55 protein-coding genes, 1 pseudogene and 1 riboswitch are annotated in these 56219 nt (G+C 66.4%); of the genes and pseudogenes, 29 read left to right on the plus strand and 27 right to left on the minus strand.

Annotation, left to right across the window (positions count from 1 at the left end; genetic code table 11):
• The first annotated feature begins 52 nt into the window (after positions 1–52).
• Together NS6_RS15305 and NS6_RS34730 are read left to right on the plus strand one after the other, a co-directional pair.
• Positions 53–715 (plus strand): response regulator, encoded by a 663-nt coding sequence (locus NS6_RS15305; protein ID WP_068042333.1) that lies wholly within the window; start codon positions 53–55, stop codon positions 713–715.
• Between the two features lie 106 nt (positions 716–821).
• Entirely contained in the window at positions 822–2963 is a 2142-nt protein-coding gene (locus NS6_RS34730; RefSeq protein ID WP_068042336.1) for a serine/threonine-protein kinase, read from the plus strand.
• A 53-nt stretch (positions 2964–3016) separates the two neighbouring features.
• Here the strand turns inward: NS6_RS34730 and NS6_RS15315 are convergent, their stop codons facing one another.
• Positions 3017–3322, minus strand: coding sequence for a hypothetical protein (locus tag NS6_RS15315; protein ID WP_068042338.1), 306 nt, complete (start codon positions 3320–3322; stop codon positions 3017–3019).
• A gap of 192 nt (positions 3323–3514) precedes the next feature.
• Here NS6_RS15315 and NS6_RS15320 point away from each other — a divergent pair, with 192 nt between their 5' ends.
• The 7 genes from NS6_RS15320 to gatB all read left to right on the plus strand — a co-directional run bounded on the left by NS6_RS15320 (position 3515) and on the right by gatB (position 13516).
• Positions 3515–4945: a sensor histidine kinase gene (locus tag NS6_RS15320; RefSeq protein WP_068042341.1), complete on the plus strand. Its 1431-nt coding sequence runs from the start codon at positions 3515–3517 to the stop codon at positions 4943–4945.
• 29 nt (positions 4946–4974) lie between these two features.
• Positions 4975–5661: a response regulator transcription factor gene (locus NS6_RS15325; RefSeq protein ID WP_068042563.1), complete on the plus strand. Its 687-nt coding sequence runs from the start codon at positions 4975–4977 to the stop codon at positions 5659–5661.
• 66 nt (positions 5662–5727) lie between these two features.
• Entirely contained in the window at positions 5728–8310 is a 2583-nt protein-coding gene (locus tag NS6_RS35450) for a serine/threonine-protein kinase (RefSeq protein ID WP_068042344.1), read from the plus strand.
• A gap of 73 nt (positions 8311–8383) precedes the next feature.
• Positions 8384–9352, plus strand: a complete 969-nt coding sequence (locus NS6_RS15335; protein WP_245669367.1) for a serine hydrolase — start codon at positions 8384–8386, stop codon at positions 9350–9352.
• 80 nt (positions 9353–9432) lie between these two features.
• Positions 9433–10467: an ATP-dependent 6-phosphofructokinase gene (locus NS6_RS15340; RefSeq protein WP_068042347.1), complete on the plus strand. Its 1035-nt coding sequence runs from the start codon at positions 9433–9435 to the stop codon at positions 10465–10467.
• Between the two features lie 113 nt (positions 10468–10580).
• Positions 10581–11963: an alpha/beta hydrolase family protein gene (locus NS6_RS15345; RefSeq protein ID WP_068042350.1), complete on the plus strand. Its 1383-nt coding sequence runs from the start codon at positions 10581–10583 to the stop codon at positions 11961–11963.
• 44 nt (positions 11964–12007) lie between these two features.
• Positions 12008–13516 (plus strand): Asp-tRNA(Asn)/Glu-tRNA(Gln) amidotransferase subunit GatB, encoded by a 1509-nt coding sequence (gatB, locus tag NS6_RS15350; RefSeq protein WP_068042354.1) that lies wholly within the window; start codon positions 12008–12010, stop codon positions 13514–13516.
• Between the two features lie 36 nt (positions 13517–13552).
• Here gatB and NS6_RS15355 read toward each other — a convergent pair whose 3' ends face one another.
• A complete protein-coding gene (locus NS6_RS15355; RefSeq protein ID WP_068042358.1) occupies positions 13553–13969 on the minus strand; it encodes a winged helix-turn-helix transcriptional regulator in 417 nt (138 codons plus the stop codon).
• 58 nt (positions 13970–14027) lie between these two features.
• On the opposite strand from NS6_RS15355, the gene NS6_RS15360 reads away from it, so the two are divergent.
• Entirely contained in the window at positions 14028–14954 is a 927-nt protein-coding gene (locus tag NS6_RS15360; protein WP_210747126.1) for an NADP-dependent oxidoreductase, read from the plus strand.
• A 46-nt stretch (positions 14955–15000) separates the two neighbouring features.
• On the opposite strand, the gene NS6_RS15365 is transcribed toward NS6_RS15360, so the two are convergent.
• Positions 15001–16113, minus strand: a complete 1113-nt coding sequence (locus NS6_RS15365) for a PQQ-dependent sugar dehydrogenase (protein WP_068042361.1) — start codon at positions 16111–16113, stop codon at positions 15001–15003.
• A gap of 161 nt (positions 16114–16274) precedes the next feature.
• On the opposite strand from NS6_RS15365, the gene NS6_RS15370 reads away from it, so the two are divergent.
• Positions 16275–17138: a DoxX family protein gene (locus NS6_RS15370; RefSeq protein ID WP_084471082.1), complete on the plus strand. Its 864-nt coding sequence runs from the start codon at positions 16275–16277 to the stop codon at positions 17136–17138.
• Between the two features lie 386 nt (positions 17139–17524).
• On the opposite strand, the gene ilvD is transcribed toward NS6_RS15370, so the two are convergent.
• Both ilvD and NS6_RS15385 read right to left on the minus strand, forming a co-directional pair.
• Positions 17525–19366 carry a dihydroxy-acid dehydratase gene (gene ilvD, locus NS6_RS15375; protein ID WP_068042364.1) on the minus strand — a complete coding sequence of 614 codons (1842 nt, stop codon included), beginning with the start codon at positions 19364–19366 and terminating at the stop codon, positions 17525–17527.
• Between the two features lie 308 nt (positions 19367–19674).
• On the minus strand, positions 19675–20307 hold the full coding sequence (locus tag NS6_RS15385) for a PH domain-containing protein (protein ID WP_168443480.1): 633 nt from the start codon (positions 20305–20307) through the stop codon (positions 19675–19677).
• A 286-nt stretch (positions 20308–20593) separates the two neighbouring features.
• Between NS6_RS15385 and NS6_RS15390 the strand changes: the two genes are divergently transcribed.
• The 3 genes and pseudogenes from NS6_RS15390 to ilvC form a co-directional block, all read left to right on the plus strand.
• On the plus strand, positions 20594–22519 hold the full coding sequence (locus NS6_RS15390) for an acetolactate synthase large subunit (protein WP_068042370.1): 1926 nt from the start codon (positions 20594–20596) through the stop codon (positions 22517–22519).
• Positions 22516–23019, plus strand: coding sequence for an acetolactate synthase small subunit (gene ilvN / locus NS6_RS15395; protein WP_068042373.1), 504 nt, complete (start codon positions 22516–22518; stop codon positions 23017–23019). Before NS6_RS15390 ends, ilvN begins: the two co-directional genes overlap by 4 nt.
• 81 nt (positions 23020–23100) lie before the next feature.
• Positions 23101–24132: pseudogene (ilvC, locus tag NS6_RS15400) on the plus strand (ketol-acid reductoisomerase); the annotation flags it as partial.
• Positions 24133–24341: 209 nt separating this feature from the next.
• Here ilvC and NS6_RS15405 read toward each other — a convergent pair.
• The 5 genes from NS6_RS15405 to NS6_RS15425 all read right to left on the minus strand — a co-directional run bounded on the left by NS6_RS15405 (position 24342) and on the right by NS6_RS15425 (position 30241).
• Positions 24342–25622, minus strand: a complete 1281-nt coding sequence (locus tag NS6_RS15405) for an ABC transporter permease (protein ID WP_245669368.1) — start codon at positions 25620–25622, stop codon at positions 24342–24344.
• Positions 25619–26497 carry an ABC transporter ATP-binding protein gene (locus NS6_RS15410; protein WP_068042378.1) on the minus strand — a complete coding sequence of 293 codons (879 nt, stop codon included), beginning with the start codon at positions 26495–26497 and terminating at the stop codon, positions 25619–25621. Before NS6_RS15410 ends, NS6_RS15405 begins: the two co-directional genes overlap by 4 nt.
• A 132-nt stretch (positions 26498–26629) precedes the next feature.
• Positions 26630–27868, minus strand: a complete 1239-nt coding sequence (locus tag NS6_RS15415) for a DegT/DnrJ/EryC1/StrS family aminotransferase (protein WP_068042381.1) — start codon at positions 27866–27868, stop codon at positions 26630–26632.
• On the minus strand, positions 27852–28685 hold the full coding sequence (locus NS6_RS15420) for a GNAT family N-acetyltransferase (RefSeq protein ID WP_068042384.1): 834 nt from the start codon (positions 28683–28685) through the stop codon (positions 27852–27854). The genes NS6_RS15415 and NS6_RS15420 overlap by 17 nt, the downstream gene beginning before the upstream one ends.
• Positions 28682–30241 (minus strand): ROK family protein, encoded by a 1560-nt coding sequence (locus tag NS6_RS15425; RefSeq protein ID WP_068042387.1) that lies wholly within the window; start codon positions 30239–30241, stop codon positions 28682–28684. Before NS6_RS15425 ends, NS6_RS15420 begins: the two co-directional genes overlap by 4 nt.
• A gap of 346 nt (positions 30242–30587) precedes the next feature.
• Between NS6_RS15425 and NS6_RS15430 the strand changes: the two genes are divergently transcribed.
• Entirely contained in the window at positions 30588–31571 is a 984-nt protein-coding gene (locus tag NS6_RS15430) for an ROK family protein (protein ID WP_168443479.1), read from the plus strand.
• Between the two features lie 26 nt (positions 31572–31597).
• Here the strand turns inward: NS6_RS15430 and NS6_RS15435 are convergent, their stop codons facing one another.
• The 3 genes from NS6_RS15435 to NS6_RS15445 form a co-directional block, all read right to left on the minus strand.
• The gene (locus NS6_RS15435; protein WP_068042389.1) at positions 31598–32617 is read right to left on the minus strand and encodes a Gfo/Idh/MocA family protein; all 1020 of its coding nucleotides are present in this window, start codon (positions 32615–32617) and stop codon (positions 31598–31600) included.
• A 301-nt stretch (positions 32618–32918) separates the two neighbouring features.
• Complete coding sequence (locus tag NS6_RS15440; RefSeq protein WP_210747125.1) at positions 32919–34325, minus strand: MFS transporter; 1407 nt, start codon at positions 34323–34325, stop codon at positions 32919–32921.
• 288 nt (positions 34326–34613) lie between these two features.
• Positions 34614–35198 (minus strand): TetR/AcrR family transcriptional regulator, encoded by a 585-nt coding sequence (locus NS6_RS15445; protein WP_068042392.1) that lies wholly within the window; start codon positions 35196–35198, stop codon positions 34614–34616.
• 85 nt (positions 35199–35283) lie between these two features.
• Here NS6_RS15445 and NS6_RS15450 point away from each other — a divergent pair, with 85 nt between their 5' ends.
• Positions 35284–36006, plus strand: coding sequence for an alpha/beta fold hydrolase (locus NS6_RS15450; protein WP_068042578.1), 723 nt, complete (start codon positions 35284–35286; stop codon positions 36004–36006).
• A gap of 107 nt (positions 36007–36113) precedes the next feature.
• Here NS6_RS15450 and NS6_RS15455 read toward each other — a convergent pair whose 3' ends face one another.
• Positions 36114–36725, minus strand: a complete 612-nt coding sequence (locus tag NS6_RS15455; protein WP_068042394.1) for a TetR/AcrR family transcriptional regulator — start codon at positions 36723–36725, stop codon at positions 36114–36116.
• Positions 36726–36796: 71 nt separating this feature from the next.
• Here NS6_RS15455 and NS6_RS15460 point away from each other — a divergent pair, with 71 nt between their 5' ends.
• Complete coding sequence (locus tag NS6_RS15460; RefSeq protein WP_068042396.1) at positions 36797–37294, plus strand: hypothetical protein; 498 nt, start codon at positions 36797–36799, stop codon at positions 37292–37294.
• Positions 37295–37472: 178 nt separating this feature from the next.
• Entirely contained in the window at positions 37473–37964 is a 492-nt protein-coding gene (locus tag NS6_RS15465) for an RDD family protein (protein ID WP_068042397.1), read from the plus strand.
• Positions 37965–38014: 50 nt separating this feature from the next.
• On the opposite strand, the gene NS6_RS15470 is transcribed toward NS6_RS15465, so the two are convergent.
• Positions 38015–39337: an aminotransferase class V-fold PLP-dependent enzyme gene (locus NS6_RS15470; RefSeq protein WP_068042399.1), complete on the minus strand. Its 1323-nt coding sequence runs from the start codon at positions 39335–39337 to the stop codon at positions 38015–38017.
• 44 nt (positions 39338–39381) lie between these two features.
• Positions 39382–39495, minus strand: a riboswitch (SAM riboswitch).
• 366 nt (positions 39496–39861) lie between these two features.
• Between NS6_RS15470 and NS6_RS15475 the strand changes: the two genes are divergently transcribed.
• On the plus strand, positions 39862–40695 hold the full coding sequence (locus tag NS6_RS15475; RefSeq protein WP_068042402.1) for an SAM-dependent methyltransferase: 834 nt from the start codon (positions 39862–39864) through the stop codon (positions 40693–40695).
• 19 nt (positions 40696–40714) lie between these two features.
• Here NS6_RS15475 and NS6_RS15480 read toward each other — a convergent pair whose 3' ends face one another.
• The gene (locus NS6_RS15480) at positions 40715–41704 is read right to left on the minus strand and encodes an alpha/beta hydrolase (RefSeq protein ID WP_068042580.1); all 990 of its coding nucleotides are present in this window, start codon (positions 41702–41704) and stop codon (positions 40715–40717) included.
• A gap of 93 nt (positions 41705–41797) precedes the next feature.
• On the opposite strand from NS6_RS15480, the gene NS6_RS15485 reads away from it, so the two are divergent.
• The 3 genes from NS6_RS15485 (at position 41798) to NS6_RS15495 (ending at position 43215) form a co-directional block, all read left to right on the plus strand.
• Positions 41798–42364 carry a TetR/AcrR family transcriptional regulator gene (locus tag NS6_RS15485; protein WP_068042404.1) on the plus strand — a complete coding sequence of 189 codons (567 nt, stop codon included), beginning with the start codon at positions 41798–41800 and terminating at the stop codon, positions 42362–42364.
• Between the two features lie 156 nt (positions 42365–42520).
• Positions 42521–42781 carry a type II toxin-antitoxin system CcdA family antitoxin gene (locus tag NS6_RS15490; RefSeq protein ID WP_068042406.1) on the plus strand — a complete coding sequence of 87 codons (261 nt, stop codon included), beginning with the start codon at positions 42521–42523 and terminating at the stop codon, positions 42779–42781.
• Positions 42781–43215: a type II toxin-antitoxin system VapC family toxin gene (locus NS6_RS15495; protein ID WP_068042407.1), complete on the plus strand. Its 435-nt coding sequence runs from the start codon at positions 42781–42783 to the stop codon at positions 43213–43215. Before NS6_RS15490 ends, NS6_RS15495 begins: the two co-directional genes overlap by 1 nt.
• Before the next feature lie 223 nt (positions 43216–43438).
• Here the strand turns inward: NS6_RS15495 and NS6_RS15500 are convergent, their stop codons facing one another.
• Positions 43439–44467, minus strand: coding sequence for a hypothetical protein (locus NS6_RS15500; RefSeq protein WP_068042409.1), 1029 nt, complete (start codon positions 44465–44467; stop codon positions 43439–43441).
• Between the two features lie 176 nt (positions 44468–44643).
• On the opposite strand from NS6_RS15500, the gene NS6_RS15505 reads away from it, so the two are divergent.
• Entirely contained in the window at positions 44644–44931 is a 288-nt protein-coding gene (locus NS6_RS15505; protein WP_068042411.1) for a phosphotransferase-like protein, read from the plus strand.
• A gap of 48 nt (positions 44932–44979) precedes the next feature.
• Here NS6_RS15505 and NS6_RS15510 read toward each other — a convergent pair whose 3' ends face one another.
• Together NS6_RS15510 and NS6_RS15515 are read right to left on the minus strand one after the other, a co-directional pair.
• Positions 44980–45171, minus strand: coding sequence for a DUF397 domain-containing protein (locus NS6_RS15510; RefSeq protein ID WP_068042412.1), 192 nt, complete (start codon positions 45169–45171; stop codon positions 44980–44982).
• Between the two features lie 2 nt (positions 45172–45173).
• Positions 45174–46061 carry a helix-turn-helix domain-containing protein gene (locus tag NS6_RS15515; RefSeq protein ID WP_068042414.1) on the minus strand — a complete coding sequence of 296 codons (888 nt, stop codon included), beginning with the start codon at positions 46059–46061 and terminating at the stop codon, positions 45174–45176.
• A gap of 389 nt (positions 46062–46450) precedes the next feature.
• Between NS6_RS15515 and NS6_RS15520 the strand changes: the two genes are divergently transcribed.
• Positions 46451–46939, plus strand: coding sequence for a hypothetical protein (locus NS6_RS15520; RefSeq protein ID WP_157112778.1), 489 nt, complete (start codon positions 46451–46453; stop codon positions 46937–46939).
• Positions 46940–47215: 276 nt separating this feature from the next.
• Here the strand turns inward: NS6_RS15520 and NS6_RS15525 are convergent, their stop codons facing one another.
• Positions 47216–48100: an HNH endonuclease gene (locus NS6_RS15525; protein ID WP_068042417.1), complete on the minus strand. Its 885-nt coding sequence runs from the start codon at positions 48098–48100 to the stop codon at positions 47216–47218.
• A gap of 138 nt (positions 48101–48238) precedes the next feature.
• Between NS6_RS15525 and NS6_RS15530 the strand changes: the two genes are divergently transcribed.
• From NS6_RS15530 to NS6_RS15550, 4 genes are all read left to right on the plus strand, one after another.
• Complete coding sequence (locus tag NS6_RS15530; RefSeq protein WP_068042419.1) at positions 48239–49537, plus strand: restriction endonuclease; 1299 nt, start codon at positions 48239–48241, stop codon at positions 49535–49537.
• Between the two features lie 477 nt (positions 49538–50014).
• The gene (locus NS6_RS15535) at positions 50015–50572 is read left to right on the plus strand and encodes a hypothetical protein (RefSeq protein WP_068042420.1); all 558 of its coding nucleotides are present in this window, start codon (positions 50015–50017) and stop codon (positions 50570–50572) included.
• A gap of 15 nt (positions 50573–50587) precedes the next feature.
• Entirely contained in the window at positions 50588–51649 is a 1062-nt protein-coding gene (locus tag NS6_RS34740) for a hypothetical protein (protein ID WP_157112779.1), read from the plus strand.
• Positions 51650–51749: 100 nt separating this feature from the next.
• The gene (locus NS6_RS15550) at positions 51750–52082 is read left to right on the plus strand and encodes a hypothetical protein (RefSeq protein WP_068042426.1); all 333 of its coding nucleotides are present in this window, start codon (positions 51750–51752) and stop codon (positions 52080–52082) included.
• A gap of 180 nt (positions 52083–52262) precedes the next feature.
• Here the strand turns inward: NS6_RS15550 and NS6_RS15555 are convergent, their stop codons facing one another.
• From NS6_RS15555 to NS6_RS15575, 7 genes are all read right to left on the minus strand, one after another.
• On the minus strand, positions 52263–53318 hold the full coding sequence (locus NS6_RS15555) for a serine hydrolase domain-containing protein (protein WP_068042428.1): 1056 nt from the start codon (positions 53316–53318) through the stop codon (positions 52263–52265).
• Positions 53315–53845: a PadR family transcriptional regulator gene (locus NS6_RS15560; RefSeq protein WP_068042582.1), complete on the minus strand. Its 531-nt coding sequence runs from the start codon at positions 53843–53845 to the stop codon at positions 53315–53317. Before NS6_RS15560 ends, NS6_RS15555 begins: the two co-directional genes overlap by 4 nt.
• A 32-nt stretch (positions 53846–53877) precedes the next feature.
• The gene (locus NS6_RS34745; RefSeq protein ID WP_245669369.1) at positions 53878–54039 is read right to left on the minus strand and encodes an SRPBCC family protein; all 162 of its coding nucleotides are present in this window, start codon (positions 54037–54039) and stop codon (positions 53878–53880) included.
• Positions 54040–54063: 24 nt separating this feature from the next.
• Complete coding sequence (locus NS6_RS35455; protein WP_210747123.1) at positions 54064–54387, minus strand: SRPBCC family protein; 324 nt, start codon at positions 54385–54387, stop codon at positions 54064–54066.
• 48 nt (positions 54388–54435) lie between these two features.
• The gene (locus NS6_RS35460; protein ID WP_210747122.1) at positions 54436–54639 is read right to left on the minus strand and encodes an SRPBCC domain-containing protein; all 204 of its coding nucleotides are present in this window, start codon (positions 54637–54639) and stop codon (positions 54436–54438) included.
• A gap of 68 nt (positions 54640–54707) precedes the next feature.
• The gene (locus tag NS6_RS36345) at positions 54708–55013 is read right to left on the minus strand and encodes a heavy-metal-associated domain-containing protein (RefSeq protein WP_068042430.1); all 306 of its coding nucleotides are present in this window, start codon (positions 55011–55013) and stop codon (positions 54708–54710) included.
• Entirely contained in the window at positions 55010–55441 is a 432-nt protein-coding gene (locus NS6_RS15575; RefSeq protein WP_068042432.1) for a nuclear transport factor 2 family protein, read from the minus strand. Before NS6_RS15575 ends, NS6_RS36345 begins: the two co-directional genes overlap by 4 nt.
• Positions 55442–55529: 88 nt before the next feature.
• Here NS6_RS15575 and NS6_RS15580 point away from each other — a divergent pair, with 88 nt between their 5' ends.
• Positions 55530–56123, plus strand: a complete 594-nt coding sequence (locus tag NS6_RS15580) for a TetR/AcrR family transcriptional regulator (RefSeq protein WP_068042435.1) — start codon at positions 55530–55532, stop codon at positions 56121–56123.
• Positions 56124–56219 lie beyond the last annotated feature (96 nt).

Raw genomic sequence — 56219 nt, forward strand, 5'->3', positions numbered from 1 at the left:
GAACCCCGCGCCGCCGAAGGCGGCGCCATGACACAGCAATTAAGCTGAGCGCGTGGCAATAACCGTATTGATCGCCGACGATCAGGCCATGGTCCGGCAGGGGTTCGGGGCGTTACTGGCCGCGCAACCCGATATCAGTGTCATCGGTGACGCGCCGGACGGGAAAGTGGCGGTCGCCGAGGCGGCGCGGTTACGACCCGATGTGGTGCTGATGGACGTCCGGATGCCGGAAATGAACGGCCTGGACGCGGCTCGTCAGATCCTGTCCGCGGGTTTCGATCCGCCGGTGCGGGTGCTCATGTTGACGACATTCGATATCGACGACTACGTCTACGAGGCGCTCGGTCTCGGTGCCAGCGGTTTTCTGCTCAAAGACGCCCCCGCCGAGGAATTGGTGCGCGCGGTGCGGGTCGTCTCGGCCGGGGAGGCGCTGCTCGCACCGACCGTGACCCGGCGGTTGATCGCCGAGGTGACGATGCGGCGGTCCGCGCGCCGCACCCCGTCGCCGGCACTGGCGACGCTCACACCGCGGGAACGCGAAATTCTGGAGTTGGTCGCCCGCGGGATGTCCAATACCGAAATCGCCGAGGCCCTGTTCATCGCCGAGCAGACCGTGAAAACCCATGTGTCGAAGGTCTTCACCAAATTGGATCTGCGTGATCGCGCGCAGGCGGTGGTGCTGGCGTATGAATCGGGTCTGGTCACCCCCGGCTGATCGGACGGTCAGGTTTCCATGGACTGTGCGGATTCCCGTTTTCACGACGGACCCGGCGGCGTGTGCCCGGTAGGCTCACGAGTCTGTCAGTCACCCGAAGGGGGTCGTGTTGCTCAACAGCGGTGACGTGTTCGCCGGTTTCACCATCGAGCGGCAACTCGGTGAAGGCGGAATGGGTGCCGTGTATCTGGCCCGGCATCCCCGGCTCGGAAAACTGACCGCCCTCAAACTGCTCAAACCGGAATTGTTCGCCGACGCCGCGATCCGCACCCGTTTCGAGCGGGAAGCGGATCTGGCCGCCGCACTGGACCATCCGAGCATCGTCACGGTGTACGACCGTGGGATGGAGGGTGCGCACCTGTGGATGTGTATGCAGTACGTCGACGGCGCCGACGCGGGCACCGTGAATTCGCTGGCGCTGCCCCCGGACAAAGCGGTACAGATCATCGCAGGCGTCGCCGATGCGCTCGATTACGCGCACGGAATGGGTGTTCTGCACCGGGATGTGAAGCCGTCCAATATTCTGCTCGCTCGCGCGAATACCGGGCAGGGTGAGCGGGTTTTCCTGACCGATTTCGGTCTGGCGCGGTTACGCGCCGAAACGGTCCGTTTGACGCAGGCCGGAATGTTCACCGCGACCCTCGCGTTCGCTTCCCCGGAACAGATGACCGGCGGCGATATGGACGGCCGGTCGGATCAGTATTCGCTGGCCTGCACGTTGTACTGGCTGCTTACCGGAATGGCGCCGTTCGATTCCCCGAATCCCGCCGATATCATTCACGGGAATCTGCAGCTGGCGCCGCCGCCGCTGGCGGTCAAACGGCGTGGCCTGCCGCCGGGTCTGGATCCGGTGCTGGTCAAGGCGATGGCCAAACACCCGGCGCACCGCTACCGGACGTGTGTGGAATTCGCTGCGGCGGCGGAGCACGCGTTGACCGCCAACCCGACGGTGACGGAAACAACCGGTCCCGGAACGGGATTCGCCGCGTCGACCACGGGATATGCCCCCGCGCAACCCGTTCCGCCTGCCGCCGGGCCGCCCGGATATCCGGCCGACGGCCGGTACACGGCCGGTACGCCACCGGTTGTGCCGCAGCCGCCCGGCGCCACGCCTCCGGGCACGTTGCGCGGCCCGTCCGTGGATCAGGCGGGTGGTGCGGCGGCGCTCCCCCCGGCCGGCGCCACGCCTGGGCAGGTCGACCCGACCGGTGCGCAACCCACTGTCGCGATCACCCGACCCGCACCGCCCGCCGGCTCGTCGGATCCGGCGGTGGAGCGGACCGGTGGATTCGCCGCTGTGCCACCGAGTGTGGACCGCGCCGGTGCAAACCCGCAGGTGCCGGCAGGGGGCGAACGCACCGGTGGGATGCCGGTGGTTCCGGGGGCACGGCCCGACAGCGCGGGCGCACCGGCCGGTTACCCGGGGGAGTCCGCGGAAACCACCGGCGCCGCGGCGGCCATGCGGCCCGGCGGCTACCTGCCCGGTCCCCACGCCTACGCCGCGCCGCCCCCCGGCTACGCCGCGCCCGGAAGTGCCGTGCCGCCGGCGCGGCGCGGCCGGGCGCCGTGGATCGCCGTGGCGATTCTCGTACCGCTCATAGTGCTCGCCCTGATCGCGGTGGTCGTGGTGGTGGTGTTCCTGGGCACCGACGATTCGAGCTCGGCCGGCGCGCCGGCCGCCGTGCCGCAGACCTCCACCCTGGAACGGGAGCCCAGCAGCGAGGACGACCCCGGCGACCCGCCCGGCGCCGAGCCCGGCGACCGCACCCGCCGCCTGTTTCCCACCCTGCTCCCGCAGGGGTCCGGCCTCGACGGGTTCGGTTATCAGAACGCTCGATGTAGCAGATTCGGTCCCGGCGATCAGATCCCGCTGCTGCCGGACATACCGGTTTTCGGCGATGTGCTGGAAACCCGTCCCTGGGAGGCGATCTGGGATTGTCGGCAGATCCAGCTGCAACCCACCCGGATGGATTACACGATCATCACCTACCCGGACGCCGAAGCCGCCCGGGAGGTGGTCGCCGGCCTGCCTGCGCACGATATGTCGGCGGGTACCAAATCCGGCGAACCGTACACCGCCTACATCTGGGAGGATTCCGGCGGGCGCGGCCAGTTCAATGTGAACATGCTGGTCTCGTTCGGCTCGAACGGCGATTCACCGCGGAGCAACTCCCTGCTGTTCGTTCGGAAATGGGGCCCGACTGCGCGCCAGGACGTCTATGGCTGGTGGGCCGACGCACCGCTGTGACAGGGCCACGTCCGGCGACCGCGGCCAGAAGTTCGAGGACGGCCGGGGCCGGTTCACGCGACCAGTACCCGCGACGCCGTCCGGGCATCCAGTACTGCGCGCAGCACCGGCTGTTCCGCGGCCAGCTCGAGGTATGCCTCGTCGACGGTCCGGCCGTGGGGGGCGCCCATCTCCAGCTTGGCCTCCAGATGAATGTTCCACCGATAGCGCAGGGCCGCAAGTACACCCTGCGGTCCGCCGAACAATCGGTCGAGGTGGGGGATACCGTCGAACAGGTCGGCGCGAGCGGGGGCGCCGGCCGCGCGGTCGAGAACGGTGTGCAGGATCTCGGTACGCAGGTGCTGCTCTGTCCAGGACATGATCCGTGCCCTTTCGGTCGGGGCCTGGGGTGCGCCGCCCGGTCCGGTGCGGCGTCGGCGCGTTCTACGCTACGGATCCGCTGCCCGCGTTTCGTCGTGCGGCGGGCGTGAATCGATGTCCTACCGGGGGTGGAGGCGGGCCCTGGCCCCAGGTGGATGTGCCGCCGGTCCCGGGCTGATTACCCTGGAAGCGTGCCTGAGAGCCACTTCACAACCGGTTCCGCCGCGAGTTACGACCCGCGGCGCGCAGGCGAGGACGTCGCCGTGGGTGCCGGTGCGGACCACGCGCGCCGCTCGGTGACCGTTCGGGCCGGCCGGGTGTGGCGCCGGTTCACTGCGTGGTGGCCGAGTGGGCGGTTCCGGCTGGGCTGGCACCCGCTCGGAGACCTCCCGTTCGACTACCCGCCGAAAGTGGTGCTGTTCGCCGACCTGGCGCTACTCGTCCTCGGTCTCGTCGCATGCCTGCAACGGCACGAGTACTTCCCGACAGTGCTGCCGTTGCTCGCGGTGGTGCTGCTGTTCCTGTCGGTACCGGCCTATGTGCTGTTCGGGATCGTGCCGCGGCCGCTGGCGCTGGGGGTGGCGACGATGGTCGCGGCGGCGCTGTTCTTCGCCCAACCGGTGGAGTCCGATTTCGCGCCGTTCGTGCTCATGGTGGTGGCCGCCGAAATCGCGGCGATCGCGCCGAAACGGGTGAGTATCCCGCTGGCCCTGGCGGCGACCGTCGAGCTGGTCGCCTTCGCCGCATCGAGTCAGGCGCTGTGGGGCAACGACTACCTGCGCACCGGTGTCCCGATGTACGCGCTCGGTATCCTGCTCGGCTGGCTGGTCGGTGTGATGTTGCAGTACCAGCGGCTGTACCTGTACCAGGAACGGGAGAATCAGAACGTGCGGGCCGCGCAGGCGGCGGCCGCCGAACGCAACCGCATCGCCCGCGAAGTACACGATGTCATCGCCCATTCGCTCACCGTGACCCTGCTGCACGTCACCGCCGCCCGGCATGCGCTCACCACCGACAGTGATGTGGAAGAGGCGGTGGATGCGCTCGCCGACGCCGAACGGCTGGGGCGGCAGGCCATGGCCGATATCCGGCGCACGGTGGGTCTGCTGGATTCCGGGCGGGCCGCGGTGGGCCCGGAACCGGGCGCCGACGATATCTCCGCCCTGATCGACGACTTCGTCAACGCCGGCCTGACGGTGCGCCGCCGCGGCACCGGCGATCTGGACCGGATCTCCGCGGCGGTCGGTCTCGCGCTCTACCGCATCTGCCAGGAATCGCTGGCCAATATCGCCAAGCACGCGTCCGGCGCGGCCGTCGAATTCACGCTGGAGGTCGGTGCGCGGTCGGCGATCGTACGGGTGCGTAACCCGCTCCCACCGGGGGCACCGGCGCGTATCGGGCACGGCACCGGCGTCGCGGGGATGCGGCAGCGGGCGGAAGGTCTCGGCGGCCGGATCGTCATCGGACCCGAGGCCGGTTCCTGGATCGTGCGGGCCGAGTTCCCACTGCACGACCGCCCCGAGCGGGTCGGCGGGGCCGCTGCCGACACCCGTGAAGAACACTGTGCACTGATGAAATCGATCGGCGCACCCCAACTCCGCAGGCCGGGGCTGCCGGGATGACCGTCCGTCCCCTGTTCACGGGAGGAAATATGACCAGGGCCGATAGCGATCCGGAAGCCCTCGAGGTCTTGATCGTCGACGACCAGGAACTTGTGCGCGGCGGACTGCGCCGGATCCTGCGCCGCCGCGACGGGTTCCGGATCAGCGAATGCGCCGACGGTGACGAGGTGCTCGCCGCGGTCGCGGCGAGCCCTCCCGATATCGTGCTCATGGATCTGCGGATGAAACGGATGGGCGGTATCGAGGCCACCCGGCTGCTGCGGGCACGCGCCGGTGAACCGCCGGTGCTCGTTCTCACTACCTTCGATGACGACCAGTTGCTGTCCGGGGCTTTACGCGCCGGTGCCGCCGGATTCCTGCTCAAGGATTCCCCCGCCGAGGATCTGATCCGGGCCGTCCGCACCGTCGCCGCGGGCGGGGCCTGGCTCGATCCCGCCGTCACCGGCCGTGTCCTGTCGACCTACCGAACCTCCGCGGTCACCCCGGTCGGACCCCCCACCGGCGATGAGCTGACCGGCCGCGAATACGAGGTACTGGCGCTGATCGGCCGGGGCCGGGCGAACAGTGAGATAGCCCACGCGCTGGGAATCTCGGAGGTCACCGTGAAATCCCATGTGGGCCATATCTTCAGCAAACTGGGACTGCGCGACCGTGCCGCGGCCATCGTCTACGCGTTTGACCACGGCGTGGTTTCACCGGGACAATCCAAGGTTTGACGGGCAGCCCGGCGCGATTATGCGACCGGGTCGAGACGGCGCCCGCGACGTGGAGAGGATGGACGGGTGCAGGCGCCAGGTTCCGAAGTCGGCGGGCGGTTCGGTCCTTATGAGCTGCGTTCCCTGCTGGGTAGCGGCGGGATGGGGGAGGTCTACGAGGCCTATGACACCGTCAAGGACCGGGTGGTCGCGCTCAAACTACTCTCCGGCGATCTGGTCGGCGACCCGGAATACCAGACCCGGTTCCGCCGTGAATCGCAGGCTGCGGCCCGGCTCGCCGAACCGCATATCATCCCCATCCACGATTGGGGTGTGATCGAGGGCCGGTTGTTCATCGATATGCGGCTGGTCGCGGGCACCGATCTGCGGACAGTACTGCAGTCCGGCGGTCCGCTGAGCCCGCAGCGTGCGGTCGGCGTGATCGAGCAGATCGCCGCCGCCCTGGATGCGGCGCACGCCGACGGTCTGGTGCACCGTGCTGTGAAACCGGCGAACATCCTGGTCACCGACACCGATTTCGCCTACCTCGCCGATTTCGGGATAGCCCACCACGGGGCCGATTCCGCCGTGACGCAAGCGGGGGCCGAGATCGGCTCCTACATCTATACGGCACCCGAACGGTTCGAACGTGTACCGGTCACGTTGCGCGCCGACATCTATTCGCTGGCGTGTGTCCTGCACGAATGCCTCACGGGCGCGCAGCCGTTCGACGCTCCGAGTGTCGGCATGCTGATCCGTGCGCATATGGCCGAGCCGCCGCCGCGAGCAAGTCTTCAGCGAACCGGGTTGCCGGCTGCGTTCGACGATGTGATCGCATATGGTATGGCCAAGGATCCGCACGAGCGTTTCGCTACGGCAGGAGAACTTGCTGTCGCAGCCCGTACCGCGCTGAACTCCCCGGCACGTACGCCGCAGTCGTTCGCGGCACCCGGACCGGGAGTCGGCGAATTCCCCGCAACCCCCTCGGAGAGCTCCCCGCCGACCGGCGGTATACCCACCCTGGTGGTCCGGATTCCGAATCGCGACGAAGACGGCGCCCCGGATCAGACCACGATCCTGCCCGCGATCATCCCCGGCGACCCCACCTCGGTGCGCCCGACCGAATTCGAGTTCACCCCGCTCACCTCGGACGAACAGGCCGAGCCCGAAGCCCCGGCCGCCGGTATCCGCCCGTTCCCCGACGCCCACCTGTATCAGAACGAGCAGTTGCATCCGGCCGCCGATCCGGGTTCGGCCCCCGCGACCGGTGGGATGCCGGTCGCCGACTTCTACCCGCCCGACCAGGCGACCCGCGTTTACGGCCAGGGCCTGGCATCCGCCGCACCCGGCCCCGAGGAAACCACCCGCGTCTTCGAGCCACCGCACCCGGTCCCGGAGTCCATGGCGCCCACCGGCGACGACGCCACCCGCGCCTACCGGCGCCCCCCGGGCCCGGACGACTACACCCAGCGTTCGGACCAGCACGCATACGACCAGGTCGCCGAAGCGCACGAGCACAACTACCGGCCGGGCGACCACCTGCCGGAACACCGTGAGCCGGCCGGTCCCTCGTTCCCGCCGGGCGAGTACCCGCACGGGCCGGGCGATCCCGTGTACCCCGCGGACCGGTATCCGTACGACCCGGCGGAGCAGCCTTACGAGGACTACCCCGCGCGCGACCATCCGCTCGAGCATGGGCCGGGCGAGCGGGCCTTCCAGCCGTATGCGAGCGGCTACCGGCCGGAGGGGTACGCCGACGGTCCGGCCGACCATGCCTCCCGGCCGGGTGACCACGACTACCGGCGGGAGGACGACACCCGGCAGGTGGATCACCGTGCGTACGGGTCCGATGAGCGCGCATATCCGCCGGACGAGCGTGCGTCCGGACCGGGCGATGCTGCCGGCCCGTCCACCGGAGACTGGTGGACCGCCGAACGCGAGGACTCATCCGACGACCGGCAGACAGCCGACCCGGTGCAGCCGGGCCCCGGCGGCCTGTTCGGTTACCGCGGTGCCGGTTCCGCTGCGCGGGAACCACAGCCCGACTCGTACGGCGCCGGCGCTGCCTCGGATGCCCCGCAGTCCGACCCCTATGCCGCCGCCTACGAAGCCGGTTACCGCGACAGCTACCTGGCGAACGCGGCCGGCGCACCCGCCCCCGCTCCAGAGGGGCAGCGGTTCCGCATGATGCCGATTCTGGCCGGTGCCGGGGTGTTCCTGCTCATCGTGCTGATCGCGATTCTCGGGTTCGGCTTTCTGGGGTCCGGCGGCGAGGAATCGCCGAGCGCAGCCGAATCCACCGGTGCCGTCACCACCACCGCCGGGCGTAGCAGTGCGCCGGCCACTTCCACCGCGCCGACCCGCACCTCCACCACGACCACGACCACGACGCGTGCCGCCCTGCCGGCCGATGCGCAGCCCTGTACGGCAGCATCCGGCGGTGGCGCCTACGGTTCGGCGGCGGCCGGTACCGCGGTGACCAGCTGTGAGTTCGCCGAGGCGGTACGGCAGGCCTATCTGGATCCCACGGTGGTCTCCGCCGAGGGGGAACCCGTTTCCATCGAGGCCACGAGTCCGGTGACCGGCCAGGCCTACACCCTCGAATGTGTCGCCGCGGACGGCCTGGTCACCTGCCTCGGCGGCAACAACGCGGTCGTGTACCTGTTCTGACCGGCGTCTGTCTGGACCGGCCCCGCTGCTGCGCACAGCTCGCGGGCCGATCCGGGCCGGGCTAGGGTCGCCGATGGAGTACGGTGCTTCGACCGGGTACGAGACGTGGGAGATCGCAATAGTCATGGGCAGAGTTGTGTCGACCGAGAAGAAACGGGAACTCTTTCCGGCCCGGCGGCTGCTCACCCTGCTCGGCTGCCTGCTCATTGCGGCCGTCGTCACCGCCTGCGGATCCGACACCACCGAACCTGCCGCGCCGACCACCTCGGTCACCCAGGCGGCCGCGGCCGATGCGCCCGGCGCGGAAGTGCTGATCACCGTACCCGGCACGTTGGCCGCCGATTTCGTCGAATTGGAGCGTTCGCAGAAGGGGGAGCTGGGGCTGGCGATCATGCCGGTGGGTGGGGAGCGCCTCGTCGGGATGGGGAAATGGACCAGCGGCCCGGCCTGGTCCACGATGAAGGTTCCGCTCGTTGTCGCCGCCGAGCGCAAGAACCCGGGCGGGCAGACCTACGCCACCTCGGCCGCGATCACCGCCTCGGACAACTCCGCCGCCGACAGCCTGTGGTCGGATCTCGGGACCCCGCGCGCCGCCGCGGACGCGATGCAGGCCGTCCTGCGCGAAGGCGGCGACGATACGACCGTCGTCCAGGAGAAACCCGTCCGGTCGGGGTATTCCGCGTTCGGTCAGTCCGAATGGTCGCTGGCCGATCAGGTGCGGTTCGCATCCAGGCTGCCGTGCCTGCCCGGCGCCGATACCGTGATCGAACTGATGGGTTCGGTGAGCGCGAGCCAGCAGTGGGGACTGGGTTCGGTCTTCGCCGAGGCCGATTTCAAGGGCGGCTGGGGTCCCGATCCCGACGGCGCCTACCTGGTGCGTCAGTTCGGCCTGGTCCCGGTGACCGGCGGCGCGATCGCGGTTGCGCTTGCCGCGCAACCGGATTCGGGTACTTTCTCCGATGGGATGAACCTGCTCGACACGATGGCGGGCCTCCTCTCGCAGCACCTGGGCGAATTCACCGGCGGGTCCTGCCCGGCCTGACAGCGGCCCGGTACCGGCGTTACCCGACATTCACGGGCCCGAGGCGGCGCGGCGGGCCGGAAGCGGGCAAGATGGGCGCCATGCGCATCGGAATCCTGACCGGCGGTGGTGACTGTCCGGGACTGAACGCGGTGATCCGTGCCGTCGTCCGCACGGCGAACGGCCGTTACGGCGATGCCGTCGTGGGCTTCGAGGACGGCTGGCGAGGGCTGCTGGAGGACCGCAAGATCCGCATCCAGAACGATGACCGCACCGATCGTCTGCTCGCCAAGGGCGGCACCATGCTCGGTACCGCCCGCACCAACCCGGACGTGCTGCTGGCCGGCCTGAGCCGGATCCGGCAGACCCTCGACGACAACGGCATCGAAGCGCTCATCCCCATCGGCGGGGAAGGTACGCTCACGGCCGCCAGTTGGCTGTCCGAGGAAGGTGTTCCGGTGGTCGGCGTGCCGAAAACCATCGACAACGATATCGATTGCACCGATGTCACCTTCGGGCACGACACCGCGCTGTCCATCGCCACCGAGGCCATCGACCGCCTGCACACCACCGCGGAATCCCATCAGCGCGTGATGCTCATCGAGGTGATGGGCCGGCACGCCGGCTGGATCGCGATGCATTCCGGAATGGCGGCAGGCGCCCACCTGACCCTGGTGCCCGAGCAGCCGTTCGATGTCACCGAGGTGTGCGCGCTGATCAAACGCCGCTTCCAGCGCGGGGACAAACATTTCATCTGCGTCGTGGCCGAGGGGTCGCATCCGGCCCCCGATTCCGGGTTCACCCTGCGCGAAGGCGGGGTCGACGAATTCGGGCACGAACGGTTCACCGGGGTCGCCCAGCAGCTCGGTATGGAGATCGAGCGGCGGATCGGCAAAGAGGTCCGCACCACGGTGCTCGGCCATGTGCAGCGCGGCGGCAGCCCCTCCCCGTACGACCGGGTGCTCGCCACCCGCTTCGGCCTGCATGCCGCCGAAGCCGTGCACGCCGGGCATTTCGGCCAGATGGTGGCCTTGCGTGGCACCGAGATCGGCCTGGTCCCATTGCACGAAGCGACCAAACAACTCAAACGGGTCCCGGCCGACCGCTACGACGAAGCACAGGCCTTCTTCGGCTAGCCGCACGTCCGACCTGCGCCGGGGACACCGGGCAGGTCGTAGGTATCTGCCGCCCCCGACCCGCGCTGCCGAAGGCGCCGCCGAATAGACACCACGGCGATACAGTCGAGCCCATGCGCCTTGGCAAGGGAGCGTTGCCGGTAGTGGTTGTGTGGTTGCTCGTCTCGATGCTGGTCGGCTGTGGCGGCGGTCCGGCCGATGAGCGCGTGGCCGGGCAGTGGCACGGTGCCATCGAGGTGCCCGGCGCTCCGGTGGTGGTCGGGGTGGAATTCACCGGCCGCCACAGCGGTGTCATCGATATCGCTGCCCAGCAGATGACACAGCGCCCGCTGAGCGATGTCGTGGCCGACCCCGATGAGGTGCGGTTCGGTGTTCCGGATGTTCCCGGCGACGCTCGTTTCGACGGTCGGCTCGACGAATCCGCCGGCGCGATCGTCGGCGATTTCCGCCAGGCCGGGGAAACCTTCGGGCTCACCCTGAACCGTGCACCGGTGCCGCCGCCGGCCCGGCCGCAGGAGCCACATCCGCCGTATCCCTATTTGTCCGAGGATATTTCGTACCAGAGCGGCGGTATCACCGTTGCGGGCACACTGACCCGGCCCGATACTACGGCTCCGGTACCCGCTGTCGTACTCGTCACCGGTAGTGGCCCGCAGGACCGTAACGAGGAGCTCGCCGGCCACCGCCCGTTCCTGCTGCTCGCCGATACGCTCACCCGCGCGGGTTACGCGGTGTTGCGCACCGACGACCGCGGTGTGGGCGGTACCGGCGGCAACCTGAATCAGGCCGATTACGCCGACCTGTCCGCCGATATCGAAGCCGGCCTCGGCTATCTGCGCGGGCGCCCCGAGATCGACCCGGCCCGTATCGGCCTGCTCGGGCACAGCGAAGGCGGATACCTCGCCCCGATGGTCGCTGCGCGACCTTCGAACGGTATCGCGTTCGTGATGCTCATGGCCGGGCCGGCGATCACCGGTACCGATATCATCCTCGACCAGGGCGTCCGGGCTTTCGGAGCGGCCGGCGCGACCGCGGAGCAGATCGATGCACACCGGGCCTTCCTGACCGACTGGACCGCCGCGCTGCGCGCCGGTCAGCTCACCAAGGCCGCCCGGCTCTCCGAAACCTACAACCGGGCGTTGCCGGCCGCGCTGCGTGCCTCCAGCGAACCGTTCACCTCCCAGAACACGCCGTATATGGCCGCGCTTGTGTCCTATGATCCCGCGCCGGCTCTGTCCGCGTTGCGGATGCCGGTGCTGGCGTTCTACGGGTCGAAGGACGCCCAGGTGACCGCGGACCCGAACGCGCAGATCATGCGGACCCTGCTGGCCGGCAACCCCGATGCGGAAGTCCCGGTATTCGACGGGCTCAACCATCTCATGCAGCCCGCCTACAGCGGAATGCCCAGCGAATACGAATCCATCGAGACCACTGTCGACCCCGTCGTTCTCGATACCGTCACCGCCTGGCTCGGCGAGCGGATACCGGCCGGTTGAGGTGTCCGCCGGGCCGCCATACCTGCGCGCATAGACTGTGCTCCATGAGCGCACCCACCGTCGAACTCATGGATTACGCCGATGTGTTGACCCGGTACGAGCCGGTGCTGGGCATGGAGGTCCATGTCGAGCTGTCCACCGCGACCAAGATGTTCTGCGGCTGCCCCACCACTTTCGGCGCCGACCCCAACACCCAGGTCTGCCCGGTCTGCCTGGGCCTGCCCGGTTCGCTGCCGGTGGTCAATCAGCAGGCGGTGGAGTCGGCCGTGCGGATCGGCCTGGCCCTGAACTGTTCCATCACTCCGTGGGGACGGTTCGCGCGCAAGAACTACTTCTACCCGGATCAGCCGAAGAACTACCAGATCAGCCAGTACGACGAGCCGATCGCCACCGAGGGCTATCTCGAGGTCCCGTTGGACGACGGCACCACCTTCCGGGTCGAGATCGAACGCGCTCATATGGAGGAGGACACCGGTAAATCGGTGCATGTCGGCGGTGCCACCGGCCGGATCCACGGCGCCAGCCACTCGCTGCTCGACTACAACCGCGCGGGTGTCCCGCTGATCGAGATCGTCACCAAACCCATCACCGGGGCCGGCGACCGCGCACCGGAGGTGGCGCGCGCCTACGTGACCGCGTTGCGTGACCTGCTGAAATCGCTGGACGTTTCCGATGTCCGGATGGAACACGGTTCGCTGCGCTGTGACGCCAATGTGTCCCTCATGCCGGTCGGTGCGGACGTGTTCGGTACCCGCACCGAAACCAAGAACGTGAACTCGCTCAAGAGCGTCGAGGTCGCCGTGCGGTTCGAGATGCGCCGTCAGGCGGCCGTTCTCGCGACCGGTGGGGAGATCATTCAGGAGACCCGCCACTTCCATGAGGCCGACGGCTCCACCTCCCCGGGCCGCCGCAAGGAAACCGCCGAGGACTACCGGTACTTCCCCGAACCGGATCTGGAACCCGTCGCCCCCGCCGCGGCCTGGGTGGAAGAGTTGCGCGGCACCATCCCCGAATACCCCTGGCTGCGGCGCGCGCGTATCCAATCGGACTGGGGCGTCTCCGACGAGGTCATGCGCGATCTGGTGAACGCCGGTGCCCTGGACCTCATCATCGCCACCGTCGATGCCGGCGCCCCCGCCAAAGAGGCCCGCTCCTGGTGGGTCGCCTACCTCACCGAGAAGGCCAACGAACGCGGCGGCTCCCTCGAGGATCTGCCCATCACCCCCGCCCAGGTCGCCGAGGTGATCGCCCTGGTCGAGGCGAAAACGGTGAACAACAAAGTCGCCAAGCAGGTCGTCGATCTGGTGCTCGACGGCGAAGGCGATCCGGGCGCGATCGTCGAGAGCAAAGGCCTGGGCATGGTCAGCGACGACAGCGCCTTGCAGGCCGAAGTGGACAAGGCATTGGCCGCCAACCCGGATATCGCGGACAAGATCCGCTCCGGCAAGGTCCAGGCCGCCGGCAAGATCGTCGGCGATGTCATGAAGGCCACCCGCGGCCAGGCCGACGCCGCCCGTGTCCGGGAGCTCGTCCTCACGGCCTGCGGTGCCTGATCACCGGCTGTAGCGCCCGGCCGGGGCTGCCTCGGATCAGCGCGATAGTGGCTCCGGGGCGGGGCGGCTGTCGAATTCGGCGCGTGCGGAGAGGATCTCGCTGTGGTGGCGGAGGGCCCACTGTCCCATTACATGGGTGACATCGCCCAGATCCGCGCCGAGCTCCGTCAGCGCGTATTCGACACGCGGGGGCACTGTCGGATAGACCGTGCGGCGGACGAGGCCGTCCCGTTCGAGGTTGCGCAGCGTGCGGGTGAGCATTTTCTGGGTGATTCCGTCGAGCCGGCGGCGTAGATCGTTGAACCGGACGGGGCCCTCGCCGGCACGCAGCGTGCCGAGAACGAGGAGCACCCATTTGTCCGCCAGCACGCCCAGCACATCACGAGCCGGACAGCGTTGCAGATAGCTCTGCACCGGATTCTGGTTACTTGTAAGGTCAGAGACAGTATCCATCAGGTACCTCGGGATCGGGAAAGTGCCTTCTTCCTATTGGATACTAGTGGGCGGAACAATGGCGATCGTGAAAGCGATCAGTCAGCAAATCGTGGGCGGCCCGGAAGTCTTGCAGGTCGTGGAGGTGGATACGCCGCGGCCCGCGGCCGGTGAGGTGCTGGTCCGCGTGGCCGCGACATCAGTCAATGCGGCGGACTGGAAAGCGCGCCGCGGAATCGTGGACCGGCTCGGGCCGCCGCCTTTCACTCTCGGGCTCGACGTATCCGGTGTCGTCGCCCAGATCGGCAGCGAGGTGAATGGATTCCGGCCGGGTGACGAGGTATTCGGTATGGCCATGGGCGCGAATGCCGAAAACGTCGCGGTGCCGGTGACCGCACTCGCCCCGAAACCGGATCACCTGGATCATGTACACGCCGCAGCCCTACCCACCGCCGCACTGACCGCCTGGCAGGCGCTGGCCGGTATCGGTACCGGTGACCGGGTGCTGATCCATGCCGCGGCAGGCGGTGTCGGGCACCTGGCCGTGCAGATCGCGAAAAGCCGTGGCGCGTACGTGATCGGCACGGCCCGCACGGTCAATCACGGGTACCTCCGGGGTCTCGGCGCCGATGAGGTGGTCGACTACACCGCCACGGATTTCTCGACTGCCCTGGACCCTGTCGATATGGTGCTCGATCTGGTCGGTGGCGACTACGGAACACGCTCCGCGCGGGTGCTGAGGCCCGGTGGCCGCCTCGTCGACGCCCAAGGCAACGACGCCACCGGCGATCCGCGATACCGCCGCTTCTACGTACACCCCTCGGGTTCGGCACTGCGCGAGATCAGCGCACTTGTCGCGGTCGGCCGCCTGCGCGTGGAGGTCGACCGGGTGATGTCACTGGCCGATATTGCCGAAGCGCACCGGCTCAGTGAATCCGGACGGGTGCGCGGCAAGATCGTGCTGACGGCGTGGGAGTCCACCGCGGACCTGTCCACCCAGGCCTGACCCCTGAACCCGGTGCGGGCTCCGATGCGCCTGGGCCGGGAACGATCTAGTCCGGGCCGCCACCACCGCCGGCCGTGGGCGGCGGGATGCGGACGACACGGTCGTCGTTCGGGGTGGGCTGGCCGCCGTCGGATTTGTTCGCGGTGGAGACCCAGATGGTGCCGTCCATGGCCGGGCTGGCGCCGAGCAGGCGGCCGTACTTGTTGGCGAAGAAAACGCTCGGGGGCGCGGTCACGGCGTAGGTCGTGGGGTCCGGTGTCGCCATGGCGAGGGCTTTCGCGTCGGTCAGGGCGATGGCGATGCCTTCGGGGGTGACGGCGCAACCGGCGACTCCGGGACGGTCCGGCCAGGTCCACGCGGTGGTGGCGACACCGTCGGGGCCGATGCGCTGCAGGCGGTCCAGGGCGGGGGTGCGGTCGGTGACCCAGATCTGATCGCCGCCCAGGCAGATATCCCCGGCCGAACCGATACCCGACATCGCGACCTCGGTGGGGGCGTTCCCGTTCGAGGTAGGGTTCTTCACCCGCAGCAGTTTGCCCGCCGTACTGGCCGGATCCGCCGCGGCCGCCGGGTCACCGGCGTTACCGGTGAGGACCAGCATCTGATCCGGTGACGTCCATTCGATGGCGCCGCGATTCCCGGTGGTGCCCTTCGGGATTCCTGTCAGGACCGGTTTCGGCGGGCCGCCGCCCTCGGCGATGCGGACCACCCGGTTATCGCTCGCGGTGGTGACGTAGGCGTAGAGCAGCCCGTCCTCGTGGTAAGTGGGGGAGATGGCGATATCACTCAGCCCGCCGTCGCCGGCGGGATCCACGTCGACCCGGGCGACCTCGACCGGCGGCGCCTCCGGTGCCACCTTCAGGATGCGTCCGGTGCGGCGTTCGGTCACCAGCGCGTAGCCGCCCAGTTCGACCAGCCCGCCGGTGGTGTCCAGGCAGCTGACCACCACGGCCGGGTCGGGGTCGATACACGGACCGCTCGGCCGGGTGGTCGAGGATTCGGGCGCGCGCTGCTTCGGGGGTTCGAGCTCCGCGGCGTCCAGAGTCGGTTCCTCGGTGAACGGACTGGACGCGGAATCGTCGAACCGCGCGCACCCGCTGAGCAACAACGCCCCGCATACCAGCCCCACCGTCACGCGCCGCGCGCCAACCGACCTCATAACCCCCCAACGTAGTGGAAATCCCCCCGGTCGCGCCGCCACGCCCCCGCCCAGTACGGACAAGCCGCAGGTCGCCCGGGTACGGCCCGAGGTAACCGAGTGGCGCGGACACGCCGCGCTTTCAGTGGGACCGTGGCGCTGGATCGGCCTACTGTTGAAGGGTGAGTGCCAAGCCGAGAAACGGCTCCGCGCCGTCCGAATCCGCGCGGCCCGGTAACAACCTGTCCACCGTCGGCCGGCGTGCGGTATCGACGACGGCGGGCGGGGTCGGCAGCCCCTACGATTTCCCTACCGGCCAGTTCCCCAAGGTGGCCATGACCAAGGAGATACCGGCAATGGCTTCTGTTGCTCCGGGCGATAAACCGACCGATACCCCCGGCCCGGCCGGACCGGCCGGGGCCGACGACGACAGGACCTATTCCTACGCGAGCATCCCTCCGGCGGGCACCCCGCCCAACGGGGGCCTGCGCCGCCGCAACGGTGACGGTCGCCGCGGCACCCTCGACCTGGGCCTGTTCATCCTGCGCCTCGTGGTCGGCGGCACATTCTTGTACCACGGCCTGCAGAAACTGACGGGCTGGTTCGACGGGCCGGGCCTCGACGGCACCAAGGAGATGATGGAACAGGGCGGCTGGGATCATCCGTCCATCGCCGCCGCACTGGTCACCGCCGGTGAGGTGGGCGGTGGCATCCTGTTGATCCTGGGCCTGGCCACACCGCTGGCCGCCGGTGCGGTGCTCGCGGTGATCCTGGACGCCTGGATGTTCAAGCAGGGGATGCACCCGGACTTCCAGTACAGCCAGGGGCCGGGCGCGGTCGAGTCGGAAACCGTCCTGGCCGGCGCTGCCATCGCGCTTATTTTCACCGGTCCCGGCCGGTGGGCGCTGGACCGCGGTCGCGGCTGGGCTGTCCGTCCCGGTCCCGGCTCTTTCGTGATCCTGGTTCTCGCGTTCGCTGCCGCCATCTTCACCTACTGGTACCTCCAGGACGGCAACCCGCTCACCGGTATCGGCCCATTCGACTGAGTGCTGTGTGTGTTTGCGGCCCCGCGGGTTTCGGCCCCCTCGGCCCCTGATTTCAGTACTCGACACCCGCGGCTGCGCCGCATCGCATCGAGCGGGAAATCAGGGGCGGCCCGAAACCTTCAGGGCCTCGCTGGACTCGGCACCGCCGCCGGTCGCGCGGGGTACGGGGTCGGCCGAGCACTCGCCGTGCGTGCGTCGTGGGGTTCGGTGCCGCCGGTAGGCCACGTCAGGTCCGGGCGCGCTCCAGAATCGCCGAGGCGCTCGCTGGGCGGTTCCGCCGTCGGCCCGGCTCGTTTCGGCCCATTCAGTGAGGGTGCCGGCCGGACGACAACGGCGTCCCGCTCGTCGCGAGCGGGACGCCGTTCGTCGTTACCGGCCGCGGAGCGTCAGGGCACGTGCCGGACCGCGCCCTTGTCGGCGGAGGTCGCCAGGGCCGCGTAGGCGCGCAGCGCCGTGGTGACCTGGCGTTCCCGGTTCACCGGCTGCCAGGGGTGTTCCCGGGCGTCCATCTTGGCGCGGCGTTCGGCCAGCACCGCGTCGTCGACCAGTACTTCCAGGGTGCGGGTGGTGACGTCGATACGGATCCGGTCGCCGTTCTCCACCAGGCCGATGGTGCCGCCGCTGGCGGCTTCGGGGGAGATGTGTCCGATGGAGAGACCGGAGGTGCCGCCGGAGAACCGGCCGTCGGTGATCAGCGCGCACACTTTGCCGAGGCCCGCGCCCTTGAGGAAGGCGGTCGGGTGCAGCATCTCCTGCATCCCGGGTCCACCGGCCGGGCCTTCGTAACGTACGACGACCACATCGCCGGGCCGGATTTTCTTACCCAGGATCGCCGAAACGGCTTCCTCCTGGGATTCGACCACCACGGCCGGGCCTTCGAAGATGAACAGTTCCTCGTCGATACCCGCGGTCTTGAGGACCGCGCCGTCCAGGGCGATATTGCCGCGCAGCACCACCAGCCCGCCTTCAGCGGTGTAGGCGTGCTCGATATCGCGGATACAGCCGCCGGCGGCGTCGGTGTCCAGTGCGGACCAGCGGTTGTCGGTGGAGAACGGTTCGGTGGTGCGCACACCGCCGGGTGCCGCGTGGAACAGCTCCAGGGCTTCCCTCGAGGTCTTACCCGAGCGGATATCCCAGGTGTCGAGCCATTCGTCGACGGTCGGGGTGTGCACGGTGCTCACCTCGGTTTCCAGCAGTCCACCGCGATGCAGCTCGCCGAGGATTGCCGGGATTCCACCGGCGCGGTGCACATCCTCCATGTGGTAGTCGGAGTTCGGCGCGACCTTCGACAGGGTCGGCACCCGCCGGCTGATCTCCTCGATGGCGCGCAGGTCGAAATCGATTTCGCCCTCCTGCGCGGCGGCCAAGATGTGCAGGACGGTGTTGGTGGATCCGCCCATCGCCACATCCAGCGCCATCGCATTGGCGAAGGCCTTCTCGTTCGCCACGCTGCGCGGCAGCACCGACGCGTCGTCGTCGCGGTACCAGCGGTTGGCGATATCGATGACGACCCGGCCGGCCCGCTCGAACAGTGCCCGCCGCGCGGCGTGGGTGGCGAGCGTGGAACCGTTGCCGGGCAGGGCCAGGCCCAAAGCTTCGGTGAGACAGTTCATCGAGTTCGCGGTGAACATGCCGGAGCAGGAGCCACAGGTCGGGCAGGCGCTGCGCTCGACCTCGGCGAGCCCGTCCTCGGTCACTTCGCTGTTCGCGCTGGCGGAGATGGCGGTGATGAGGTCGGTGGGCGCCTGCGCCACACCGCCGACGACCACGGCCTTACCGGCCTCCATCGGCCCACCGGAAACGAACACGGTGGGGACGTTCAACCGCATGGCCGCGTTCAGCATGCCCGGGGTGATCTTGTCGCAGTTGGAGATACACACCAGCGCATCGGCGGTGTGCGCGTTCACCATGTATTCCACGGAGTCGGCGATGATTTCGCGGCTGGGCAGCGAATAGAGCATGCCGCCGTGACCCATCGCGATCCCGTCGTCGACGGCGATGGTGTGGAATTCGCGCGGTACCCCACCGGCTTCCCGAATCGCGTCCGCCACGATTTCGCCGACATTCTTGAGGTGCACGTGCCCGGGCACGAACTGGGTGTAGGAGTTGGCGATGGCGACGATCGGCTTACCGAAATCGGAATCGGTCATACCGGTGGCCCGCCACAGGGAGCGGGCCCCGGCGGCATTACGGCCGACAGTGGTGGTGCGGGAACGAAGCGCTGGCATGGGTGTCCTCGGTCTGGTCGCGGGGCTGGACAATGCGACGACGCCGTATCGCCCGGCCGCGGATGACCGCTGCTGGAGGTGCGATCGGCGTTTTTTCAGGCTACTCCCGGCCGGAAGCGGACTCGGGGCCGGTATCGGCCGGGATCCGGCGCGAACCGCGGCGAGTACCGATAGCCGGTGAAGATGGCCGGTGGACTCGATACCGATGCCTGGGCCGCCGACACCGTGAGAGTCCCCAGGTGGAGAGCGGTTCCGGCCCGTGGCCGGGAGTCGCCGGTGCCGTGCGAGTTCGCAGTGGGAGAGCGGTTCTAGCCGGTAGCCGGGGAGTCTTTGCCGTCGTCCGCGGCGGGAGAGTGGTCGGCGGCCTCGGCACTGCGCGTGTTCTTGCCGGTTTCGGCGTCGCCCGAGTCGGTGTCGGCATCGCCTGAATCTTCGCCGGTGGACTCCGCACCGGAGTCATCGGCCGCGTCGGAGTCCGGGAGGGCGAAGGGATCGGGGATCCGCCCGCCGGAGGCATCCACCAGATCGCGCAGCCGGTCGTAGCTCACCGCCGGGAGCGGTACCTCGGTGTCGTCGGCGAGGTGTGCGCGTACGTAGCCCCGTTTCGGGATACTGATGCCCTTCAGTTGCTCCCAGTCGATATGCCGGGAGGAGAACATCGAGCGCAGGTCCAGGCCGTTCGGTGACACCTTGGTCTGGGTGCGCAGGATCCAGACGACAGTGGCGATCGGGATCAGCGCCAGCCAGAACAGTGCGGCCGGCCAGCCGACGATCGGGAAGAACACGCACATCGCGAGGATCACGACCCCGAGGAACGACAGTCGTGTCATGCGGATCACACGGGTCGGCCCCGGCGGCGCCGTATCCCCACCCGTTACCTCCGCGGCTGCGGGGATATGGGACGATTCCGGTGGTGGCACGGACTGATGCGGTGATGACACACCACCATCCTCGCATCATGGTGGACGGGAGTGAGCACCCGCTACCTTCTCACATAATGAGAAGACGGCGGTCAGCTGTTTGACTCTGCACCACACGCACACATACCGTCATGCGCGTGAATCGAATCGAGTTGCTCGTAATCGGCCGGCGCGTCCAGCGCTGAGTCGGACGATCCGCATACGTCAGCTCGCACTGCGACGCGCCACCCTCGAACAGCCACCGGCTGTCGGGGGATTTTTTATGTCGGGACGACGAGTGAACGACAAGAAGTAAGGAACCAAGACGGTGAGCGCACCAACTACCCGGCCCGGGCCCGCGGCCCGCAAGCCCGCGCCTTCGAACCCGCCGGCCTCGGCCGGTGCTCCGACCACCCCGGCGAACCGCCGCCAGGTACCGCCCGAGCGGGTCGCCGGCGCGCAGTCCGTCGTCCGCTCCCTCGAGGAGCTCGGCGTCGACACCGTATTCGGTATTCCCGGCGGCGCGGTGCTGCCCCTTTACGATCCCCTCTTCGATTCCACCAAGGTGCGCCATGTGCTCGTGCGGCACGAGCAGGGCGCGGGTCACGCGGCTACCGGATATGCGCAGGCCACCGGCAAGGTCGGTGTGTGTATGGCCACGTCCGGTCCGGGCGCGACCAACCTGGTGACCCCGATTGCCGATGCCCAGATGGATTCCGTGCCGATGGTCGCGATCACCGGCCAGGTCGGGCGCAGCCTGATCGGCACCGATGCCTTCCAGGAAGCCGATATCTCCGGCATCACCATGCCGATCACCAAGCACAATTTCCTGATCAAAGAGGGCATCGATATCCCGCGCATCCTCGCCGAGGCCTTCTACCTGGCTTCCAGCGGGCGTCCCGGCGTGGTGCTGGTCGATATCCCGAAGGATGTGCTGCAGGAGCAGACCACCTTCAGCTGGCCGCCGGAGATGCGGCTGCCCGGGTACCGTCCGGTTACCAAACCGCACGGTAAGCAGGTGCGGGAGGCCGCCCGGCTGATCGCCGAGGCCACCGCTCCCGTCCTGTACGTGGGCGGCGGTGTGATCAAGTCCGAGGCGTCGGCCGAACTGCTGGAGCTGGCCGAACTCACCGGCATCCCGGTGGTCACCACCCTGATGGCGCGCGGCGCGTTCCCCGACAGTCACACGTTGAACCTCGGTATGCCGGGTATGCACGGCACCGTGGCCGCGGTGGCGGCGTTGCAGAAATCCGATCTGCTGATCACCCTCGGCGCCCGCTTCGACGACCGTGTCACCGGCCAGCTGGATTCCTTCGCGCCGGACGCGTTGGTCATCCACGCCGATATCGACCCCGCCGAGATCGGTAAGAACAGGCACGCCGATGTCCCGATCGTCGGTGACTGCCGTGAGGTGCTCACCGAACTGATCGAAACCCTGCGTGCCGATCCGGCCGGTATCGAGCTGGACCTGACCGCCTGGTGGACCTACCTGGACGGGGTCCGCGAGTCGTACCCGCTGGGCTGGACGGCACCGTCGGACGGCGCGCTCTCGCCGGAGTACGTCATCGAAACCCTGGGCCGCCTCGCCGGCCCGGACGCCATCTACTGTGCGGGCGTGGGCCAGCACCAGATGTGGGCCGCCCAGTTCGTGAAGTACGAGAAGCCGCGCACCTGGCTGAACTCCGGCGGCGCCGGAACCATGGGATACGCCGTGCCGGCGGCCATGGGCGCCAAGATGGGGATGCCCGATCGCGAAGTGTGGGCGGTCGACGGCGACGGCTGCTTCCAGATGACCAATCAGGAACTGGCCACCTGCGCGGTGGAGGGTGTGCCGATCAAGGTCGCGTTGATCAACAACGGCAACCTGGGCATGGTCCGGCAGTGGCAGACGCTGTTCTACGGCCAGCGCTACTCCAATACCGACCTGAAGACCCACGGCCTGCGCATCCCGGATTTCGTGAAACTCGCCGAGGCACTGGGCTGCCACGGTATCCGGGTGGAGAAGGAAGAGGATGTGGAGGCCGCGATCCGTGAGGCGCAGTCGATCGACGACCGGCCCGTGGTGATCGATTTCATCGTCGGCAAGGACGCCCAGGTGTGGCCGATGGTCGCCTCCGGTACCAGTAACGACGAGATCATGGCCGCCCGCGGGATCCGCCCGCTGTTCGACGAGGACGAGCAGGCCGCCGAACCGGCCGTCATCCACGAGGCCATGAGCCGCGAGCAGGCCGAGACCGAGGGGAATCCGGAATGAGCACAACCCACACCCTCAGTGTCCTGGTCGAGGACAAACCCGGTGTGCTGGCCCGGGTGGCCAGCCTGTTCTCCCGCCGCGGATTCAATATCGAATCCCTGGCGGTGGGCGCCACCGAGGTCAAGGACATCTCCCGGATGACCATTGTGGTCACCGTGGAAGATCTGCCGCTGGAGCAGGTCACCAAACAGCTCAACAAGCTGGTGAACGTCATCAAGATCGTGGAGCAGGATCCGGACACCTCGGTGGCCCGCGAACTGATCCTGGTGAAGGTCCGTGCCGACGCCAGCGTGCGCACCCAGGTCATCGAATCGGTGAACCTGTTCCGCGCCAAGGTTATCGATGTCTCGCCCGACGCTCTCACCGTCGAAGCGACCGGCACCCGTTCCAAGCTCGACGCCCTGCTGCGGATGCTCGAGCCGTACGGCATCCGCGAGATCGTGCAATCCGGGGTGGTGGCCGTGGGCCGCGGACCCAAATCCATCACCGCCACCCGCTGAACCACGGCCGGGCGCACCCCGCGCCCGGCCGTCTTTCACGCCTCGTTTACCGTTTCCCGCGTTTCGCGGGTTCGAAATAGTAAGAAGGGATACCACCAAGTGGCAGTCGAGATGTTCTACGACGACGATGCCGACCTGTCGATCATCCAGGGCCGTAAGGTCGCGGTGATCGGTTACGGCAGCCAGGGGCATGCGCATTCGCTGAGCCTGCGCGATTCCGGCGTCGAGGTGCGCATCGGCCTGAAGGAAGGCTCCAAGTCGCGGGCCAAGGCCGAAGAGGCCGGGCTGACCGTCGGTACGCCCGCCGAGGTTTCGGAGTGGGCCGACGTCATCATGCTGCTGGCCCCCGACACCGCGCAGGCCTCGATCTTCAGCAATGAGATCGAGCCCAACCTGAAGGACGGCGACGCGCTGTTCTTCGGCCACGGTCTCAACATCCACTTCGGCCTGATCAAGCCCGGCGCCGAGATCACCATCGGCATGGTGGCCCCCAAGGGGCCCGGCCACCTGGTGCGGCGCCAGTTCGTCGACGGCAAGGGCGTGCCCGCCCTGATCGCCATCGAGCAGGACCCGAAGGGCGAGGGCCAGGCCCTGGCGCTGTCCTACGCCAAGGGCATCGGCGGCACCCGCGCCGGCGTCATCAAGACCACGTTCAAGGAAGAGACCGAAACCGATCTCTTCGGTGAGCAGGCCGTGCTGTGCGGTGGCACCGAGGAACTGGTGAAGACCGGTTTCGAGGTCATGGTCGAGGCCGGTTACGCCCCGGAGATGGCCTACTTCGAGGTGCTGCACGAGCTGAAGCTCATCGTCGACCTCATGTACGAGGGCGGTATCGCCCGCATGAACTACTCGGTGTCCGACACCGCCGAATTCGGTGGCTACCTGTCGGGTCCGCGGGTCATCGACGCCGACACCAAGAAGCGGATGCAGGACATTCTCAAGGACATCCAGGACGGCACCTTCGTCAAGCGCCTGGTCGCCAATGTCGAGGGCGGCAACAAGGAGCTCGAGGGCCTGCGCAAGCAGAACGCCGAGCATCCGATCGAGGTCACCGGTAAGAAGCTGCGCGACCTGATGAGCTGGGTCGACCGGCCGATCACCGAAACCGCCTGAGCGGTTCGCTGATACAGCGCTGAAAGGGGTCCTTCCGCAGCTGCGGAAGGGCCCCTTTTTCGGGTGAGCTCCTCATCGAGGCGGCCCATCGGGAACCGACCGGGCTGACCGGCGAGGCCGACCGTATGTCCATGCTGTGCGGTCCGGCAGTCGGTCCGCATCATTGCCCGCTGAGCCCGTACCGGCTGCCGAACGGTCGGTGCCGCTGGTCAGTCTTCGACGCTGAGTGCCTGGCGGTAGGTCAGGCGCCCTTGCGTCTGCATCAACGAGCGGCGATAGATGCGTTCCGCGACCACCACGATTCCGTAGGCGGTTGCCGCCATGACGGCGAGGGACACCAGCGGCTCCCACCAGGCGGCTGTGCCTTCGGCGAGGCGAGCGGGCATGGTGACGATGGAGACGATCGGTACGTAGGACGTGACGGTCTGCGCCGTGCCGGAGGCGAATATGCCGAGGAACAGCACGATCATGATCAGCATGCTCAGCGGGGTGGAGGTCGACTGCAGATCCTCGTTGCGGGTCGCGAGGGAGCCGGCGACAGCCCACAGGCTCGCCAGGGCGAGGAAGCCGACGACGAAGAACACGATGAACCAGCCGGCCGCACCGGCGATCTGGGTGATGTACTCGGTATTTCCCATCACCGCCAGCCCGGCCAGGCCCGCGCCCGCGAACAGGACGAGCTGTCCGAAAGCCATCAGGGTGTTGCCGATGATCTTGCCGATCAGCAACTGCCGCAGGGGAATCGCGCTGGCCAGGATTTCGACGATACGGTTCTGCTTTTCCTCGACGACGCTCTGCGCGATGGACATTCCGAACAGGATCGAGGCGATATAGAACAGGAACGCGAACACGAACGTCATGATCTGCGCGAACCCCGGGTCGACGGCCGAATCGTCGAGCACGTCGTAGGTTACCTGGCCGCCGCGCCCGAGCTCGTCGAGCGTGATACCGGCTGCTTCGGCGTTGCGTTGCAGCGCGAGCTGCTGCGCGGCGGTGGTCACATAGGTGTTGACCTCGTCGTTCACCGATTCCTTGCCGATGAGCCGCCACCCGCCGGGGTCGGATACGAGACCGGCGTCGGCCTCCCCGTCACGCACCTGCTGTTCGACGGCGGCGACATCGGCAACCGGGTGGGTGCTGAAGATGACGTTGCTGCCGGCGAGTTCGGCGAGACCAGCGGCCGTCTGCACGACAGGGCCCGCATCGTTCCCGGTGACCGCGATATCGACTGTTTCGGTGCGCCCGCTCATGAATCCGCTGATGGCCAGCGATGCGACGATCGCCACGATCGTGATGACCGTCGAGATCAGGAAATTGCGGTCGCGCAGCTTGACCATGACTTCACGTTCGGTGACGATCCGCCACACCCCCCGCGGCGCGATATCCGCTACGGCCTGCGGGGCCGGCTCGTTCCCGCCCTGCCCATCCGGCACGAGCGGGGGCCTTCCGTGCCCATGCTCCGCTACCGTCTCCGGGCCTGACTCGTTCATGCCGTCACCTCTCGGAAGATCTCCGCGACCGACGGCCGCACCTCGGCGAATTCCTGTACCGACCCGCGCGCCAGCGCCTCGGTGAGTACCTGATCGGTGGTCGCGCCGGTGAGCTCGAGCAACACTGCCGGCCCATTGCGTTCGACCACACCCACCCCGGCGAAATCATTCAGCCAGCCGGTATCCGTGCCCGCCCGCAGCCGGTACCGCAGCGCCCCGGCTTCTCGCAGCTGCGCCGCCGAACCCTGCGCGACGACCCGCCCGTTCGCGAGGATCACCAGCCGATCGCACAGCCGTTCCACCAGATCCAGCTGGTGCGAGGAGAACAGCACCGGCACACCCTGCCCGGCGTATTCGGCCAAGAGGTCGGCCATCGAATCGACCGCGACCGGATCCAGTCCGGAGAACGGTTCGTCCAGCACCAGCGCCGCTGGCTGTGCCACCACCGCTGCCGCGATCTGCACCCGCTGCTGGTTGCCCAGCGACAGCGACTCCAGCTTGTCCTTCCCTCGATCACCGAGCCCGAACCGCTCGAGTAATTCGGTGGTTCGCCGCCTGCCCTCGGCTGCCGAAAGTCCCCGCAACCGGGCCAGGTACACCAGCTGATCTCGTACCGGCTGTTTGGGATACAGCCCCCGCTCCTCCGGCATGTACCCGAACGAACGCCGATCGGCGACCGTGACGGGATGCCCGCCCCAGCGCACCTCGCCGCCATGGATGGCCAGCACGCCCATGATCATTCGCATGGTCGTGGTCTTACCTGCGCCGTTGCCGCCGACGAACCCGGTGAGCGCGCCCGGCTCCACCGCGAACGACACGTCGTCGACGGCTGTCTTGGTGCCGAACCGGCGTACCAGATGCGTTACCTCGAGCATCGAACCTCCCCAGTCGTAGACCCGGCCGACTCTACCCGGCTGCTGCTTTACCGGAAGGTCCCCGAATCCTGCCGCTGACCGCGGGCGATGCCGGGCCGAGCCGGCCCGCCGCCACCACGGAATCGCGGGGGATCAGATAAGTCTGCTGTCGCGGGCATCGGCCGGGATCGTATTCGCCAATCGCTGTACTTTCCGGAAGGCGGTGATCAGATCGGCTGTTTCGGCCCACTGTCCGAGAAATGCCTCATGCGCGACGACGACCCCGCCGCGGCCCGCTACCTGTTCGGCGCTCGGGCATCGTGCGTGCAGTCCGAGCCGCTTCGGATCGTGATATCGGCGCAACCCCGCCACCCACGACGGCGCGCGGTACACCACCGGATGCGGCAGGAAGACCGGCACGCCTTCCGCGGCGAGGGCCGTCACGAGTAGGTCTGTGCCGATTCCGTGGAACTCGCGGATATCCACCGACAGCGGCAGTCCGATGAAACTGCGGCGCGTGATCCGGGGATCGGGCGGTGCCATGGTGAGACCGGCCACGGCGGCGAGGGCCCGCCCGAAGGCATCCGCCTGCCGGGCCTTCCTCGCGATCTGCTCGTCGAGCCGTCCCAGTTGTACCAGCAGCACCGCGGCCTGGAACTCGGTGATGCGCTGGTTTCCGCCGAAGCCCCAGTCGGTGTCCGGTGTCCGGCGTCGCCCGCAGTTCTTCAGCGCGTACAGGCGGTCGGCGAGCCCGGAGTTCGAGGTGACTGTCAGCCCGCCTTCGCCGGCGGTTATCGATTTGGACTGCTGGAAACTGAAACAGCCGATGTGTCCGAGTGTTCCCACGGCCCGGCCGCGCCACCGGGACCCGAGGGCGTGTGCGCAGTCCTCCACCACGAACAGCCGGTGCCGCCGCGCGATATCGAGGATCCGGTCCATATCGGTGATCTGCGCATAGGTGTGTACGACGAGGATCCCGCGGGTGCGTTCGGTGAGCGCCGCTTCGACCGCGTCGGGGTCCAGGCACCAGGTGCCGGGATCGATATCGGTGAAGACCGGGATGCCCCCGTTGACGACGACGGCTCTGGCCGGTGCGGTCCAGGTGAGGGCCGGGACGATGACTTCGTCGCCCGGATGCAGATCGAGGGCCTCGAGCGCGATTTCCAGCGCCGCGGTACCGCTGGATACCGGCAGCGCATACTCGACATCGAGGTAGGCGCCGAGCGCCTGCGCCAGTTCGAGTTCCTTCGGCCCGTCGAAGGACCATTGCGCGCTGTCCACTACCTCGAGGAGCGCCCGGCGTTCCTGTTCGTCGTGTATCGGCCACGGGTAGGGCAGGTTCCGTACCGGTGGTCCGCCGTTGAGGGCGAGGACATCAATCGGTGGAGCCATGCGGATTCGCGGGCGCCGGGCTCAGCCACCGTGCGTAACGGGTGATCTCCTGAAAACCCAAGCGGGAGTAGAGAGCCTCGGCCTCCGCCGATGATTGCAGCGCGACCAGCTGTGCCCCCCGGCGGAAGCTCTCGCCGACGCATGCTGTCACCAGCCGGGAGGCGACGCCACGATGCCGGTACGCGGGGCGGGTGCCGATCCAGGCGAGGGTGGCCACCGGTCCGTTCAGATGGGTCATCGCCGCGCCGCACGGTACGCCGTCGATCACGGCGAGGTATGCGATGACCCGTGGATGCAGGAGGGTCCGTGCGGGGGTGAACAGGGATCGGGTGGCTCCGGCCGGCTGCGGGTGGTCTCGTGCGGCGAACGCGTCGGCCACGATATCGGTGAAGGTTTCGACCTGTGACCGGAATCGGACCGGGATGAGGGCCGTGCCGTTGTCCGGCGCTGTGCGCAGCGGCGTGCGCAGGATCATGCCGGCCGAACCTCGCGAGTTGTCTCGGAGTGCGAACCCATGCCTCGCCGCCGCTTCGGCCAGGTCGCCGTCGTGGTGCGCGCCCGCCCACAGCACGAATCGGCGATTCCATCGCCCGAAGAACTCCTCGGCGGCGCCGATCACTGCCTCCGGACCGGCGGTCGGGTCGGTGCGAAGTGCCGAATTATGCATGGGCCCCAGGTGATCCGTAGCGGTGGCGAGAAACAGGTGCCCGGGTGATTCGGTGAACCGGACGCCGGCGGTGGTGGTCGCGAAATGCCGCAACAGCGACCGGACGCTGTGATCCATCGCCGTGGACGCCTCGTCATCACCGGAGGTCACGGTAGGATGAAATTTCGCCGGTAGGCCGGATCCCAGAACAGCAGTGTGGCGCCCTGCCAGCCTTTTCCGAATGTCTCGAACGAGTAGCCCGCATTCTGTCCCCTCAACACGTAGCTGTTCCAGCAGTTCCAGATCTCGTTGCGGAAGCCGAGGCGGTCGAGATCTCTGACGAAGGGGCCGCCGATCACCACATGGTCGAGGTCCAGGACGTTCACCAGGTTGGCGATTCCGATCGTCAGGATTCGCGCGTATTCCTGGAGGACCGTGTCGAGATATTCGCCCAATCGCGCGTCCTCGGTGGCCATTCGCTGGATTTCACGCGGAGTTTCGGCCGACGGCTCGCCGCCCCGGCACATCTCCGCCAGCCGAACCAGGTTCTGGCTCGTAGGGGGATGCCCATACGCCGCGGCCAGCCGGTCGAACAGTTCCTTGTCGCAGGCCGCCGCGAGCCGGGCCGGGCCCAGGGCGCTGCTGAGAGATTCCCAGTGGAGGCCGGGCAGCCTGCAATCGCAGGCGACGATCTCGACCGGCTGGGCGCGCGGTCCCGGCCCGACGAGCTCGGGACCGAGATGCACTGTGGTGTGGCCGATCTCGCCTTCGGAACTATGGCTGCCGTAATAGAGCTCACCGTTGAGGATCAGACCCGCCCCGACACCTTCCAGCACGATCACACAGGCGTAGTTGCGCCAGCCACCGTGGTTCTGCGATCGATGATGCAGATCGAATCGGGCGATGGAACGGGCATCCACGTCCAGGTAGATCTTCTCGGCCAGATCTTGTTCGCTGAGGACAGGGCTTTCGGGCGTGCCGAAGTACTGCTGCATTCGTGTCCGATGCCGGTCGTAGAGGCATCGGGCCAGACCGTCGGCGACCCGCTCGTTCACCGGTAACGGTCCGACGGTGGAAACGAGGGTTTTCGATCTGATGTCGATGGCGCTCGGCGTCGTTATAGCGATACCGCTGGCGGTGATCTGCCGTCCGAGTTGCTGTTCGAGATGGGTGAGTAGTTCGAGCACGATCGATGCCAGGCCCTCGTACATCGCGCCACTGCCGTCGCTGATCTCGAGCGTTCTGGTTCTGGTTCCGACGAGTTCTTCCATGCGAACGGTGGCGAGGGGCGGGGCGTCGTCCCCATGATTGCCGACCTGCTTCAGGGCTACGGCGCCGTAGATGATGACGTTCCGCGATATTTCGATCCCGAGGACCAGTTGGCCGCCGAGAACGGTCGACGGTCCGGGCGCGGCGCTCGGATCCGGGCTCGCCCCGTCGGCCGAATCGAGTTCCGAGCGGCGCAGCGTCAGCAGCCCGGAGGCAATGGTGAGTGCGATCAGCACGAACCCGAAGGCGAAAAAGATGCCGGCGACGATGTTTCCGATACTGAATCCGGCGAGCCGGGCACTCGTGAGGGGTTGTTTCGTACCGGCAAGGAAGGCCACGGCGAAGGCCAGACAGGCGAGCAGCAGCAGGCGTACGGTCCGGATATCGAATATGCCTTCGAAGGACTCGCGGGCACTGTGGATCACCTGACCGATCCAGTCGCGATCTTCAACGGCCATGATGGCGAACCTCGATAACGGCAGATGGATGCTGCCCGTTCGATCTTACCGAGCTCGTTGGGCCGGCGGGGCGAAAGACATTGGAGTCGTGCGAATCACACACCAGTGCGGGTCGATTGTGTGCGGCTACGACGGCACTGGTGCAGACGTGCGACGGACACGCCGGAGAGTCCCGCGCAGCGCGCGAGACGCCGGGCCGGTGGTGACCGGACGCCGTGATAGTGTCTGCGCGCCATATCGCCGAACAGTCGCTCGGTCCCACACTCGATCGGGTAGTGCACCGCCGGTGAACACGGAATCTTCTCGGTGCCCGAATCGGTCGCGACGAACCACCATGGAGAAAGTCATGCGCGCTCTCGTCGAAAGCACGGTCGCACCGATGCCCTGCGCCATCGGCGTGGACGTGGGCCGTACGAAGATCGCCGCCGGGGTGGTGACCGGCGACGGCCGGGTGCTGGCTGAGCGCGTGGTCGCCGCGCCCTCCCATCTGGATCAACTCGCGGTCGTCTCGCAGGTGGCCGCGGTGGTGGAGGAACTGGCCGGCACTCATCCCGAAGCCCGCCGGCTCGGTGTGGGAACACCGGAAGTGGTGGAATGGCCGTCGGGCCGAGTGCTCGACGCCGGTGGTTCGGGGCAGAGCTTCGCGCTGCGCGATCTTCTCGAGGAGGCCGTCTCGTTGCCCACAGTGGTGGACAGTGACGCGAATATGGCGGCGTGGGCGGAGTTCCGGGCGGGCTCGGCGGTCGGCACGCGTAACGCCGTGATTGTCACGGTCGGGACCGGGGTCGGTGGGGGAATCGTGACCGACGGGCAGTTGTACCGCGGTTCCACCGGTTTCGCCGGTGAACTGGGGCATATCGTGGTGCAGCCCGAGGGGGTGCGATGCCAATGCGGCAACCGCGGCTGCCTCGAGGCACTGTCGTCCGGTACCGCGTTGACGCGCAACGGCCGCCGCGCGGCGCAGGCCGACCCGGCGGGCATGATCGCGCGCCTGGCGGGATCGGCCGAGCAGGTCACCGGGGAAACCGTCTTCGAAGCCGCTTTGCAGGGTGATCCGCAGGCAGTGGCGTTGTTCGGCGAGTTGGGTCACTGGCTCGGGATCGGGATGGCCGCCGTGGTCCTGTTCTTCGATCCGGATGTGGTGGTCGTCGGCGGCGGCCTGGCTCGTACGGGTGATCTGCTGCTCGGGCCGGCGGGCACATCGATGAATGCCCATTGCCCGGTTCGAGGGGGGCGTATGCCACGGCTCGAAGCGGCGGCACATCCGAGGTCGTCCGGCGTTCTCGGCGCGGGAATGCTGGCCCTGGATTCCTTCGCGCAGGCGCGTTAGCGTCGGCTTCGTCCGAAAACATTCGTTCACAGGGGTATACGTCGTCCGCAGTCCATGCTGGTCGCCGCCGCGTGCAGAATGTCCAAGGTGTGCAGCGCCTGCCGCTTGTCCAGCAGCGGTTCCGCCGCCGCACGGTCGCGCAGCATCTGCACCGCGCCGATACCACGCTGCCAGCGCACCATGGGCGGGGCGGACGGTAGCACCGTCCAGGCGGAATCCGCCCGCCGTCGACAGCGCACGGTGCCACGACCCTCGAACAGTGGAACATCGCAGATCAGCGTGCCGGATTCGCCGACGATCTGAAAGGCCGGCGCGGTGGTGGCCGGCCATTCGAAACTCATGGCCAAGGTGCCGATCACGCCCGACCGGAACTCGATCAACAGTACTACCGTGAGTGGCACCTCCGGCACCGGCAATCCATTCATTCCCGCGATCCGCAGGGCTTCATGGCCGGTCGAGGCATCCACGGCGGTGACCGCGACGGCCGGGCCCACCAGATGGATCATCGCCGTGACCCAGTAAGGGCCGAGATCCAGCAGGGGACCGGCTCCCGAGCGGTAGAGGAATTGCGGTCGAGGGTGCCATTGTTCGTGTCCCGACCACGCGATCTGACCGTGCAGCAGCAGCGGCCGGCCGATCATGCCGGCATCCAGAATGCGCCGCATCTGCTGCTGGGGCTCGCCGAAAAGCGTATCGGGCGCGCACATCAGGGCGACCTCACGCCGATCACTGCGCGCCACCAGCGTCCGTGCCACCTCGGGTACATGGGCGAGCGGCTTCTCCGTGTAAACGGGGACGCCCAGCTCGATCAGGGCGCTCGATACCTCGCCATGAGACACCGGGGAGGTGAGATTGATGGCCACATCCGGGCGATAGTCGGCTATTCCGCCCAGATCGGTGACGTAGCGCGAACCCCAGCGGGTTGCGAACCGTATTGCGCGCGCCCTGTCGATATCGGTGCAGGCGACGACGTGGACACCCCGGGAACGCAGTGTGCGGGCGTAGCTGTCCGCGATATGGCCCGTTCCGACGATCGCCGCTCGCATGGACCACCTTCCCGGTACTCGAACCCCGTGATTCACAGGTCCGGTAGCACGGGGTGATCCGTTGTCCAGGTGTGTGAAGTCGGTGGCAGGGAGAGGGTTCCGGTAATTCTCGAGGGTTGAGCACACCGGTCACCTGATGAACAGCGTAACGGCAACGGGGCGTGCGGATTCGGTCACTGTTCCGGCGCCCGTGATCACCCCTTGCCTGTATCAGGTCGTGCTGTCGGCTCGGACCGAGTCCGTCGCCGCAGCCCGCGAGCCCGCCGCCACGAGGTGGACGGCGGGCCCGCGTTCCTCCGGACTATTCGCGCGCTTTCGCGGTGGACGGTTCGGGCGCACGTCGGATCACCAGTGCGCCGGCGACGAGTCCGATGCCCGCCAGCAGGGTGGCGATCAGGAACGGATCGGCGGCGTGCAGAGCGGGCGCGAAACCGATTCCCACACAAACCGCTACGCCGGTGGCACCGCCGAGTTGGTCGGCCGCCCGCTGCACGCCCGAAGCAATTCCGGCGTCGTCGTCGGTCACACCACTGACCGCGATGTATTGCAGGCCCACGAGTCCGAAGCACATACCGGCGGCGATCAGCACCATCGCCGGGATCAGCCACGGTGCTCCGGCGCTCAGGGTGGCGACCAGGGCGATCGAGGCCATTGCGCAGGCCGCGAAACCGAGCCCGGCCAGCACGCAGGCCCGCGCCCCCCACCTGCCGAGCAGCGGGGGCACGAGAACGGAGAACGCGATCAGCGAGACCGCGAGCGGCAGCATCGTGAGTCCGGCGCCCAGCGGCCCGAAACCCAAGTGGTCCTGCAGATAGAACGTGAACAGCAGGAACGAGGTCGACAGCGCTGCGCTGAGCAGCATCGTGGTCAGGTTCGCCGTGACCCGGGTGCGGTCGGCGAAGAAACTCAGCGGCAGCAGCGGGTTCGGTGAGCGTGCTTCCACACGCACGAATCCGATACCGGCCAGCACCGCCCCTGCCAGTGCGGCCACGGGCACCCAGTAGGACACTGCGGGTTCACCGGCCTCGACCACGCCGGAGGTGAACAGCAATGGGCATGCAATCAGCAACAGTGCCCCCGCAATGTCGAGCGAACCGGATTCGCGTGTCACCGGCCGATCGCGCTCGACGAGCACGATAGCTGCCACGACCACGATGAACGGCACCGAGATCAAGAAGATCCATCGCCAGCCCAGGTGGGCGGTGATCACTCCCGACAGGACGAAGCCGAGCACCAGCCCGCAGCTCGCCACCGCCGCCCATACGCTCAGGGCCCGTGACCTGCTCGGTCCTTCGGGAAACAGCAACACGATGGTGGCCATCGCGGCCGGTAGGGCGATGGCCTCACCGGCACCCTGCAGGAGACGCGCGAGGACCAGCAGACCGTAGGACGGGGCCACCCCCGCCAGCAGCGATGCCGCACCGAACAGGGTGGTGCCGGCCAGCAGCACGCGGCGCCGCCCCAGCAGATCACCCAATCGCCCACCGAGCATCAGCATCCCGCCACCGGCGATGGTGTAGGCCACCACCACCCAGGTCAGGGAGTGGTCGTCGACGCCGAAGTCCGCGCCGATCGAGGGTAGGGCGATATTGACCACGGTCACGTCGACCGCGATGAAGAATTGCAGCATCGACATCGCGCCCAGCACAAGCCACGAGCGCGCGGTGGACGGGCTGTGCCCGCGTGAAGAGAGAATGCCTGACAACATCAGGTGCTCCGTTGCTCAGAGAAGTATCTGAGCAGCACGAAAGTGCCGCTCCGGACTGATCACGAAGCGGCTGGACGTCCCAGGAGGAAGGTCTGTGAGTAGAACGCCCCGCCGCTAGCGGGACGTCCTGGTGACTGCCGCGCAGGCGGCGGAAGAGGAACTGCTGGACATGGCGCGGACTCTATCAGCCCGGGTTCGCCACCTCGGGACCACCAGCGCGCTCGGACCCGCCGGCCGGTGAGTATCGGTGAGCAGACCGGGCAAACTCACGACGCCTGTTCGCACCGGTCAATGCGCTGCGGCGCCGTCCAGTACGAGGTCGACGGCCGCGCAAAGATCTTCGTCGCGCAGCTCCTCGGCGCGCAGGAACAGGCGGAACCAGATGGCTCCCGCAAGCATGTCCATGATGGACCGGGGATCGGCGTGTTCCGGGAGTTCGCCGCGGTCGACGGCCCGGCGGAAGATCGGGTGTTCCCGTTCGGCGCGGTCGGCGAAGAAGGTCCGGCCGACCGCCACGAGTGCAGGGCGGCGTGGCCCGGCTGCCAGGACCGCGGCTGCGATGGGAGCAGTGGCGGGATCGGTGAGCAGTGTGTGGATGTGGCGGCTCGTCTGAACGAGATCGCCGCGGAGGCTGCCGGTATCGGGCACCTCGAACGCGAGCAGGTCCGAGTCGGTCAGGGCGGCGGCCAGTACTTCGTCCTTGGATTTCCACCAGCGGTAGAGCGTGGTCTTGTTGACTCCGGCGCGCGCGGCGACTGCCTCCATGGTCAGGCCGTCGTAGCCGCTGTCGGCGAGGAGTTCGAGGGTGGCGGTGAAGATCGAGTCGGCGCGCCGCGGCCGGCCGCTCGTGATCTTGTCGGACTCGGCATCCATGAGGCGAGAGTACAACACAACGTTGCGTTGCCTTCCGGTCGGGGCTAAGTTTGCAACACAACGTTGCGTAGTGTTCGGAGGTTTCATGACTCTGCCCGTAGTACTGGTGCACGGCATCCGGCTGAGCGGCCGCTGCTGGGCCGGCACGATCGACGACATAGCGGCCGAACGCCCGGTAACCGCCGTCGACCTCCCGGGACACGGTCCGCGCCGCGGCGAGCCTTTCACGATGACTGCGGCCGTCGCCGCCGTAGGTGCGGCCGTCGAGCAGGCCGGCGGCCGCGCCCTTCTGGTCGGCCATTCACTCGGTGGATACGTCGGCATCGCCGCGGCGGCCGAACTCGGCGAGCAGGTAGCGGGTCTGGTCGTCACCGGATCCACCGCCGTGCCGGACAAGGCATCGATGGTTCCTTTCCGCCTGGCCCACCGCTTCCTGTCGACCCGGGCCGACGGCGGCGAGCGGCTCAGCAACCGGGTGTTCGAGACTGTGCTGGCGCCTCGGATCGCCCACGCCATCGGGCAGGGCGGGATAGCCACCGAGGTCATTCCCGACGTACTGCACGCGCTCGGCCACTTCGATCCGCTCGCCGAACTCGGCCGGTATCGCGGCCCGGTGTGGCTGATCAACGGCAGTCGCGATCATTTCCGCGCCCACGAGCACCGATTCGCCGCGGCCACGCCCCGGACCCGCCTGCTCGTGGTGCCACGGACCGGTCACTATCTGCCACTCGCAGAACCCCAGCGGTTCGCCCGGCTGGTTCGCGATATCGCCGACAGCTGCGATACCCGGCCCGGTCGATCGCTGTGAACACGGGTATCGAATGAGCTGTCCGGGCAACCTGTCCGCTCCACCCCTCCGCCGGGTTGAATCTGTAGCTCATCATCTCGAGCGGTTCGGCCGGCGGGGCTGCGATATCAAGGGATGGCGTCGATGCCTCGCCCCCGACTCATGTCGAACAGTGCGGCCGCGGCGTGCTCGGCGAGGTCGGCCGCGTGGTCGGGGATCTGCTGCCCGGCATTCAGATATCGCTTGACCATGGCGTAGGGCAGGTCGACCACCGCGAGTAGTACCCGGTCTGCCGCGTCGGGAGCGGTGTCGCCAACGGTCTCGGTGAGCGCGGTCAGCGCGTCGTGCAGTGCGGCGTTGGCCCGAGCGGTATCTGCGCGGGCCTGCTCGCTCCAGTTCTGCTCGTCGAGTTCCTTTGCTCCGGCGAGTAGCACGCACGCTTCGCGAGGATGGTGCCGAGCCCACTCGAGGCTGGTACGGGCACTGCGGCGGATCGCTTCTTGCGGTTCGTCGAGGCCCAGCACGGGAAGCAGTTCGTTGTGGAATCGCTGTAGCGCACGTGTCCACAGCGCGGCAAGCAAAGCGGGGCGATCCGGGAAACGGTGATAGACCGACCCGCTCGGTGCCCCGGCGGCTCTGGCGACTCCCGCCATGGTGACAGCCGCCGGTCCGCCGCCGGCGAGGAGTTCGGCGGCGGCGTCCAGAAGCCGGTCGGCGTCGTGCCTCGGTGATCTTCCCATGTAGTGGAGAGTATGCTCTAATTCTTTTTAGAGGTAGCTCTCTATTATCGTCCCAAACAAGGAGCTCGATCGTGGCCGTTGTCAATATTCACCGACGTCACCTGCCCGTACCGGAGAGTGAGGTAGGTGCACTGGTGGACACCCTCGCCCGTGCGGACGACGAACTCTGGCCCGCACATTGCTGGCCGGCCATGCGGTTCGACCGCCCGCTCGGCGTAGGCGCGGCCGGCGGGCACGGCCCCATCCGCTACACGGTGGAGCACTACGTCCCCGGCCGCTGGGTGCGGTTTCGCTTCACCGGCCCCCGCGGCTTCGCCGGTTTCCACGAATTCACCGTCTACCCCACTGCTGACGGCACCGATCTGGTTCACCTGCTCGCCATGAACGTTCGCGGCCGGGCCCGATTCACCTGGCCGCTGGCCTATCGGTGGATGCACGACGCATGCCTGGAGGATTGCCTCGAACGCGCGGAACACACTCTCACCGGCTCCGTCGCCGGCTCTGTCGGCTGGACCGGCCCTGTCCGGTTGCTGCGTAGGATCGCCGAACGCATTCTCGACCGGAGGTGAACCCCGCGAGGGTCAGGACCGCTCGAACCATTGTCCGGGTCGAACCTGTGGCTCGACCCGGACACGAAACGGTTTCGGCAGCACCTCCCGCACCTGCACGTATGTCATCCTTGAGAGTCGACATGCACTGAGTAACACCTGACAGGCAAACCGGCCGCAGCGTTCGCCAGGAGGCGTGATGACTACAGGTGGCTTCGACCCGACGTACGGCCAGTCCGGCCCCATGCACGGCCGGACGGCCGGGATCGCACCAGGAGGTCTCGGAAAGCGGGCGGTCGCCCGATTCGTCGACTGGATCATCGCCGGCATCATCGGCGCCGTCTTCTTCTGGCTGCTGGGCGTGGTCGCGGACCTGCCCGACTGGGTGTCGGTGCTCCCGGGCGCGGCCTTCGGCTGGCTGTACTTCATTGCCTTCGAAGTCTCCTCGGGTTCGACTCCCGGGAAGAAGCTGGTCGGGTTGCACGTCAACGGGTCGGACGGGGCGCCGAATCCCAGCCTCAAGGATTCGGCTGTCCGCAACGCGTACATGCTGCTGAACCTGATCCCGTGGATCGGTGGTCTGCTCTGGTTCGTCGCGGCGATCGCCATCGCCTTCACGATCAGCTCCAGTCCGACGAAACAGGGCTGGCACGACCGTGCCGCCGGTGGCACCCAGGTCATCGACGAATAACCACCGGGTCGGTTCTGTACGCAACGAGTGGACGGATCACGGGGCCGGCTTCAGGATGGCGTGCAGGGCGCCACGCCGGTCACGGATCCGGGCGCGAGCCGCTCCCGCGTCTCCGGTACCGGGCCCCACTGCCCGTCCTGCCGGTGGTAATTCCAGCCGGTACCCCGGTCGACCAGTGCCGCGATAGCGGTTATCAGCCGTTCGACGTCGTCGGCGCGGGTGCCCAGGCCGATGCTGGCGCGCAGTGCACCGTCGACACCGAGGCGGTTCAGCAATGGGTGCGCACAGAATCGCCCGTCTCGCACGCCGATGCCGTACTCGGCCGAGAGGTATGCGGCGACGTGGCCCGGTTCGACGCCGTCGACGGTGAACGCCACGATCCCGACAGTGTCGGTGCTGTCGGGCCAGATGCGCAGGAACCGTACTCCCGGAGTGCTTTCCAAGCCGTCTCGGAGCCGTGCGGTGAGATACCGCTCGTGTTCGGTGGCATCGGCCTCGTTCAGTGATCCGAGGGTGTCGCACGCGGCGGCCAGTGCGGCCACACCCAGGACGTTCGGCGAACCGGCCTCGTGCCGCTGCGGGGCCGGCGCCCATTCGACGTCGGTGGTTGTCACCTCGCGGACCGCACCGCCTCCGGCGAGATAGGGGTCGGCGGTATCGAGCCAGTCCCGGCGGCCGACCAGCACACCGGCCCCGAACGGGGCATACAGTTTGTGTCCGGACAACGCGAGATAGTCGATTCCGCAGGCGCGCAAATCGATCCGTCGATGTGGGGCCAGTTGGGCCGCATCGACCGCGATACGGGTGCCGAAACGATGGGCGAGTGCGGCCAGCCGGTCCAGCGGGAGGATCTCTCCGGTGACGTTCGATGCGCCGGTAACAGACAGCAGCGCAGCGGGTTTCGTGGCGAGTTCGTGCACGACCCGGTCAACGGTCTCCTCGATCGTATCCGCGGCCGGCACCACCCGGCGACCGTTGCGCCGCCACGGCAAGAAGTTGGCGTGATGTTCGATATCGAGCACCACGGTGTCACCCGGGACGCAGGCTGCCAGCAGATTCAGGGCATCTGTCGTGTTGCGGGTGAATACGACCACCTGGTCGTCGGCGCAGTTCAAGAAACGCGCCACCGACCCTCGAGCGGATTCGTAGCAGTCGGTCGAGATTCGTGAGGCGTATCCGGCGCCGCGGTGCACGCTGGCGTAATACGGCAGCAGCTCGGCCAGCCGATCGGTGACCTCGGTCAGTGCGGGAGCACTGGCGGCGTAGTCGAAATTCGCGTAGGTACGAGTTCCGCCCTGCACCAGGGGAACTCGCAGATCACGACCGGAAACGGCGGTCACGGCAGCACTGTGGTTATCGATGGCGACGGTCATCGGAACACTCCTCGAGGTCAGGGACCCCGGGTAACTAGTGTCGGAGTCCGCGCTTGCCGCGCCCGATCCGGTAGCGGCCAGGTCGTCACCCGGAGCACCCCACCGCGGAGGAGGGTTGCCGACCAGCGAGCCGGGGCTTGACACTGGTACTCATGACCTGCGCCGAGATTGGCAGAGGCTTCCGTGCTTGTCAACCCCCGAGTGCTCGCCGGGCGTTGCGGTCACTCCGATCAATAACATCTGACCTGCGCGGATCGGCGTCGTGCGAATATGTGTCCGCAATGCTCGGTCTCACCCGAGCGGAGCGGTCTCAACGTGTCCTCGACCTACTCGACGAGGTGGGTCCCGGTGCGGAATTCGCCCGCCGCCGCCCTCACGAACTCTCCGGCGGCCAGAGCCGGCGCGTGGCCATCGCCCGGGCCGGGTGCAGGAGCTCGCGTTCGGTCCCTGATCACCCGCCAGGGTCACGACCGAGATGGTTAACTCGAAAGAGCGGACATCATCGCTCGAATGAGGAGTAGCTCGTGGCAGCACAGAAAGATTCGGTGGATCTCCAGCAGAACCGAGCCCATAGTGCGCGCATATACGACTACTTCCTCGGCGGCAAGGACAACTACCCTGCCGACCGGGAGGCCGCGGAGAGGATCGAGCAGGCCATTCCCTCGGTTCGCGGTGTGGCCCGCGGCAATCGGTCGTTCATGGTCCGCGCGGTACGTCATCTCAGCGAGCTGGGTGTGCGCCAATTCCTGGATATCGGCACCGGGATCCCCACCGAACCGAATCTGCACCAGGTAGCCCAGGAAACGGCGTCGGCCGCCCGGGTTGTCTACGTGGACAACGATCCGATCGTCCTGGCCCACGCCCGCGCGCTGCTGATCGGGACACCCGACGGCGTCACCCAGTACGTGCACGCCGATCTGACTGCCCCGGAACAGATTCTGTCCGATCCGACGGTGCGCGAAACCCTGGACTTGGATGAGCCGGTGGCGTTGAGCCTCATTGCCCTGTGCCATTTCGTTCCCGGCGACCGTATCTACGACATCGTCGATTCGCTACTCGCGCCGCTGCCGTCGGGATCGTATCTGGTGATGACCCACCTGACCACCGACTTCGACCCGGCCATGGTCGAGGGGACCGTGCAGGCGTACCGGGCGAGCGGGATCGAGATGGAGGCTCGCGATTACCGCGGAGTCTCCCGTTTCTTCCGTGATCTGGAGGTGCTGGAGCCCGGGATCGTCGCGATCGAAGACTGGTATGCGGGGGAGAAGCCCCCGCCCCCGGCCGGGGTGACCGAGTTGCCGACCGGCGCGCCCCGCCCACCCGCCGCGGGCTACGCGGCCGTGGGCCGCAAGAAATAGCCGACCCGGGTGGATCAGGTCAGCGGTCACCGGCGCTCCAGTACCGGAGCAGCTCCGGTCCGAGTTGCTCGGCGGCCTGCATGGGCAGGGAGTGTGTGGTTTCTGGCCAGACGGTGACCGGGCTTTTTCCCAGTGCTCGGGCGCGGTCGGCGGCCGCCTGACCGCCGGCCAAGGATTTATCGGCGGCGATGTCGATCCGGACCGGCATCGCCATCGACTTCCACTCCGCGTCGGTGAAGGTCCGCGGCACCAGGGTGGTCGCCTTGTAATGTCTGGCCCCCTCGTCGACCATCACCGAGACAGGGGTGCGTTCTCGCACTTCTTCGATCGAGACCCCTCCGATCTGTGCCAGCGCATGGTCCTTCCACGGCTGCGGGACCGGCAGTACCAGTAGCGCTGACCACAGGTACATCGAGACCGGGAGTCCTGAAAGCACCACCACCGGTTCGAGCAGTGTCAAGGAGGCCACCCGTCCGGGATGGGCGAGTGCGTGGGCGGCGGCGGTGGCACCGCCGAAAGAGTGCCCCACCATGTGGGCGCGAGCGATGTCGAGACCCGCGAGTGCCTGCTCCACCCATACTGTCCGATCGTCGAACGAGGTGAAAGGCACCGATTGGGTGGACATTCCGGAATCACCGACCGCGTCCATCGCATAGAGGGTGCGTGTGCCGATCCAGTGGGGCAGGTTCTCGGCCCACATCGGTACGCCCGAACGGATTCCGGGCAGGAATACGACCGGCGCCGCACTCTCGCGTCCCTCGGTGGCGGTCCACTCGTACACCCGGACGGTGCCGTGATCGGTGGCAATGTCGTGGGTGCGCGTCGGTGTGGGCAGCGTCGCCATCGCAGCGTCGTACGCAGCGCGGTAGGACTCGAGCCCTTCCCGGCTCCGCCAGTGACCCACCGTCGGCTCCGGTGCAACAACCGAGGCGACTTTATCGGCGACGAGCCATGCGGCCACCACCGCGGCCAGGACCTTCAGGATGCTTCGGTTCGGCTTCGCGCCCATATCCACTCCAGGAAAATACAGTCGTATTTATCGATATTTCCCAGCGTACACCTGGATCAATACGATCGTATTTTCCGTCGCTAGTATGGGGGGATGAGCAGCACGAACCCCGACGAACGCCGCACCGCGATCATCCGGGCGGTATGGCAGGTGATCGCGGAGCACGGCATGGGTGCGGTATCCATGCGCAACGTGGCCGCGGCCGCAGGGGTTTCGGTGGGGCAAATCCAATACTGGTTCACCAGTAAGGACGAACTCCTCCGGGCCGGTCTCGAAACGATGGTGTCGGGCGCTGCGCAACTCCACGACACCGCCACCGAACACGCCGACGACCGCGAAACACTGTGGCAGCTGATCGGACAATCCATCCCCCGCGCGGAGTCGTCCAGCGCTGGAGTCTCGGTCTTCCACCAATACATCGCCGCCGCCATCAACCACCCGGCCCTGGCCCGCATACTTGCCGACGCGAAAAACGGCGCCGAAAGCGAGGTCGCCCGATTGCTCGCCGGAATCGCCCCTGAAGTCGCCGACCCGCATATCGCGGCAAGGGCACTGATGGCGACCGCGGACGGACTCACCATGCGAGTCCTCATCGGCAGCCTTTCGGCAACGGAAGCCGAACGCGCACTACGGCTGGCGGTGGAACGGTTCACCAACTGAGCACCGCCACGCTGGAACGGGCCCCGGTGAGCGCAGGACTCAGCCGAAGAAATTGCCTGCAAATTCCTGATTCAGTGTGTGCAGATTCCTGATCTATGGGATCTGAGCAGGGGATTTCCGATGTGGGCAGTGGACGAAGAAGTGTAAGGTGCTTGTATGGCCAAACGTAAGATAACGGTGACCGTCGATGAAGAGGTCCTGGCGAAGGCGCGCGAACTGGGCGACGCGCACTTGTCTGCCGTTGTCAATGCGGCCTTGGCCGAACATGTGGATCGGATGGCACGGCGAGACGCCCTTCGCGATTTACTCGACGGTTGGGAGCAGGCCGTCGGCCCGGTCGCAGATGACGACGCACACGACGCGGCCGCAGCCTTCGACGAGCTCGAGGGTATCGGGTTCGGTCGGGAGATCGCCTGATGCTGCCGGTTGTCCTCGATTCCGCCGGGCTTTCCGCGGCATGTGAGCCGAAGCCACCGAAGCGGGTACAAGCGCTACTCGCGGAGGCGTACCTCCGCGGAAGTGAGGTCCTGGTGCCGGCCGTTGTCTGTGCCGAGGTATGCCGTGGAGTTCCGCGTACGCGGCAGGTCGAAACGCTGGTGGCTCGCACGCTCCGCGACAGCGCAGCACATCGGCCGGTGCGGATGGTGCCCACCGATTTCGATCTCGCCCGCCAAGTGGGCGCGATCCTCGACAGCGCGAAGGTCGGCAGCCGCTACCTGGCGGATGCACACGTGGTCGCGGTGTGCGTTCAACACGGTGGCGGCCTGGTGATCACCTCGGACCCCGATGACATCATGCACCTCGCGGCCGCGGTTCCGGCCGCCCGAATCATCACCCGCAGCCCGGCCTGAGCACGAGCGCGCTCGTCCGGCGTCGGCCGAGGCTATTTGTGCCAGTGAATTCCGGTATCAGGACCACTTTTCATGACCCGAGTCCGTTATGGGTGCGATCACCTCGATCACGGTGGCCCCGCCTACCAGGCGGGACCCTTCGAACATGCCAAACCCGCATGCCACGCACAGATAGGCCCGGGCGCTATCCGACGCGGAGGGGTACGCCGTGTGACGTGGCCGGCTAGGCCATCAGCTCGGTGTGGGCGTGCTCCGGCGCCGTCCGGCAGACGTAGAGCTGCTGGTCGTAGCCGCTACCTATTTGGACCGCAGTGGGGTTGAAGCCGATGAGTGGTTCATGCGCCGGTTCCTCGTGTGGGAGCCAGCTGCTGTCTCTGCCGGCTTCGGACGTGGCGATGGTCAGCAGGGCATCCATATCGCTGTCGCAGGTAGGGCAGAGCAGGGGACTGGGATCGGTGGCTCCCCAGCTGGGCCAGCCGCCGACTCTCCAACCGGGAGCGACGGACAACTCGTTGCCGTAGAAATCCGGCGGGTACGACGCGTAGGCGCTGTCCACACCCGTGTCGGCTGCCTGCCACAGGCTCCAGTCTCCGATCTGCTCCTGGAGTTCCTTGCTCAGCTCCCTGAGGTCGGGGTATTCGGTGACCTGCTCCGGGTTGAGCAGGCACGGCTCGGGCAGGTAGCCGTCGAACTGCATCGCGGGCGGTTCGGGGGGCGTGGCGAGGATATCGGTGACTGTGGCGGCCGACCACCAGAACAGCGCGGTCTTGGGCATGGCCGGGTGGTCGAAGGGGCACCACAAGACCTGGAGCAGGTCTGCGCAGTCAGGCGTATGCAGATCGGGCACGTCCCGTGTGTACAGCTGTGCGACCGGCAGCATCGCTATGGAACCCTCATATGGGGCGATCGCCGGCTCGAGCGGATACTCCTGCGGGTGGCGGATTCGCTCGAGGGTCTCTCGTTCCTGCGTGGTCAGGGCCCTGCTGCGCGAGGCGGCACGGATCCGTCGTTCCAGCCGCACGTCTGCTGGGGACAGGGCCGGATTGATTCCGTCCACTACATGGGGTCCGTCGCAGTGCGGCCACGGCTCGTCGGCAGGCCAGAGCAGTGGTCCGCCGATAGAACTGTCCTGCGGTGACGGCACCCCGGGGCGGGGGTGCAGCCGGGTCGCCGTCCGTGCCAGCGGAGCCAGGTGAGGGAAGACGGTGGTGACGTCGAACGGCCGCGGCGGAGTGGTCGGGGTGCTGGTCATAGCCGCGATATTGTCAAATGACTCTGACAACGGCGGGTCACCGTAGTATCAGCCGAATTCCGGGCATATGACGTATCGGCTGGTCAGAAGGCTGTCAGTTGTGTGCGAGGGAAACTCGAGAAGCCACGGCGGCGGCAACATGTTTCGGCCACCCACTCGTTAATTAGTGTGGTCAGATGCCGAACAAAGGGCTCCGACGTCGAGTAATCCTCCTCACCGGGACATCGAGTTCCGGCAAGACCACCCTTGCTCGCGCCATCCAGGACGAGAGCGATACCCCGTTCGTCTACTGGGGCATCGACACCCTGTTCGGCCTGGTGCCGCCGATTTGGGGCGGCGGGTCCTACAGCCCGCTCAGCCGACGCGGCCACTTCCACACCGTTCACGACCCCGGCTACACCTACGACATGACCATTGACACGACTACAGGAACACCCGCGACCCTGGCCAGAACCATTCTGTGACACCAGCACCGTCCGGCCGAACTCGCGGCGCGAATCGACCGATGCGGATCAGCTACCAGTCGAAATTGTCCGAAGGAACGCATCCCACTCGGCCGGTGCGAAAATGAGGGCGAAGCCGGCGGGGTTCTTCGAATCCCGCACCCCGACCGCGTCGGCTGTATGTGCAACCTCTACGCACTCGCCACCGTGCTGGCTGTAGCTGCTCTTGAACCAGCTGGCACCCGATAGGTCAGTGCGCATATTTACCGCTCCCTTGCTAACTCTCTCAGCGCTTGCCGGCTGTCCGGCCCGGCAATCGCCTTACCTCTGATGAGATCGTACGTCCGAAGAAACCTCGCTACGTCGTCGCGATCCTCGATATACATGTTGCCGACGATCCCTTCCAGGAAGACCACGGGCGGCTCTACGGGCTCGCCCGGCGCTGATTCGCCGAACATGAGGACAACAAACGGTGGCATGGAAATGCCACCTGGGAATCCTGCGGCAAATGGCAGGATGGCCAGCTCGATGTTGTCTCGAGTGGACATATCGGCCAGATGCCGAAGCTGCACGGCCATGACACCGCGCCCGCCCGCCGCTCTCCGGAGGGCCGCCTCTCCGACCACCACATCCAGCGTGACCGGCTGTGTACGCCGGGTGATTATCTTCTGGCGCTGCATCTTCAGCTGGATACGTCCGGCCTGCTGTTCGGGATCGTCGTCCGGGCCCTGTTCGTGCGCCAGCGCTCGGTCGTAGTCCGCGGTCTGTAACAGGCCAGGCACCAACTCGGGTTGATAGGAAAGAATTTTCGTGGCCGCCGCTTCCAGCCCTACGTAGACATCGAAATCCTTCGGGATCAGATCACCGTACTGGTGCCACCAATTTTTGACGTTCGCCTGCTTGGCCAGTCCGACCAAGGCTGCTATCAGATCGTCCGGAACTCCATACAGGTCGCAAGCAGCCTGGATGTCTCGCGTCTTGATCCGTGAGTTTTCCCCCTTCTCGAGTCTCCCGAGGCTGGTCGCCCCCATCTCCAGTAGCTGCGCGGCCTTGGCCTGGGTGTAGCCGGCTTGAGTTCGCCACTCCAGCAGGTGCCTTCCTAGTTGGCGCCGGGGCAGCGTTGATCCGGTACCGCCGAGGTTTTGAGGCATCTGTCCTCCGTTTCGGGGATTCGCATTTCACCGGTTCGGTGCAAGCCCTCTACCGGGCACGGTTCTCCTGCTGGCAGTTTGGAGAGCTTCGTCCGGAGGCTCCGATTCGGTGGGCAATCGAGCTCTGTGAAGTGTGTCATAGACGAGCACCCGGACGTGCCGGATCCGAATATCCAGTGCCCGAGTGCATTTCCCTGTCTATTCGATGTCATCGAGGTGCCGCCATGACTCAGCCGACCGGTAAGTGCGATCCCCACCGCCCCCGAGCACTGGGCTATCTCCGAACCGATCTTTCCTTCAACCAGGCTCTCCATGCGGAAGCCATCCGCATACTCGCCCGAAGCCAGGGGCACACACTGATTTACATAGTCCGACTCGGACCCGATTCGGTGTCAGACCCAATCGGTCACGTCCTCGATATTGTCCACGCCACCGCAACGACGACGCTGATCGTCCCCGACCTCGGCCACCTCGAGAACCATCCCGGCCGCGTCTGTGACACCTGCGATCTCATCACAGTATGCCCGGAGCAGCTGTGGATGAAGGCTGGCACCAACACCCTTGATGTGGCGCGTGAACCCATCTGGTTGCCGGAGGTCTGGCACAGCGAGCCCGCCACACGGCTCCGTGTCGCCGCCGCGCATCGAATCATGCAGGCACACCGATCCTGCAACCCTTTGAACTGCCCTCGAAAGGCCGCTGCCTTCGCGCTGCTCGCCGAAACCGGCAAACTGGTCCCTGCCACCCGCAGTCCCCGTGAACGAGCAGCCGCCCGCGGGCTCCCTTACCCACCGGCCTTGCCGTCTACCGCGAGCACGGGCCCATCCCTCGCAGTTCTCCACCGGTTTCTCGCCGGACTCACCCGGGCCGAGCGATGAACGAGGACCCAAACCATCCTTCGGGCGCAGACGTCCACATTACTGTCTTCCTACACGGGCTCCGCCTCGAGTATCGAGCTCATCCCACCGTTGCAATTCTCTTTCTCCGTTCCACGGACCGCACGTGGAAGCAATACTCCCGGGTACCCCGGCCCGCTACGCCGGCTGCCCTGCGAACGTCTCTGCCGGGCCCGGAACTGATCCCATTGGCCGACACCGCGGTAAACCTCGGCGAACCCATTGTCTGAACGTATGGCGATGCAATCGACGAATCTGTCAGCTTGCTGCCAGGAATTCGGTGTACCGTTCGTCGAGTCGGCTCCGAGACGGGTGGTCCGTCGGTTTCGCGGGGATAACGAGGGGCCTGTCATGCATCGCTTGAATGCCGTGCTCGAGCATCGGCCCGTCTTTTTCCTCGAGCAGATCCTTGTTGATCTTGACCTCGAAGTCGGGTGAAATTCCCAGGAAGTTGGCGTCGTATGCGGCGTGGTGGATCTTGCAAAGACTCAGGCCGTTGTCGACGGTCGCCGTACCGTGGGGTTGGGTATCGGCAATAATATGCGCAGCATCGAGTAATTCTCTGTGCTTGAGATTGCAGACTGCGCACTGTCGTTGGTACGCGAGTAGAATACGCTCTCGGAACTCGGGCTGATGAATCCGTTGTTTGGTTATCCTCTCCGCATAGCGCTTCTCCACCGGTTCCAGCTGTCGGGGGTTTTTGACGGATCGCAATTCCTCGTCCAGTGCAATAAGAAATCTCTGGTTCTCGCGATCGTCGTCAACTGCGTACACCGGAAAAACGGGGTAATACAAACCGGGGAGAATCTTACGGAGAAGGATAAGGGGCAACTTCAGCTCGATAGCGCGCCGAAGCTTCGTATTATCGCTCGCGTCGCTTCCCGCACGGTAAGAATATGCGAACAGTGACCCGCCGAGTTCCTCGTCTTCATAGCCGCTGTCCGGATCGGACATGATCGACAGGGTGCCGTTCATCTCCTTGGGATTTCGTATTCCGCGACTACGGTCGATCAGTCGATAGACCTCTCCGTCGACATCGAACGACCAGAGCTGTTCGCGGGTTACGGTCACGCTCTCCTGCGTCATATCTCGCAGGTGCTTGAATATCTGCTGGCGCAGACGGGATTCGGCGTTCAGGTCCACGCTCGAAGTCTGCCACGAATCGGTGGGTGTAGACGACCTGTACGAGGCCATCGGTGGATCTGCGACCTGCCGTGTCGACCTAGGTATCGGGGGTGCTCGACTGGTCCGCGATCGTAGACGCCTCTACGATATGCATCCATGATCGGCTCTGAGTCCGCGGTGGCCTTCGATGCACTCCGGGAGGCCGATTTGCACATCGACCGCCTGTACCTCGCCGGCACGAAGGGGACGGCGGGGGACGATGCCCTAGGTCGGCTGCTTCCGGTTGGCCTGCAAGGCGGATTTCGGCCGCGTGGTTCGGTGAGGAAGAAGAGGGTGCGGCTGGTGGCCCTCTATACCGCCGGGACCGAGCCGGACTGGCCGGATCACCTGGATCCGGAGACCGGCATCTTCACCTACTATGGCGACAACCGGCGGTCCGGCTCTGACCTGCACCACACCAAGCGCTCCGGAAACCTGCTGCTGCGGGATGTCTTCGAAGCCACCCACGGTTTACCCGAAGAGCGGGCGGTAGTGCCACCATTTCTCTGTTTCGAGAAGGCCGCACCAGGGCGTTCGGTCCGGTTTCGAGGGCTTCTCGCGCCCGGTACGGAAACGATGACCTCCGACGAGGATCTATCCGCTATATGGCGTCACACGAAAGGTGCCCGGTTCCAGAATTATCGCGCAACCTTCACCGTCCTCGATGTGGGCATAGTGCAGCGCAGATGGCTGAGTTCGGTCCTTGCCGGTGAACCGACCACCGGTCCGGGTTGCCCGGAGCCGTGGAGGGAATGGGTCGAGGGGCGTGTGTACCGGCCGTTGGTCGCGCCATCGACGTTGACCATCCGGACGAAGGACGATCAGCTTCCGGACGACCCCGCGGGGTTGGAGATGCTGAGGATGATCCGCGCACATTTCGATGGCCGCGAGACGGACTTCGAAGAGTGTGCAGTAGCGATTTGGCGCATGATGGCACCGGCCACAGGGAAATGCGCGGTGACGCCTCCCTCGCGTGACGGCGGACGCGACGCAGTAGGCACCTACATGCTCGGTCCTGGTGCCGACCGGGTTGCTGTCGAGTTCGCACTCGAAGCGAAGTGCTATCGGGAAACCAACAGCGTCGGTGTCAAGGAGATGAGTCGGCTGATCTCTCGGATCCGGCACCGGCAGTTCGGTGTGTTCGTCACACTGTCCTACTTCGCAAAACAAGTCTATGAGGAAGTACGCGAAGACGGTCACCCCATAGTCATGATTTGTGGACGCGACGTCGTCGACTCGTTGCGGCGGAAGGGTTACAGCGATCCCGAGCGGCTTCGGAAGTGGATGGACGAGGGGTTCTCGAGAAACCGGAATATCGATTCGGTTGTGGATATCGGTAGCTCGGTATCAGTTGACGAAAGCATGCTCGACGAGAGTAGAACGACGGCGGTAAGCAATCAGATGCAGCGGCTCTGAGTCGGCTACTACAACGCGACCCGAGAACGCCCCGGTTGATCGACGGGATCCGGACCGGCAACACGTGGTGTGAGATTCCGACGGTGTATGGGGCCGTGGCAGAGGTATACCACACGAAAGGGGTCGCTGGAGCGTGGAAGGAAACCGGGGCCGGAATGGTCCCGGTCCACGTTGCCCGCGACGAAACTGGCAGCCACATCAACTCCGAACTCGATGAGCAGTGGGTCCCCAGAAACCGATGGCCCGCCTCGAGACCGTGGACGCAGCGCCGGGCGCGAACACCAGAAACAGCGACGGCCTTTGGTGCTGCCCTACGACGTGCGAGCAACTTTCTGGCCGGCGCGGTGCCACGGTTTCCCGGGGAACTCGCTCCGGCAAGTCGCGTCCAGTTCGTTGCCATGTTCGACTGTTGCGCCGTACCGTTTTGATGCATTGCGACTCTCAATCGGTCAGCAGCGAGAGGAAGGCTCGACGGCAGTGAATGACGACATCGATAAGGCGGCGCAGGACGATCCGGAGTGGGTGGTGTGGCGGAGCCAGGTCGAGGATGCGGCGGCCAGGCTGTTTACCGACACGCTGTTGCGGGCCCCCGGCGACTGGGTGACTCCGGCCGGTAAACCCTTGGGGCCCATGCCGGTGGGAGTTGACGTGTACAGCGACGAGATGGTTGATGACTGGCTGGCCGACGCGTTCGGCTACCTCTTTCCGTCCGAGGATTCGCTGTCGGAACCGGATCAGGCCGAGGCTGTTTCTCAGCTGGTCGCCTACGTTGGCGAGTATTTCGTCCGGCGCCTCGGCGGGCGGTGGGTCAACAGACCTTCCGAAATGGTGCTGTTCGGCTTCGGCCCTACAATTCGCTACGACTGGACCGACTCTTCGGACAACCCCGAAGATCTGATCTTCAGCGCAGCCGAGGAGGGGGACTTCGACAGCACCATCGGCCAGGCGTGGTATTCGAGATCTGTCGACTTCGCAGAGGCTCATGGACTACCGCACAGTCAGTTCGATGTCGAGCGCAAACACGGTCTGCGGTGATCGGGGCGTGGGGGGATGTCCGGCAACGATGAACACCTGCGCCGAGCGCACCTGCGCCGACATGACTTAGAAGCCGCCCGACGTGAGCAACGGGAAGCCTCCCAACGCGGGCGCAAATCGCAGGAGATCGGCCGTGAGTTCCATTACGGCATGGCCGAGCTCCGGGGCGAGACCCCTAAGAACGGTTGGCAGCACGAGCGTTCCATAACCCTGGATGGCCACACTCGTAAACACGACGCCGCCAGGGTGAACGAAAAGGGCGGTCTCGAGTTCCGAGAGTACAAGGGCGGCAGGAACGTCGGCGGCGAACTCACCATGAGCCAGATCGCTCAGGACCGGCGCGTGCTCGAGCGGGACCCGCATGCAACCGGGCTCTGGATCATGAGACAGGGCGCCGCCGCCCCCGAAGTCCGCAGAGAACTCGAAAAGCTACTCCGCGACTTCCCGCAGCGTTTCCAGGTCGTGGAAGTCTCCAAAGACCAGGCCAAACAGGCCCGCCGGGTGGGGCAGGAACTGGGCCGGGACCGCAATCAACTCGAACTGGTCAACACCGAACAACTTCGCCGAGACCAGCGGGTCAAGGAGCGCCGGGACAGGATCCAGCAGAAGCAGCATGTCAAGGAAGCCGTCCAGCGAGCTGCCGAACAACGAGAACGCGAAAGCCGACAGCGCGAAGAACGACAGCAGCAACGTAGAGCGGCCGACCGGCTAGCTCAGCGCGCCCGCGAACGCCGGGAAGCCGCAGACCGAGGCGAACGAACCCCGATGTCGGCTGAGAAGCGGCAGATATATTGCGCGTCTCCCGGCCGACTCCCGGAGCGGGGAACCCTTGCCGATCGCGCCGGCCGTCAAGCACAGCAGGAACCGGTCCCGGGAGCGGGAACGAGAGCGCTTCCGGGGGATCGAGCACGAACGCTGAACACTATCCAGCGGCCCGCCTGCAGATTCAAATTGTATCGCTGGCGCATTCGGCGTTACCGAATTGTTCCGCTCGGGTTCGCGCCGTTTTGGGCATCGGCCGCGTCGACCATATTCCATGGGTCTGCTATCGCTCGCGTAGCTCGCAATATTTCATAACCTTCGCGAACATAATGGCTCCGGTAGGACCAAGCCGCCGCTTATAGCGGATGCCTGTTCCGGGTCTACCGCCCGGACCCCTGCCGGGCATGATGGCCTCGTGGATTTGTGGGCGATGGTGGATCGCGGGCCCCGGCGGTATTGGAAGACTTTCGGCCGACGTATCGACCTGGACGGGCGGCATTCCTGGCTGCGGGCTCCCGTACTCACTGAGGTCGATGGGGTTGTCGAGGACAACTGGTTGCGGGCCGAAGCCGAACGGGTCGATGGGCGGATCGAGGACAATCCGGAGGCCGGCCTGCTGGCTGATATTCGGACGCTCGGTGGCGCCTCTGCCTCGCGTTCCACGATTGCGTTCTGGCACCACAGTTCTCGACTGTCACTGCGTCCAATATCATTCGCACCTGAAAAGTTATCGACCACGGACGTCTGATGCGATCCAGGAACCTGGTCCCGGTAAGCTGCGTCCACTTCGTTGCCGTGTTCGACTGTTACGCGGAATGACTGGAGCCCGGTGGGCGGGTCAGATCAGGTGGATCCGCTGTCGGCGCCTAGTCAAGTGAGACCAGCTACTCCAATTGGGCGTATCTGGGACAACTTCCGCTGCATCGAGTCAGGAGAACAGGGCGACAAGGCGCTGGAGAAGAACGTGGGAGAGGCTGACTCCGCGCATCTGGTTGACTGTCGCGGCGAGATAGAGATCGCGGTCGGGAACATGGTAGAGGACCGTCCCGAAGGCGCCGGAATGGCCGAGCATGGCGGGGGCCGTTGTGAAAGGGTTCTGCCAGCGGGGCTGCTGGAAGCGCATGATCCCGAGGCCGTAGTGGATGGGAACGTATGGTGCGAACACCGAATGCCAGTGGCTGGTCATCTCAGTGAGGTAGTGGGCAGGGAACAGCTCACCGGCGAAGAATGCACGCAGGAAACGCACTTGGTCGTTGACCGTTGACACTACGGCGCCGTCGGGCGGGAACGAGGCGATCGTCTTCGGGAGATGCAGCGGGTTGCGGCCATGCCGGACTGTCGCGACTTGGCTGTAGCGGTCCAGGGTGGCAGGGGTGAACAGCCAAGTGTGTGCCAGGTGCAGCGGATCGAGGATGCGCTGGTGCAGAGCCTTTTCGACACTGCCGGAGGTGACGGTCTCGACGATCCGCCCGAGGAGTTGATAGTTGGTGTCACAGTATTGTGCCCGGCCCGGTGTCGAGGGAGCGAAACGACTCGGCATGCCGCGAACCGATTCGAGGAAGTCCTCGAAGGTCCACGCGATATCGGTGCGGAGCATATCGGTGGCGAACGTTGTGCCGTCGGGTCGCTTTTGCTCGTAATAGTCCGGTATACCGGACGTTTGGGACAACAGTTCGCGTACGGTGACCACCGGGCCGTAATCGTGGCCGTTGTGCACGGCAAGCCCGCGTAGCGTGGAATCGCCGAGGATATCTGCCGCACGGGTGTCGAGGGTGAGCGTGCCCTCGTCGCGGAGTTGCATGATCATCGCGGCGGTGTAGAGCTTGGTGATGCTCGCGATGAAATACGGCTGGTCGGTGTTCCCATAGCCCCAGGTGAATCCGGTGGACGGCTGTTCGATGGCGGCGCTGAAATCCGACACTGCCGACTTGGCGTCGTAGCGCGCCGCGACACGATCGAGTCGAGGCGATAGGGATGTGCTCATGGGAGGATCCGTTCCAGTCGTTGCTGTGCGGCCTCGAGCCAGGCGAGTTCGGCCTTGGCCAGGGCGATTCCGTAATCGAGTGTGGTCAGGCGGAGTGCCTGCCCGATATCGGCGGGCTCGCTGGGTTGCTGGATCACTTCCAGCGTCGCCAGGTACTCGTTCATTTCTTGCCGTCGAGCCTGCAGCAGCGCACGAATCCGATCGGGCGGCAGCCTGTCCGCGAAGAATATGCGTAACAGGAATGGATCTCGTGTGGGTGGGGTGTGCAGCGGTGAGGCCAGCCAGGAGTCCAACTCGGCTACACCGAGTTCGGTCACGCTGTGGACGTGCATATTCGGACGATCCTCGTGCACAACAGTGCGACGAGAGGCCAGTCCGTTTGTCACCAGATCGGCGAGGGTGCGATACACCTGCGACTGATCCGAGGTCCAGAAGTGCGCGACGCTTTCGTCGATCACCTTCTTCAGCTCGTAGCCGCTCATCGGTTTGATAGTGAGCAGCCCGAGGATCGCGTGCCGTAGGGACATGTATAGATGATAGCGCACATATATGTGCTGTCCTATAGTGTGCGTGGCTCGGTACCGAGCTGGCCGTGGATTCCCTGCACCGGCTCGTGCGGCACCATGCCTCGCAGCCACTTCGGTAGTTGTGCCGGGTCGGCGAGCAGTTGGGCCACCTGCTCCCGGGGCAGGGCGATCTCGATGAAGTTGGTGTATTTCATGGCGCGCACTCCTCGGAGGGGATGTCAGGCCGGATCGGCCGAGCAGAACTCGGTAGTGGCCTCGACCGCTGCCGCGACTTGTCCCGGTTCGCCACCGGCCACCAGATGAGCCTCACCCCAGGATGCAGCGCTGCGCCGGATGAATTCGCGCCCTTCGGACGACTTCTGGAGCTCCTCGTGGCCGATGCTCTTGCTGCCGGCCAACATCCGAGCCAGGGCGAGGAGATACAGGTCCCAGCCGACACCGCCCGCGCCGGGGCCGTAGACCGGGAAGAGAGGATCCTCGACGACCGCAGCGTGGACCAGCTCGAATTCGGTATCGCCGGCCGGGCCCGGGGTCAGGCGCACTTCCACCTCGCTCGTGCCGGGCCGGGCGTCGGCGTCCGGCCCGTAGAGTCAGGACAGCTTCAGCATTCGCGGCGGCTCGCAGCCGAGGATCTGACCGCGCTCACCACTGCCCAACTCGAACTTGCCGCCGAGCCGCAGATCGCCGGTGACCGGTTGCAGCCAGCGACGCAGCCGCGCGGGCCTGGTAATGGCGTCCCAAAGGTCCTCGATCTGAGCATCGTATCGACGGCGCACCTCGGGTGTACGCCTCACCGGCGGGCGCGCTGCTTTTACCCATTGTGCGGCGCGCGGCCGCCAATTCGTCCAATACGTCTTTCATGTCAGGAGCCCTTCGCTGATGGATGGGTCTGGTCCGCATCGATGCCGGGCTCGGTCGGCCGGGTGGGCTCCCCACCAGCCTCGTCGTCTTTCGCGGAGCGTGCGCTGGTGAGTTCGTAGCCCGCCTCCTCGACTGCCGCACGGACATCGGCGATGTGGAGTGCGACCTCGCTGCGCACTGAGACCTGGCCGCTGTCGAGGTCCACTGCGACCCCGGTCACGCCAGGGATGCGCTCGATCTCCTCGGTGACGAACGATGCGCAGTGCTGACACGTCATGCCGTTTACGTGGTATTTGCTCGTGGTCATGATGGTGCCGCCTCGGCGGATTGTGTGCCGGAGTCGGCGTTGTCCTCGGGTACGTCTCGGAAGAAGATCTGCTGCCGCCGTATCCGCCCATCGGGGGCGAACTCCGCGAAAACGCCGGACTCGATCGTCAGGTCTTTGCCGCGGATGTGGACATACATCGTGTAGTGAGCGGCTAGGCGATTGCCGTCGGCGATCGCCTCGTGCACCTCCACCCGGCTGGTGGGCTTGTTCTTGCGTAGCGGCCGGACGTGCGCGATCAACTTCTCGCGGTCCATCTGGTGGCCGTCGAAGTGCTGGACGATATCCGGGGTGTAGTAGCGGTCGACTACTGCCGCGGGGTCGTCGTCGCCATGGGCGATCTCGTCGTTGAAGGAGCAGATGAAGTCGGCAATGAACTCCTTGGGGTTTCTGTCGTTGATGGTCACCATGGTGCTCCCGTCGGTCGGTGCCTGAAACTCGAATCTCTGACAATATGTAAGATATCTGTACGTTGGTAACTTTGACAAGGTGTATGAGATGACTCGGTCCCAGGCACGCAAGCAGAGAGTCGACGCACGACGCAGCGCAGCGTCGATCGTGGGCGCAGCCGTGCAGGTGCTCGATGACGATCCCGAGGCCAGCATGGAAGCGATCGCGCGTGCCGCCGGTGTCACCCGGCAAACGGTCTACGCTCACTTCCCATCGCGAGAGCAGCTCCTGCGAGCGCTACTCGACCACCTCACTGCCGAAGCCGTCGCCGAGATCGACGCCGCAGACATCGATTCCGGTCCGGCCGTCGATGCGCTCTTCCGACTGCTGAAGGCCAGCGATCGCTCCACAGGTCGCTACCCTGTCCTGCTGCAAACGCTGAGCGCGATGCGTCTGGACGAGAGCGATGATGCCCAACTCCACGCCCCTGTAGCCAAGCGTCTCAGGCGTATTCTTCGACGCGGCCAGGAAGCCGGAGAGTTCGACGCACAGCTGTCGACCGACTGGTTGATCGCTGCCACAATCAATCTCGGTCACGCCGCTGGTGAATCGGTCGGTGCCGGCCACCTGTCGAAAGCCGAAGCAGACGATGCTTTGCGAACCAGTTTGCTCCGGATCTTGGCCCCGGGACCGACCGAGTAACCAAGCGACACCCCCAGAGCGGGCCGTCCAGCCGTCGTCAAGAACATCCTGCCCCGCAACATGCAGGTGTTCCGGCCGGAATCGTTGCTTCCGAGA

It is taken from the genome of Nocardia speluncae NBRC 108251 (assembly GCF_001613245.1).
In the GTDB taxonomy this organism is placed as follows: Bacteria; Actinomycetota; Actinomycetes; order Mycobacteriales; family Mycobacteriaceae; genus Nocardia; species Nocardia speluncae.

What these genes read in the sequence shown, in the direction of transcription:
- NS6_RS15315 (WP_068042338.1), bottom strand. Translation starts at nt 3,322, where the DNA reads ATGTCCTGGACAGAGCAGCACCTGCGTACCGAGATCCTGCACACCGTT.
- NS6_RS15530 (WP_068042419.1), top strand. Translation starts at nt 48,239, where the DNA reads ATGATCGGCTCTGAGTCCGCGGTGGCCTTCGATGCACTCCGGGAGGCC.
- ilvN (WP_068042373.1), top strand. Translation starts at nt 22,516, where the DNA reads ATGAGCACAACCCACACCCTCAGTGTCCTGGTCGAGGACAAACCCGGT.
- NS6_RS15325 (WP_068042563.1), top strand. Translation starts at nt 4,975, where the DNA reads ATGACCAGGGCCGATAGCGATCCGGAAGCCCTCGAGGTCTTGATCGTC.
- NS6_RS15405 (WP_245669368.1), bottom strand. Translation starts at nt 25,622, where the DNA reads ATGAACGAGTCAGGCCCGGAGACGGTAGCGGAGCATGGGCACGGAAGG.
- NS6_RS15490 (WP_068042406.1), top strand. Translation starts at nt 42,521, where the DNA reads ATGGCCAAACGTAAGATAACGGTGACCGTCGATGAAGAGGTCCTGGCG.
- NS6_RS15455 (WP_068042394.1), bottom strand. Translation starts at nt 36,725, where the DNA reads ATGGGAAGATCACCGAGGCACGACGCCGACCGGCTTCTGGACGCCGCC.
- gatB (WP_068042354.1), top strand. Translation starts at nt 12,008, where the DNA reads ATGAGCGCACCCACCGTCGAACTCATGGATTACGCCGATGTGTTGACC.
- NS6_RS15410 (WP_068042378.1), bottom strand. Translation starts at nt 26,497, where the DNA reads ATGCTCGAGGTAACGCATCTGGTACGCCGGTTCGGCACCAAGACAGCC.
- NS6_RS15465 (WP_068042397.1), top strand. Translation starts at nt 37,473, where the DNA reads ATGACTACAGGTGGCTTCGACCCGACGTACGGCCAGTCCGGCCCCATG.
- NS6_RS15335 (WP_245669367.1), top strand. Translation starts at nt 8,384, where the DNA reads ATGGAGTACGGTGCTTCGACCGGGTACGAGACGTGGGAGATCGCAATA.
- NS6_RS15450 (WP_068042578.1), top strand. Translation starts at nt 35,284, where the DNA reads ATGACTCTGCCCGTAGTACTGGTGCACGGCATCCGGCTGAGCGGCCGC.
- NS6_RS15445 (WP_068042392.1), bottom strand. Translation starts at nt 35,198, where the DNA reads ATGGATGCCGAGTCCGACAAGATCACGAGCGGCCGGCCGCGGCGCGCC.
- NS6_RS15355 (WP_068042358.1), bottom strand. Translation starts at nt 13,969, where the DNA reads ATGGATACTGTCTCTGACCTTACAAGTAACCAGAATCCGGTGCAGAGC.
- NS6_RS15440 (WP_210747125.1), bottom strand. Translation starts at nt 34,325, where the DNA reads ATGTTGTCAGGCATTCTCTCTTCACGCGGGCACAGCCCGTCCACCGCG.
- NS6_RS34745 (WP_245669369.1), bottom strand. Translation starts at nt 54,039, where the DNA reads ATGAAATACACCAACTTCATCGAGATCGCCCTGCCCCGGGAGCAGGTG.
- NS6_RS15430 (WP_168443479.1), top strand. Translation starts at nt 30,588, where the DNA reads ATGCGCGCTCTCGTCGAAAGCACGGTCGCACCGATGCCCTGCGCCATC.
- NS6_RS15510 (WP_068042412.1), bottom strand. Translation starts at nt 45,171, where the DNA reads ATGCGCACTGACCTATCGGGTGCCAGCTGGTTCAAGAGCAGCTACAGC.
- NS6_RS15515 (WP_068042414.1), bottom strand. Translation starts at nt 46,061, where the DNA reads ATGCCTCAAAACCTCGGCGGTACCGGATCAACGCTGCCCCGGCGCCAA.
- NS6_RS15480 (WP_068042580.1), bottom strand. Translation starts at nt 41,704, where the DNA reads ATGGGCGCGAAGCCGAACCGAAGCATCCTGAAGGTCCTGGCCGCGGTG.
- NS6_RS15360 (WP_210747126.1), top strand. Translation starts at nt 14,028, where the DNA reads ATGGCGATCGTGAAAGCGATCAGTCAGCAAATCGTGGGCGGCCCGGAA.
- NS6_RS15495 (WP_068042407.1), top strand. Translation starts at nt 42,781, where the DNA reads ATGCTGCCGGTTGTCCTCGATTCCGCCGGGCTTTCCGCGGCATGTGAG.
- NS6_RS15485 (WP_068042404.1), top strand. Translation starts at nt 41,798, where the DNA reads ATGAGCAGCACGAACCCCGACGAACGCCGCACCGCGATCATCCGGGCG.
- NS6_RS15580 (WP_068042435.1), top strand. Translation starts at nt 55,530, where the DNA reads ATGACTCGGTCCCAGGCACGCAAGCAGAGAGTCGACGCACGACGCAGC.
- NS6_RS15575 (WP_068042432.1), bottom strand. Translation starts at nt 55,441, where the DNA reads ATGGTGACCATCAACGACAGAAACCCCAAGGAGTTCATTGCCGACTTC.
- NS6_RS15470 (WP_068042399.1), bottom strand. Translation starts at nt 39,337, where the DNA reads ATGACCGTCGCCATCGATAACCACAGTGCTGCCGTGACCGCCGTTTCC.
- NS6_RS15505 (WP_068042411.1), top strand. Translation starts at nt 44,644, where the DNA reads ATGCCGAACAAAGGGCTCCGACGTCGAGTAATCCTCCTCACCGGGACA.
- NS6_RS15425 (WP_068042387.1), bottom strand. Translation starts at nt 30,241, where the DNA reads ATGGCCGTTGAAGATCGCGACTGGATCGGTCAGGTGATCCACAGTGCC.
- NS6_RS15415 (WP_068042381.1), bottom strand. Translation starts at nt 27,868, where the DNA reads ATGGCTCCACCGATTGATGTCCTCGCCCTCAACGGCGGACCACCGGTA.
- NS6_RS15340 (WP_068042347.1), top strand. Translation starts at nt 9,433, where the DNA reads ATGCGCATCGGAATCCTGACCGGCGGTGGTGACTGTCCGGGACTGAAC.
- ilvD (WP_068042364.1), bottom strand. Translation starts at nt 19,366, where the DNA reads ATGCCAGCGCTTCGTTCCCGCACCACCACTGTCGGCCGTAATGCCGCC.
- NS6_RS15555 (WP_068042428.1), bottom strand. Translation starts at nt 53,318, where the DNA reads ATGAGCACATCCCTATCGCCTCGACTCGATCGTGTCGCGGCGCGCTAC.
- NS6_RS15500 (WP_068042409.1), bottom strand. Translation starts at nt 44,467, where the DNA reads ATGACCAGCACCCCGACCACTCCGCCGCGGCCGTTCGACGTCACCACC.
- NS6_RS15365 (WP_068042361.1), bottom strand. Translation starts at nt 16,113, where the DNA reads ATGAGGTCGGTTGGCGCGCGGCGCGTGACGGTGGGGCTGGTATGCGGG.
- NS6_RS15435 (WP_068042389.1), bottom strand. Translation starts at nt 32,617, where the DNA reads ATGCGAGCGGCGATCGTCGGAACGGGCCATATCGCGGACAGCTACGCC.
- NS6_RS15345 (WP_068042350.1), top strand. Translation starts at nt 10,581, where the DNA reads ATGCGCCTTGGCAAGGGAGCGTTGCCGGTAGTGGTTGTGTGGTTGCTC.
- NS6_RS34740 (WP_157112779.1), top strand. Translation starts at nt 50,588, where the DNA reads ATGTCCGGCAACGATGAACACCTGCGCCGAGCGCACCTGCGCCGACAT.
- NS6_RS36345 (WP_068042430.1), bottom strand. Translation starts at nt 55,013, where the DNA reads ATGACCACGAGCAAATACCACGTAAACGGCATGACGTGTCAGCACTGC.
- NS6_RS15560 (WP_068042582.1), bottom strand. Translation starts at nt 53,845, where the DNA reads ATGTCCCTACGGCACGCGATCCTCGGGCTGCTCACTATCAAACCGATG.